This window comes from Rhodococcus sp. UNC363MFTsu5.1, from assembly GCF_000686785.1.
GTDB classification, from domain to species: Bacteria; Actinomycetota; Actinomycetes; order Mycobacteriales; family Mycobacteriaceae; genus Rhodococcus_G; species Rhodococcus_G maanshanensis.
This window is the reverse complement of the sequence record NZ_JMLO01000006.1, coordinates 161,918-217,728: the sequence shown is the minus strand read 5'-3', so window position 1 is coordinate 217,728 and position 55,811 is coordinate 161,918. Positions and strand designations below refer to the sequence as shown.

The 55,811-nt window shown below is 69.5% G+C and carries 59 protein-coding genes, 2 pseudogenes and 1 riboswitch (2 of these 62 running past the window's edge); of the genes and pseudogenes, 34 read left to right on the top strand and 27 right to left on the bottom strand.

Going from position 1 to position 55,811, the window contains the following annotated elements; all coding sequences use genetic code 11:
* The 3 genes in view from BR31_RS0110840 to BR31_RS0110830 are tightly spaced (at most 44 nt apart) and all read left to right on the top strand, a layout consistent with a single transcriptional unit that may run on beyond the window.
* On the top strand, nt 1-81 hold the final stretch of the coding sequence (locus tag BR31_RS0110840) for an LLM class flavin-dependent oxidoreductase (protein WP_027500981.1). It extends 1,266 nt beyond the left edge of the window; only the last 81 of its 1,347 coding nucleotides appear in the window; its start codon lies off the left edge, out of view; it ends in the stop codon at nt 79-81.
* Between the two features lie 44 nt (nt 82-125).
* Complete coding sequence (locus BR31_RS0110835; protein WP_027500980.1) at nt 126-1,115, top strand: LLM class F420-dependent oxidoreductase; 990 nt, start codon at nt 126-128, stop codon at nt 1,113-1,115.
* A 21-nt stretch (nt 1,116-1,136) separates the two neighbouring features.
* Nucleotides 1,137-1,706, top strand: a complete 570-nt coding sequence (locus BR31_RS0110830; protein ID WP_027500979.1) for a GNAT family N-acetyltransferase — start codon at nt 1,137-1,139, stop codon at nt 1,704-1,706.
* Here BR31_RS0110830 and BR31_RS0110825 read toward each other — a convergent pair.
* The 5 genes from BR31_RS0110825 to BR31_RS0110810 all read right to left on the bottom strand — a co-directional run bounded on the left by BR31_RS0110825 (nt 1,703) and on the right by BR31_RS0110810 (nt 7,113).
* The gene (locus BR31_RS0110825) at nt 1,703-2,362 is read right to left on the bottom strand and encodes a DUF3239 domain-containing protein (protein WP_027500978.1); all 660 of its coding nucleotides are present in this window, start codon (nt 2,360-2,362) and stop codon (nt 1,703-1,705) included. The genes BR31_RS0110830 and BR31_RS0110825 overlap by 4 nt on opposite strands.
* Before the next feature lie 10 nt (nt 2,363-2,372).
* Complete coding sequence (locus BR31_RS0110820; RefSeq protein ID WP_027500977.1) at nt 2,373-4,031, bottom strand: DNA repair helicase XPB; 1,659 nt, start codon at nt 4,029-4,031, stop codon at nt 2,373-2,375.
* A gap of 313 nt (nt 4,032-4,344) precedes the next feature.
* Nucleotides 4,345-4,566, bottom strand: a complete 222-nt coding sequence (locus BR31_RS0110815) for a hypothetical protein (protein WP_027500976.1) — start codon at nt 4,564-4,566, stop codon at nt 4,345-4,347.
* Nucleotides 4,566-4,691, bottom strand: coding sequence for a hypothetical protein (locus BR31_RS32410; protein ID WP_257017835.1), 126 nt, complete (start codon nt 4,689-4,691; stop codon nt 4,566-4,568). Before BR31_RS32410 ends, BR31_RS0110815 begins: the two co-directional genes overlap by 1 nt.
* A 109-nt stretch (nt 4,692-4,800) precedes the next feature.
* Nucleotides 4,801-7,113: a helicase-associated domain-containing protein gene (locus BR31_RS0110810; RefSeq protein ID WP_027500975.1), complete on the bottom strand. Its 2,313-nt coding sequence runs from the start codon at nt 7,111-7,113 to the stop codon at nt 4,801-4,803.
* Nucleotides 7,114-7,173: 60 nt separating this feature from the next.
* Between BR31_RS0110810 and BR31_RS32160 the strand changes: the two genes are divergently transcribed.
* Nucleotides 7,174-7,368 carry a hypothetical protein gene (locus BR31_RS32160; protein WP_072751546.1) on the top strand — a complete coding sequence of 65 codons (195 nt, stop codon included), beginning with the start codon at nt 7,174-7,176 and terminating at the stop codon, nt 7,366-7,368.
* A gap of 68 nt (nt 7,369-7,436) precedes the next feature.
* Here BR31_RS32160 and BR31_RS0110805 read toward each other — a convergent pair whose 3' ends face one another.
* The 4 genes from BR31_RS0110805 to BR31_RS0110790 form a co-directional block, all read right to left on the bottom strand.
* Entirely contained in the window at nt 7,437-8,051 is a 615-nt protein-coding gene (locus BR31_RS0110805) for a transglycosylase family protein (protein WP_027500974.1), read from the bottom strand.
* A gap of 5 nt (nt 8,052-8,056) precedes the next feature.
* A riboswitch (cyclic di-AMP (ydaO/yuaA leader) is annotated at nt 8,057-8,261 on the bottom strand.
* A 168-nt stretch (nt 8,262-8,429) separates the two neighbouring features.
* Entirely contained in the window at nt 8,430-9,728 is a 1,299-nt protein-coding gene (locus tag BR31_RS28225; RefSeq protein ID WP_051637288.1) for a glycosyltransferase 87 family protein, read from the bottom strand.
* Nucleotides 9,725-10,132 carry a YccF domain-containing protein gene (locus tag BR31_RS0110795; RefSeq protein ID WP_027500973.1) on the bottom strand — a complete coding sequence of 136 codons (408 nt, stop codon included), beginning with the start codon at nt 10,130-10,132 and terminating at the stop codon, nt 9,725-9,727. The genes BR31_RS28225 and BR31_RS0110795 overlap by 4 nt, the downstream gene beginning before the upstream one ends.
* Nucleotides 10,129-10,356 carry a hypothetical protein gene (locus tag BR31_RS0110790; RefSeq protein ID WP_027500972.1) on the bottom strand — a complete coding sequence of 76 codons (228 nt, stop codon included), beginning with the start codon at nt 10,354-10,356 and terminating at the stop codon, nt 10,129-10,131. Before BR31_RS0110790 ends, BR31_RS0110795 begins: the two co-directional genes overlap by 4 nt.
* A gap of 122 nt (nt 10,357-10,478) precedes the next feature.
* Here BR31_RS0110790 and BR31_RS0110785 point away from each other — a divergent pair, with 122 nt between their 5' ends.
* Nucleotides 10,479-10,892, top strand: a complete 414-nt coding sequence (locus BR31_RS0110785) for a cold-shock protein (protein ID WP_027500971.1) — start codon at nt 10,479-10,481, stop codon at nt 10,890-10,892.
* A gap of 67 nt (nt 10,893-10,959) precedes the next feature.
* Here BR31_RS0110785 and BR31_RS0110780 read toward each other — a convergent pair whose 3' ends face one another.
* From BR31_RS0110780 to BR31_RS0110770, 3 genes are read right to left on the bottom strand one after another with little or no spacing between them, the layout of a single operon-like run.
* On the bottom strand, nt 10,960-11,442 hold the full coding sequence (locus BR31_RS0110780; protein ID WP_027500970.1) for a DUF2771 domain-containing protein: 483 nt from the start codon (nt 11,440-11,442) through the stop codon (nt 10,960-10,962).
* A complete protein-coding gene (locus BR31_RS0110775; protein WP_027500969.1) occupies nt 11,439-13,085 on the bottom strand; it encodes an MFS transporter in 1,647 nt (548 codons plus the stop codon). The genes BR31_RS0110780 and BR31_RS0110775 overlap by 4 nt, the downstream gene beginning before the upstream one ends.
* Before the next feature lie 58 nt (nt 13,086-13,143).
* A complete protein-coding gene (locus tag BR31_RS0110770; RefSeq protein WP_027500968.1) occupies nt 13,144-13,944 on the bottom strand; it encodes a glutaminyl-peptide cyclotransferase in 801 nt (266 codons plus the stop codon).
* 92 nt (nt 13,945-14,036) lie between these two features.
* Here BR31_RS0110770 and BR31_RS28220 point away from each other — a divergent pair, with 92 nt between their 5' ends.
* From BR31_RS28220 to BR31_RS28210, 4 genes are read left to right on the top strand one after another with little or no spacing between them, the layout of a single operon-like run.
* The gene (locus tag BR31_RS28220) at nt 14,037-14,933 is read left to right on the top strand and encodes a DUF3027 domain-containing protein (protein WP_197023592.1); all 897 of its coding nucleotides are present in this window, start codon (nt 14,037-14,039) and stop codon (nt 14,931-14,933) included.
* Nucleotides 14,934-14,962: 29 nt separating this feature from the next.
* On the top strand, nt 14,963-17,818 hold the full coding sequence (locus BR31_RS28215; protein WP_442970208.1) for a sacsin N-terminal ATP-binding-like domain-containing protein: 2,856 nt from the start codon (nt 14,963-14,965) through the stop codon (nt 17,816-17,818).
* Complete coding sequence (locus BR31_RS0110755; RefSeq protein ID WP_027500967.1) at nt 17,808-18,365, top strand: phosphatase PAP2 family protein; 558 nt, start codon at nt 17,808-17,810, stop codon at nt 18,363-18,365. The genes BR31_RS28215 and BR31_RS0110755 overlap by 11 nt, the downstream gene beginning before the upstream one ends.
* A gap of 54 nt (nt 18,366-18,419) precedes the next feature.
* A complete protein-coding gene (locus tag BR31_RS28210) occupies nt 18,420-20,345 on the top strand; it encodes a YhgE/Pip family protein (RefSeq protein WP_051637287.1) in 1,926 nt (641 codons plus the stop codon).
* A gap of 6 nt (nt 20,346-20,351) precedes the next feature.
* On the opposite strand, the gene BR31_RS0110745 is transcribed toward BR31_RS28210, so the two are convergent.
* Nucleotides 20,352-20,600 (bottom strand): DUF2530 domain-containing protein, encoded by a 249-nt coding sequence (locus BR31_RS0110745; protein ID WP_027500966.1) that lies wholly within the window; start codon nt 20,598-20,600, stop codon nt 20,352-20,354.
* Nucleotides 20,601-20,679: 79 nt separating this feature from the next.
* Between BR31_RS0110745 and BR31_RS0110740 the strand changes: the two genes are divergently transcribed.
* Nucleotides 20,680-22,134: an NCS2 family permease gene (locus BR31_RS0110740; RefSeq protein ID WP_027500965.1), complete on the top strand. Its 1,455-nt coding sequence runs from the start codon at nt 20,680-20,682 to the stop codon at nt 22,132-22,134.
* A 34-nt stretch (nt 22,135-22,168) separates the two neighbouring features.
* Nucleotides 22,169-22,600: an Rv0880 family HTH-type transcriptional regulator gene (locus BR31_RS0110735; RefSeq protein WP_027500964.1), complete on the top strand. Its 432-nt coding sequence runs from the start codon at nt 22,169-22,171 to the stop codon at nt 22,598-22,600.
* Nucleotides 22,601-22,649: 49 nt separating this feature from the next.
* Here BR31_RS0110735 and BR31_RS0110730 read toward each other — a convergent pair whose 3' ends face one another.
* On the bottom strand, nt 22,650-23,852 hold the full coding sequence (locus BR31_RS0110730; protein ID WP_027500963.1) for a GNAT family N-acetyltransferase: 1,203 nt from the start codon (nt 23,850-23,852) through the stop codon (nt 22,650-22,652).
* Between the two features lie 57 nt (nt 23,853-23,909).
* On the opposite strand from BR31_RS0110730, the gene BR31_RS0110725 reads away from it, so the two are divergent.
* A complete protein-coding gene (locus tag BR31_RS0110725; RefSeq protein WP_027500962.1) occupies nt 23,910-24,716 on the top strand; it encodes a TrmH family RNA methyltransferase in 807 nt (268 codons plus the stop codon).
* Nucleotides 24,713-24,988, top strand: coding sequence for a DUF2537 domain-containing protein (locus BR31_RS0110720; protein WP_027500961.1), 276 nt, complete (start codon nt 24,713-24,715; stop codon nt 24,986-24,988). The genes BR31_RS0110725 and BR31_RS0110720 overlap by 4 nt, the downstream gene beginning before the upstream one ends.
* Nucleotides 24,989-24,995: 7 nt before the next feature.
* Here BR31_RS0110720 and BR31_RS0110715 read toward each other — a convergent pair whose 3' ends face one another.
* Together BR31_RS0110715 and BR31_RS28205 are read right to left on the bottom strand one after the other, a co-directional pair.
* Nucleotides 24,996-25,730, bottom strand: coding sequence for a DUF6928 family protein (locus tag BR31_RS0110715; RefSeq protein ID WP_027500960.1), 735 nt, complete (start codon nt 25,728-25,730; stop codon nt 24,996-24,998).
* Between the two features lie 24 nt (nt 25,731-25,754).
* Entirely contained in the window at nt 25,755-26,468 is a 714-nt protein-coding gene (locus BR31_RS28205; protein ID WP_051637286.1) for a lysophospholipid acyltransferase family protein, read from the bottom strand.
* Between the two features lie 93 nt (nt 26,469-26,561).
* On the opposite strand from BR31_RS28205, the gene BR31_RS0110705 reads away from it, so the two are divergent.
* The gene (locus BR31_RS0110705; RefSeq protein WP_027500959.1) at nt 26,562-27,131 is read left to right on the top strand and encodes a TetR/AcrR family transcriptional regulator; all 570 of its coding nucleotides are present in this window, start codon (nt 26,562-26,564) and stop codon (nt 27,129-27,131) included.
* A gap of 3 nt (nt 27,132-27,134) precedes the next feature.
* Here the strand turns inward: BR31_RS0110705 and BR31_RS0110700 are convergent, their stop codons facing one another.
* Nucleotides 27,135-28,196: an alpha/beta fold hydrolase gene (locus BR31_RS0110700; RefSeq protein ID WP_027500958.1), complete on the bottom strand. Its 1,062-nt coding sequence runs from the start codon at nt 28,194-28,196 to the stop codon at nt 27,135-27,137.
* A gap of 87 nt (nt 28,197-28,283) precedes the next feature.
* The gene (gene sepH, locus BR31_RS0110695; RefSeq protein WP_027500957.1) at nt 28,284-29,153 is read right to left on the bottom strand and encodes a septation protein SepH; all 870 of its coding nucleotides are present in this window, start codon (nt 29,151-29,153) and stop codon (nt 28,284-28,286) included.
* A 198-nt stretch (nt 29,154-29,351) separates the two neighbouring features.
* Between sepH and BR31_RS28200 the strand changes: the two genes are divergently transcribed.
* From BR31_RS28200 to BR31_RS31015, 5 genes and pseudogenes are all read left to right on the top strand, one after another.
* Nucleotides 29,352-30,128: a hypothetical protein gene (locus BR31_RS28200; protein ID WP_037176211.1), complete on the top strand. Its 777-nt coding sequence runs from the start codon at nt 29,352-29,354 to the stop codon at nt 30,126-30,128.
* On the top strand, nt 30,129-30,614 hold the full coding sequence (locus BR31_RS0110685; protein WP_027500956.1) for a nucleoside deaminase: 486 nt from the start codon (nt 30,129-30,131) through the stop codon (nt 30,612-30,614). It begins immediately after the preceding gene.
* Between the two features lie 40 nt (nt 30,615-30,654).
* Entirely contained in the window at nt 30,655-31,044 is a 390-nt protein-coding gene (locus tag BR31_RS0110680) for a RidA family protein (RefSeq protein ID WP_037176209.1), read from the top strand.
* Between the two features lie 87 nt (nt 31,045-31,131).
* Nucleotides 31,132-31,269 carry a hypothetical protein gene (locus BR31_RS31860; protein WP_197023588.1) on the top strand — a complete coding sequence of 46 codons (138 nt, stop codon included), beginning with the start codon at nt 31,132-31,134 and terminating at the stop codon, nt 31,267-31,269.
* Nucleotides 31,270-31,935: 666 nt separating this feature from the next.
* Nucleotides 31,936-32,111, top strand: a pseudogene (locus tag BR31_RS31015) (IS256 family transposase); the annotation flags it as partial.
* Nucleotides 32,112-32,134: 23 nt separating this feature from the next.
* Here the strand turns inward: BR31_RS31015 and BR31_RS0110665 are convergent.
* Nucleotides 32,135-33,580 (bottom strand): flavin-containing monooxygenase, encoded by a 1,446-nt coding sequence (locus tag BR31_RS0110665; protein ID WP_027500953.1) that lies wholly within the window; start codon nt 33,578-33,580, stop codon nt 32,135-32,137.
* 246 nt (nt 33,581-33,826) lie between these two features.
* On the opposite strand from BR31_RS0110665, the gene BR31_RS0110660 reads away from it, so the two are divergent.
* A complete protein-coding gene (locus BR31_RS0110660) occupies nt 33,827-34,015 on the top strand; it encodes a hypothetical protein (protein ID WP_027500952.1) in 189 nt (62 codons plus the stop codon).
* Between the two features lie 2 nt (nt 34,016-34,017).
* Here BR31_RS0110660 and BR31_RS28190 read toward each other — a convergent pair whose 3' ends face one another.
* From BR31_RS28190 to BR31_RS0110645, 3 genes are all read right to left on the bottom strand, one after another.
* The gene (locus tag BR31_RS28190; RefSeq protein WP_037176205.1) at nt 34,018-34,548 is read right to left on the bottom strand and encodes a hypothetical protein; all 531 of its coding nucleotides are present in this window, start codon (nt 34,546-34,548) and stop codon (nt 34,018-34,020) included.
* Between the two features lie 153 nt (nt 34,549-34,701).
* A complete protein-coding gene (gene serC, locus BR31_RS0110650) occupies nt 34,702-35,817 on the bottom strand; it encodes a phosphoserine transaminase (RefSeq protein ID WP_027500951.1) in 1,116 nt (371 codons plus the stop codon).
* A gap of 51 nt (nt 35,818-35,868) precedes the next feature.
* A complete protein-coding gene (locus tag BR31_RS0110645) occupies nt 35,869-36,993 on the bottom strand; it encodes a citrate synthase 2 (RefSeq protein WP_027500950.1) in 1,125 nt (374 codons plus the stop codon).
* A gap of 289 nt (nt 36,994-37,282) precedes the next feature.
* Between BR31_RS0110645 and pdxH the strand changes: the two genes are divergently transcribed.
* The 6 genes and pseudogenes from pdxH to BR31_RS32150 all read left to right on the top strand — a co-directional run bounded on the left by pdxH (nt 37,283) and on the right by BR31_RS32150 (nt 42,375).
* On the top strand, nt 37,283-37,933 hold the full coding sequence (pdxH, locus tag BR31_RS0110640) for a pyridoxamine 5'-phosphate oxidase (RefSeq protein WP_051637299.1): 651 nt from the start codon (nt 37,283-37,285) through the stop codon (nt 37,931-37,933).
* Nucleotides 37,930-39,207 (top strand): MFS transporter, encoded by a 1,278-nt coding sequence (locus BR31_RS0110635; protein WP_027500948.1) that lies wholly within the window; start codon nt 37,930-37,932, stop codon nt 39,205-39,207. Before pdxH ends, BR31_RS0110635 begins: the two co-directional genes overlap by 4 nt.
* A gap of 82 nt (nt 39,208-39,289) precedes the next feature.
* Nucleotides 39,290-40,237, top strand: a complete 948-nt coding sequence (locus tag BR31_RS0110630; RefSeq protein WP_037176203.1) for an aldose 1-epimerase family protein — start codon at nt 39,290-39,292, stop codon at nt 40,235-40,237.
* 111 nt (nt 40,238-40,348) lie between these two features.
* Complete coding sequence (locus tag BR31_RS0110625; protein WP_027500946.1) at nt 40,349-41,647, top strand: citrate synthase; 1,299 nt, start codon at nt 40,349-40,351, stop codon at nt 41,645-41,647.
* Nucleotides 41,648-41,652: 5 nt separating this feature from the next.
* Nucleotides 41,653-42,003 (top strand): annotated as a pseudogene (locus BR31_RS32155) (FKBP-type peptidyl-prolyl cis-trans isomerase); the annotation flags it as partial.
* Nucleotides 42,004-42,009: 6 nt separating this feature from the next.
* Entirely contained in the window at nt 42,010-42,375 is a 366-nt protein-coding gene (locus tag BR31_RS32150) for an FKBP-type peptidyl-prolyl cis-trans isomerase (RefSeq protein WP_231496445.1), read from the top strand.
* A 57-nt stretch (nt 42,376-42,432) separates the two neighbouring features.
* Here BR31_RS32150 and BR31_RS0110615 read toward each other — a convergent pair whose 3' ends face one another.
* The 4 genes from BR31_RS0110615 to BR31_RS0110600 form a co-directional block, all read right to left on the bottom strand.
* A complete protein-coding gene (locus tag BR31_RS0110615) occupies nt 42,433-42,840 on the bottom strand; it encodes a hypothetical protein (RefSeq protein WP_156042433.1) in 408 nt (135 codons plus the stop codon).
* A gap of 103 nt (nt 42,841-42,943) precedes the next feature.
* Nucleotides 42,944-44,266, bottom strand: coding sequence for a sensor histidine kinase (locus tag BR31_RS0110610; RefSeq protein WP_027500943.1), 1,323 nt, complete (start codon nt 44,264-44,266; stop codon nt 42,944-42,946).
* Nucleotides 44,263-44,973, bottom strand: a complete 711-nt coding sequence (locus BR31_RS0110605; protein WP_027500942.1) for a response regulator transcription factor — start codon at nt 44,971-44,973, stop codon at nt 44,263-44,265. Before BR31_RS0110605 ends, BR31_RS0110610 begins: the two co-directional genes overlap by 4 nt.
* Nucleotides 44,974-45,044: 71 nt before the next feature.
* Complete coding sequence (locus BR31_RS0110600) at nt 45,045-46,247, bottom strand: DUF418 domain-containing protein (protein WP_027500941.1); 1,203 nt, start codon at nt 46,245-46,247, stop codon at nt 45,045-45,047.
* A gap of 158 nt (nt 46,248-46,405) precedes the next feature.
* On the opposite strand from BR31_RS0110600, the gene BR31_RS0110595 reads away from it, so the two are divergent.
* The 5 genes from BR31_RS0110595 to BR31_RS0110575 are packed head-to-tail and all read left to right on the top strand — an operon-like array spanning nt 46,406 to nt 52,450.
* Nucleotides 46,406-47,047 carry a response regulator transcription factor gene (locus tag BR31_RS0110595; protein WP_231496438.1) on the top strand — a complete coding sequence of 214 codons (642 nt, stop codon included), beginning with the start codon at nt 46,406-46,408 and terminating at the stop codon, nt 47,045-47,047.
* Nucleotides 47,044-48,222 carry a sensor histidine kinase gene (locus BR31_RS28185; protein WP_051637284.1) on the top strand — a complete coding sequence of 393 codons (1,179 nt, stop codon included), beginning with the start codon at nt 47,044-47,046 and terminating at the stop codon, nt 48,220-48,222. The genes BR31_RS0110595 and BR31_RS28185 overlap by 4 nt, the downstream gene beginning before the upstream one ends.
* A gap of 44 nt (nt 48,223-48,266) precedes the next feature.
* Nucleotides 48,267-49,598: a cryptochrome/photolyase family protein gene (locus BR31_RS0110585; RefSeq protein ID WP_027500939.1), complete on the top strand. Its 1,332-nt coding sequence runs from the start codon at nt 48,267-48,269 to the stop codon at nt 49,596-49,598.
* Between the two features lie 9 nt (nt 49,599-49,607).
* Complete coding sequence (locus BR31_RS0110580) at nt 49,608-50,972, top strand: TIGR01777 family oxidoreductase (protein ID WP_027500938.1); 1,365 nt, start codon at nt 49,608-49,610, stop codon at nt 50,970-50,972.
* Entirely contained in the window at nt 50,969-52,450 is a 1,482-nt protein-coding gene (locus tag BR31_RS0110575; protein ID WP_027500937.1) for an SDR family oxidoreductase, read from the top strand. Before BR31_RS0110580 ends, BR31_RS0110575 begins: the two co-directional genes overlap by 4 nt.
* Nucleotides 52,451-52,466: 16 nt before the next feature.
* On the opposite strand, the gene BR31_RS0110570 is transcribed toward BR31_RS0110575, so the two are convergent.
* Nucleotides 52,467-53,060 (bottom strand): lipocalin family protein, encoded by a 594-nt coding sequence (locus BR31_RS0110570; protein WP_027500936.1) that lies wholly within the window; start codon nt 53,058-53,060, stop codon nt 52,467-52,469.
* Between the two features lie 83 nt (nt 53,061-53,143).
* On the opposite strand from BR31_RS0110570, the gene BR31_RS0110565 reads away from it, so the two are divergent.
* The 3 genes in view from BR31_RS0110565 to BR31_RS0110555 are tightly spaced (each overlapping or abutting the next) and all read left to right on the top strand, a layout consistent with a single transcriptional unit that may run on beyond the window.
* A complete protein-coding gene (locus tag BR31_RS0110565; RefSeq protein ID WP_027500935.1) occupies nt 53,144-54,472 on the top strand; it encodes an NAD(P)/FAD-dependent oxidoreductase in 1,329 nt (442 codons plus the stop codon).
* On the top strand, nt 54,427-55,203 hold the full coding sequence (locus BR31_RS0110560; protein ID WP_051637283.1) for a DUF1365 domain-containing protein: 777 nt from the start codon (nt 54,427-54,429) through the stop codon (nt 55,201-55,203). Before BR31_RS0110565 ends, BR31_RS0110560 begins: the two co-directional genes overlap by 46 nt.
* A protein-coding gene (locus tag BR31_RS0110555) for a class I SAM-dependent methyltransferase (RefSeq protein WP_156042437.1) crosses the window boundary here: on the top strand, nt 55,197-55,811 show its 5' end (the start). The gene runs 660 nt beyond the window's last position; only the first 615 of its 1,275 coding nucleotides appear in the window; it begins with the start codon at nt 55,197-55,199; its stop codon lies beyond the right edge, outside the window. Before BR31_RS0110560 ends, BR31_RS0110555 begins: the two co-directional genes overlap by 7 nt.

Genomic DNA, 55,811 nt, shown 5'->3' with positions numbered 1-55,811 from the left:
GCGTCGACCCTGCGCGGGCACTACGGGTTGGCGCATCCGTCCAGCCAGTTCGCCGCGTCGCGGGCCAGGAACAGCGCATGAGCGAAGCCTGATGGGCCGGCCGGCTCCTCGGTAGGATCACCCCCATGCGTTTCGGGATGTTCGTACCGCAGGGCTGGCGTCTGGATCTGGTGGGCATCGACCCGGCCGAGCAGTGGGACGCGATGAAGTCTGTCACGCTGCGGGCCGAATCCGGACCGTGGGAGTCGGCCTGGGTGTACGACCATTTCCACACCGTGCCAGCGCCGACCGACCAGGCCACCCACGAGGCCTGGTCGCTGATGTCCGCGCTCGGTGCGGTGACCTCCACCATCCGGCTCGGACAGATGTGCACCGCGATGAGCTACCGCAACCCCGCCTACCTGGCCAAGATCGCCGCCACCGCGGATCTCATCTCGGGTGGCCGCATCGAGATGGGCATCGGCGCGGGCTGGTACGAACACGAATGGCGGGCCTACGGTTACGGATTCCCGTCCGCCGGTGAGCGTCTGGCCCGTCTCGACGAGGGCGTGCAGATCCTGAGGCAGGCCTGGACCGCCGGGTCCGCGACCCTGGACGGCGCGCACTATCGGGTCGACGGCGCGATCGTCCGCCCGCTGCCGCTGCAGGAGGGCGGCATCCCGCTGTGGATCGCGGGCGGCGGCGAGAAGGTGACGCTGAAGATCGCCGCGAAGTACGCCCAGTACACCAATTTCGACGGCACCCTCGAGGGCTTCACCCAGAAGTCCGCCGTGCTCAAGGAGCACTGCGCGGCGGTCGGCACCGACTTCGATGCGATCGTGCGCTCGGCGAACTACAACGTCGCGATCGGTGCCACCGAGGCGGAGGTCGAGGACCGCCTGGCCGCGACCAAGGCCAGGATGGCGAAATTCGTGGGCGAGGACCTCGCGGAGGCCTCGATGGCGGCGTTCCGCGGGATGCCGGGGGTCGGGACGCCCGAGCAGATCATCGACAACCTGGCCGCCCTGCGTGATCAGGGCCTGAGCTACGGGATCTGTTACTTCCCCGAGGCCGCGTACGACACCTCGGGGATCGAACTGTTCGAGCGCGAGGTGATCCCCGCGCTGGCAGGGTAGGGACGCGAGGCAGGAGCTGGCATGTTCGTGGAATCGCTCAACGACGAGGGTCTGTGGCTGACGCCGCCGGGACCCGGCGACGTCGAGTCCATCGTCAGGTGCTGTCAGGACGAGGCGGTGGGGGAGTGGACCACGCTGCCGGTGCCGTACACCCACGACGACGCGCAACGGTTCGTCGAGCGGGTCGTGCCCGTCGGGTGGGCGGACCGCAGCCCCACCTGGGCGATGCGGCACACGCCCGCGGGCGCCGTGGTCGGGATGATCGGTCTCGCCTGCCGCGACGACTCGGCCGCGGACATCGGCTTCTGGCTGAACCAGGCGGTCCGTGGCCGCGGCCTGATGGCCAGGGCGGTGAACCTGGTGTGCGACTTCGGTTTCCGCCCGGACGGGATGGCGCTGGAACGGATCGAGTGGCGCGCCTATGTCGGCAACAAGCAGTCCGCGTCCGTGGCGCGGCGGGTGGGCTTCCGATTCGAGGGCACGCTGCGCGCGGGCGGTCTACAGCGCGGGCGCAGGCGCGACGAGTGGGTCGCCGGCCTGCTCTACGAGGACCCGCGGGCGCCGGCCGAGGGCTGGCCGGAGCTCGGCTAGCGCAGGTCCGCCGGGTCGACGGGGATCTGCTGGTTCTCGGCGCGCGGGACCTGCTCGGCCAGCGGGATCGACTTCGCCAGCAGTTTCCACTCCGCGCCGCTGATCGAGTCCGCCGCCCGCCGGATCACCTTCTGGTCCTTGGTGCCCCAGGCGATCGGCATCGGGCTGACCATCTGCCAGGTGTCCGCGGTGGACCTGGTGCTGCGGTCGGAGAGCACCGCGATCGAGGGCACCCGCTCGCCGACGTTGGTCAGCGTATGCCCCGGCAGCGTCCGGATGTTGCGGGTGACAAGGGCGTAGTGCGGGCGATCGGCGGACGGCTTCGCGACGTCCACCAGCGCCAGCAGCGTGGCACCTCGGGGCCGGGCCACCGCCACCACGGCGGGCACCAGCGGTCCCTCCGCGTAGAGCTTCTCGACCGAACCGACCTTCTTCGGCGCCCAGAACGCCACCCAGAGCGACGTGACGGCCAGCAGCGCGACCACAGCGCCGACGATGTAGGACCACGGATGGGCCAGGGAGATCAACCAGGCCGCGAGCCCGGCCAGCAACAGGGCGGTGACGATCGCCGAGACCCGGAGCCGCTTGACGTCGCCGACCGTCTCGTTGACGGAGTTGGCGTGGGAGTGGTCGACGGGGAACTCGAAGCTGCGCACGGTCCTATTCCTACCCGATGGTCGGACCGAGCAGGTCGTCAGCATCGGTGATCCGGTACGCGTAGCCCTGCTCGGCGAGGAAGCGCTGGCGGTGCGCGGCGTACTCGGCGTCCAGCGTGTCGCGGGCGACGACCGAGTAGAAGTGCGCCTGGCCCCCGTCATGCTTGGGGCGCAGCAGGCGGCCGAGCCGCTGCGCCTCCTCCTGCCGGGAACCGAAGGTTCCCGAGACCTGCACCGCGACGGACGCCTCGGGCAGGTCGATGGAGAAGTTCGCGACCTTGCTCACCACCAGCGTCTGGATCTCGCCGCGCCGGAACGCGTCGAACAGCGCCTCGCGTTCCTTGTTCTTCGTCGAGCCCTGGATGACCGGCGCGTCCAACGCCTCACCGAGCTCCTCGAGCTGGTCGAGATAGGCGCCGATGACCAGGGTCGGCGAATCCGGGTGCCGGTCGAGGATCGACTTCACCACCGCGATCTTGGTGTGCGCCGTCGAGCACAGCTTGTAGCGCTCCTCCGGCTCCGCGGTGGCGTAGGCCATCCGCTCGGCGTCGGTCAGCGTGACCCGGACCTCGATGCAGTCCGCGGGCGCGATCCAGCCCTGCGCCTCGATGTCCTTCCACGGCGCGTCGTACCGCTTGGGGCCGATCAGCGAGAACACGTCGCCCTCGCGCCCGTCCTCGCGGACCAGGGTCGCCGTCAGGCCGAGGCGGCGCCTCGACTGCAGATCCGCCGTCATCCGGAATACCGGAGCGGGCAGCAGGTGCACCTCGTCGTAGATCACCAGGCCCCAGTCGCGGGAGTCGAACAGCTCCAGGTGCTTGTACTCGCCCTTGGTGCGACGGGTGATCACCTGGTAGGTCGCGATGGTGACCGGCCGGATCTCCTTGCGCTCGCCCGAGTACTCGCCGATCTCCTCCTCGGTCAGCGAGGTCCTGGCGATCAGCTCTCGCTTCCACTGTCTGCCCGCGACGGTGTTGGTGACCAGGATCAGCGTGGTGGCCTTCGCCTTCGCCATCGCAGCCGCGCCGACCATCGTCTTGCCCGCGCCGCACGGCAGCACCACGACGCCCGAGCCGCCTGCCCAGAAGGAGTCGGCCGCCATCTCCTGGTAGTCCCGCAGCTCCCAGTGCCCCTCGTCGAAGGCGAGGTCGATCGGGTGCGCCTCGCCGTCCACGTACCCGGCGAGATCCTCGGCCGGCCAGCCGATCTTGAGCAGCATCTGCTTGAGGTGTCCGCGCTCGCTCGGGTGCACGACGACGGTGTCCTCGTCGACCATGGCGCCGAGCATCGGCGAGATCTTCTTGTGCCGCATCACCTCGGTGAGCACCGCTCGGTCCAGGCTGACCAGGGTCAGGCCGTGCGCGGGGTTCTTCACCAGCTGCAACCGGCCGTATCGTGCCATCGTGTCGACGATGTCGACCAGCAGCGGCTGCGGGACCGCGTACCGGGAGAACGTGACCAGCGCGTCCACCACCTGTTCGGCGTCGTGGCCCGCCGCGCGCGCGTTCCACAACGCCAGCGGGGTCACCCGGTAGGTGTGCACGTGCTCGGGCGCGCGCTCGAGTTCTGCGAACGGGGCGATAGCCTGCCTGGCCTGGCCGGCGAGCTCGTGGTCGACCTCCAGGAGCAGGGTCTTGTCGGACTGGACGATCAAGGGGCCGTCGGTCACGTGCGCCTCCTACGTAGACAACCACTCCATTGTCCACACTTTGCTGTGGGGTGGTCGTCACAGGCACGGGCGGTCCCGGCTGATCCGTGTCCGTGGCCGAAAAAAGTGAAGGATTCTCCCGTTGATCCGGAGAATCCTTCACTTTCAGTGCGTCACCGTTGTGTGGCTACACTTTTTCTCGTCTCCATTACGTGCACGAGCGCCTCGGAAATTCCGGAACGGTATCCGGCGTCTCGCTCGGTGCGGACCTCCGTGGTGTCGAGTTCATTTTCCAGCCTGGCCTGAATTCGGTCCAGGGCGAGAAGTGTTCTTTTCACGGATGGTCCTTCTTGTTTTTTGCGGTTGGGCGGCATTCTGGAAGTTCGCACTGCCGTGCTCGTTCGTCCAGCACGATAAGTCTGGCGGACCGCAGTGCGGCGTGATACCCACTGGACCGCGCATCCGAGAACATCGCCTCCCCGGTCAGTTCGTCGATCCGGCTGTGCAGGGTGTCGAGGAGCAGGGGGATGGGCGGTGCGGTCGCCTCGGTGTGCATCAGTGGCGTTTCCGTTTCCTGATGAGCTCCCCGGAATCGGCGGCGCGATCCCTTTTTTCGGCACGTCGTTCCTTGAGGGACTGTGCCGGTTTCTTCAGGCTCTTGCCGGGTTTCTTGTCTGCCATTGTCGCTCCTGAATTCGAAGTGGCAATCACTTGGGCCGACCATACGTCATTTCCTGGAAAAGGCCAGTCGTGCAGGTGGGCGTGCTTTTTCTGCCCGCGCGGCAGGGAATCAGTCGAGGAGATTCACCGAGGTGATCCGGTGCAGGGTGAACCGGCGGACCGCCCCGGTCTCCGGGTCCAGCGCATCGAGTTGACCACCGCCGACACTGACCGGATCGACGACACGCTCCGTCGCCACTCCTTGCGCGTCCACGTAGCCGATCGCCACGCTGCGCCGGACCTTCGCCGCCAGCTGCAGCAGTGCCATGGTCGCGGCGCCTCCTGCCCGGCTGCCGTCCGAACGCACACCCTGACCGCGCGGGGCGGTTGCCGCCCGCTGGCCGGCACGCAGCTGGCTGACGAGTGACCCGAGCTGGTCGTCGGTGGGGACGGCGGGCATCCGCAACGCGGGACGCGTCCGTCGTCGCGGCACTCGGGCGCCGCGCGGTCGCAGGTCCACGATCGCGCCGGAGGAGTCCTCTCCCGCCGGTGCGAATCCGGCCGAGCGGAGCAGGTCGAGAACCTCGCTCAGCGGGGCCTGCGAGATCGCGACGGTCGGGGCAAGGGCACGCAGCGCGAGCTGCTCGGCCACCGCGGAGGCCAGTACCTCGGCGAGCAACGCCGGGTCCTCGCAGCGGACGAACGAGGACGCCACCCCCGCCCGCAGCTGGCCGTGCCTGCGCGCGACGTCGTCGATGAGGTACGTCAGGGCCTGCGGCACCGGCGTCTTCGAGCGCTTCTCGAACAGCGCGTGCAGCTCCGAGGCGCTCTTGCCGGCGTCGAGCGCCCGTCGCACGCTGTCCTCGCGGATCCGGTACATGGTGGCCGCGCCGGCCGATTCGATGTCCGCGACCAGGGTGATCTGCTCCTGCAGCTCCGGGATGAGCGGGCCGGGGGCCATCACCGTCAGGTCCGCCTGCACCAGGACGTAGTCGATGGGGGCCGGCAGGCTCGCCGTCATCTCTGCGACCACCGCCTCCGCGGTGGCCCCGTGCAGCAGCCCACGTCCCGGCGATGCGAGCGCGCCGCGGCCGATCAGGCCGACCGCGGCCGCCTCGGCGACGGTGTGCTCGACGGCGCCCGCACCGAACCGGCCGGACCAGCGCGGGCGCCGCCACGCGACCAGCGCGGCGAGCTCGGACGTGGTCGCGCCCTGCCCAGGGGCGAGCTCACCGAGCAGCTCGAGCACGAACTTGCGGTCGCGGGGTGCGCCGGAGGCGCGCACCTCCTCGGACAGCGCGGCGATCGCCTTGTCGTTGGGATCGCGCAGCCCGATCACCCATGGCCTGCGTGGCATCTCCAGCCAGCCGTGGGCGAGGGTGTACCACCGCTGTGCGGTGCCGGTGTTGAGCCAGGCATCCGCGGCGACCGTCGGTGCCCAGTAGTCGTCGCCGGTGTCGGTGGCGGGAACCGGGTCGGGGGCGCCGCTCGCGATCAGGCCTGCCGCGGCCAGCAGCTCAACGATCAGGCTCACCCGGTTCTCGTCGACGCCTGCCGCCTTCGCCAGTCGCCTGGTCTCGCGGACCCCGAGACCGCCCGCCTTCAGGGTCGGCGCAGGCTGATCGCCGAGGGCCGCGATCAGGTCCTCGCAGTGCCGGATCAGTTCGAGCGCCTCACCCGCCGCGACCGCGTTCACGTCCGCGATCTTCTGCTTGTTGGTGCGGATCGGCGGCGGGGTGAGGGCCATCGGGTCGGTGATCGTCTCGCCGCGCAGCGCCTGGCCGACCTGGTGGGGCAGCTCGACGGTCTGCTCGTCCACCCAGGACAGCAGGCCAAGCGACAGCAGACGCTGCACGGGCCGGTCCGGCGGGGTGCCGGGCGCCGCGTCGCGGGTGCGGCCGATCGGCGAGCTGGTGGCCAGGGTTTCGAGCAGCCTGCGCTCGGCATCGGTCACGGTCGCAAGGCCCGCGATGACCTGCGCTGCGGTCATCGGCTCCTGCGGCCGGTCGACCCGCCAGGTGACGGCGTCGTTCGCGGTCGCGACGACCCGCAGCACCTGCGCGCCCCAGACCAGTGCCCGGGCGCGCAGCGACTTCAGGGCCCGGTCGACGGCCTTGACCGGCGCCCGTCCGGCGAGCGCCTCCGCGAGGACCTCGCGCCTGACCCCGACCTCCGCGCCGCGTTCGAGCGAGAGCACCCCGATCACGGTGAGCTCGAGGACGTTCAGGTCGTCGGCCACCCGGAGCACCGATGCGCGTTGTTCGGCACGCGCGGCAAGGACCGCCAGGTTCGCGGGTGGCGGCACCGCGAGATCCGGGCGCAGCCTGAGCAGCTCGGCCAGCTCCGCATCGGTCCTCGCGGTCAGCCAGGCGAGCAGGCTGTCGGGCACGGCGGCGCCGTGAGGTGATTCGGCGGCGGGGGCAGCACCTTCGGTATCGGTCATCAACTATCAGATTAGAGACCTGGGGTGTACCACGGCGCGAGCTCCTGCCAAAATGGGACTGTGGCTAACAATTCGAGCAAGCGATACGTAGATCCAGGCTGGCCGGCACCGGAACTCCAGGATGGCGATCATGCCGTCACGGAGCTCTCGTCGAGCCGCTCCGGTGGGCTGTCCCCGTTCGGGGAGGACACCGAGTTCCCCCTCCCCGTTTCCGAACTGCCCTACACCCACCCGCACACGGTCATCAATCGCTGACCTCGGATATCGAACGTGAAAGGCCCCGCACCTCGTAGGTGCGGGGCCTTTCACGTGAAGGGGGAGTCTCAGCGGGGCAGGAGACCCGAGTTGGCCTTCAGGAAGTCGATGACCTGGGGGTTCAGCTTGGCCTGCTCGTAGAGGGCCTCGATCTGCGGGTCGATCGCGATGCCCTTGGCCTGGACCGCATCGAGTGCGCTGTCGAGGCTGTCGAGCACGTCGGCTGCGCCATCGGTGGTCGGGAGGCTGGTCACGGCGGGCAGCTCGGGTGCGGGAGCCACCTCGGCGGCGGGGGCGGAGCGCGGGGTCGAGCCGCTGGTCAGTCCGAGGCTCGAGGAGCAGGACGGCCATGCGCCCCAACCCTGCGAGGCGAGGACCTTCTCGGCGACCGCGATCTGCTGCTCACGGGTGGCCTGGTTGGCGGTCGCGGCGTACTGGCCACCACCGTGCGCGTTCCAGGTGCTGGGGGAGAACTGCAGTCCACCCTGGTAGCCGTTGCCGGTGTTGATTCCCCAGTTGCCGCCGGCTTCACACTGCGCGAGGCGGTCCCAGTCGGAATCGGGGGCTGCGTTGGCCGGGGCCGCGAAGGCCGCGCCGGCTGCGCCCAACACTGCGCCGGTCACGACGACCTTGGCTGCGTTGCGGCGGGTGTTCGTGGGCTTGCGATGGCGTCCAGTGCTCATGCGGGTTTTCCTCTCCTCACGCGCCTGCGAGGTCAGCTGTCGGGTTCGGGCTGAGAGGTCGCCCGGCCTCGCCGCTCCTGGATGGTGCGGGTCTGGCTTCACCCCAAGAGGAATGCACTTGCGCGCTTTCCTCGGTGTCCACCGGGGACGTGGGTCCCCCGTCCTCGTCCCTGGGTAACTCGTAGGAATCCGGTTCCGCGGGACGAGGTTTGGCGCGGCGGATCGGATCTGGCCGAACTTCTCCGGCCGCAGATGACCGTACGTGGCCGAGGCCGTGTAGTCATCTGTTACCTAAATTTCGATTCTTTCGGCGTTTCGCCCGAAAATCCGAACATATTCGCAGCTCAGATTGGGTCGCCTCGGTCCGAGACCGTCCTGTTACGTTACCGTGATGTGAGGTAGATCACAGTTTCGATCGGGGCTGACCTCGGGCTCCGCGCGGCGTCGCCGCGGGCCCGGGCGCAGCGCGACCAACGTGGCGACGGCGATGACGATGAACATCAGGGGGTACACCGCCGCGAAGAACGGAGCTAGGGCGTCGGAGGTGGGGACCATGAACAGGCCGATCGCCTGCACGCCGTCCGGGAACTCATGGGTCCAGCAGAGCAGCGGCAGCGCGAGTGCCGCGGGCAGGAGCCAGGCGGTCGCGCGTCCGGCGCCGAGCGCGCGGTGCATCGCCAGGACGAGCAGCGGTACGAACCACACCCAGTGATGGCCCCAGGAGAACGGTGAGACCGCCGCGGAGGTCAACCCGCAGAGGGTGGTGGCCAGCAGTGCCTGTCCGCGCTTGTGGGCCAGCCAGGAGGCGCCGAGCCCGAGCGCGGTCAGCGCGGCCGCGCAGAGCGCCCACAGCAGCAGTGGCGGGTCCGCGACGTCCAGCCAGCGGGCCAGCACCCCGGCGGCGGACTGGTTGGCGGGCCACGCGGTCTCGCCGATTCGCGTCGAGTGCAGGATCACCGCGGTCCAGTAGGACCACGAGTCCGAGAAGATCACCACGAACCCGACCACGACGGTCGCGAGGAAACCGGCGATCGCGGTCGCCGCCGCGCGCCATTGCCGGGTGACGAGCAGTTCGACGATGAACAAGCCGGGAGTCAGCTTGATACCGGTCGCGATCCCGACGCCGATGCCGCGCAGCCTGCTGCCCTCGGGGCGTCCGAGATCCCACACGATCAGCAGCATCAGCAGGAGGTTGATCTGGCCCAGCCAGATCGTGGTGCGGACCGGCTCGAGCCAGGTGAAGACGACCGTCATCAGCCCGGTCGCCACGTAGAGCCGCCGGTCCTGCCGGTACCCGAGCTGTCGCCAGCACAGCAGGACGACGAGGTAGAGGATCCCGAAGTTCGCGAGATATCCGAGGATGGTGGTGAGCTCGGCTGACACGGCGTTGAGCGGGGCGAACAGGATTGCGGAGAACGGCGGATAGGTGAACCACATGCCGCCGTGCAGCGCGTGGTCGTAGAGCCCGACGGGGCGCAGTACGGTGGCGCCGCCGCTGCGGTAGACGAGCAGGTCAAGGCCGTTCTGGAACAGGCCCCACAGCGGGTATCCCATCGGAACGACCCGGTCGTGCGCCACGATCACGGCGAGGGCGAGGGCGGCGAGTGAGCCGAGGAACAGTGGGTGGGAGGGGAGCGCGCGCCCCGCGGCCGGGGTGGCGCGGGGCTGCGGCGTCATGCCGGGAAGCTCGTTGACGTCGTGGGCGTCGAACCGACGTCCACGATCTCCTTGCCGAGCGGCATCAGCGAGATCGGGATCATCTTCAGGTTCGCGATGGCGAGCGGGATCCCGATGATCGTGATCGCCATCGCGACGGCGCTCACCACGTGGCCGATGGCGAGCCAGATACCGGCCACGATCAGCCAGATCACGTTGCCGATCAGCGAGCCGATTCCCGACGTCGGCTTGTCGACGACCGTCTTGCCGAAGGGCCACAGCGCGTAGACACCGATCCGGAACGACGCGATCCCGAACGGGATGGTGATGATGAGGATGCAGCAGATGATGCCTGCGACGAAGTAGCCGAGCGCGAGCCAGAGTCCACCGAAGACCAGCCAGATGATGTTGAGCAGGATTCTCATTGGTTTCCCTCTCTTCGAACGCGGCGCCCGGACCGCAGCGCGAAAATGATGCCGAGTACGAACCCGACCGGGCAGGCGAGGGCGATCAGATACAGCGCCAGTCCGGGCTCGTGGCCGGTCGCGGCCACCACGAAGATCGCGACGATGGCGAGCACGCCGACAAAGAAGAACAGGAGCGCGGCACGGAAGAGACCGTTGCCGCGGGGAGAGGATTGGCTGACCACCTTCCAACCGTATCCCCCGCAAACCCCGGTGCCCGGGAGGGGCACGCGGGGGTAGACTCGCTCCATCGCGTCCCGCAAAACGGTGGGGCGCGTTCATTTATGTAGATGAGCAGGTGAACGCAGTGCCTACCGGCAAGGTCAAGTGGTACGACGTTGAAAAGGGCTTCGGCTTCCTCTCCCAGGAAGAGGGGGAGGACGTCTACGTCCGTTCGTCTGCGCTGCCCGACGGTGTCGAGGGACTGAAGGCGGGCCAGCGCGTCGAGTTCGGGATGGCCGCGGGACGTCGTGGTCCGCAGGCGCTGAGCCTGAAGGTGCTCGATCCGGCGCCCTCGATCCGGCAGGGCGGTGGCGCCCGCAAGGACGACGCGGTGCGCAAGCACACGCCCGACGAGCTGCACGGCATGGTCGAGGACATGATCACCCTGCTCGAGGCCAAGGTGCAGCCCGACCTGCGCAAGGGCAAGTACCCGGACCGCAAGACCGCGCAGCGCATCTCCGAGGTCGTGCGCGCCGTCGCCCGCGAGCTCGACAGCTAGCCGCACCCGACAGCAACGCCGAGGGGCACCGTCGCGAGACGGTGCCCCTCGGCGTTGGCGTACCAGATCAGGCGGTCTTGATCGCCCACGTCGCGTGCACCAACGGCAGGCCCTGCTCGTTGACGACGGCCGACGGCTGCTGGATCTCGATGCCGTTGAGCTGCATGCCCTCCGGGGTCTCGACGGTGATCGCGAGGGACTCGCCCGGCGTGTGGTACCGCTCGTCGACGCCAACCCTGCCGTCGTCCAGCTGGTAGACCATCACCACTCGCCACAGCCCGTCGGCGATGTCGCCGGGCAGGGAGATCTGCAGCGGCTTGCCACGGGGGACCTGGAGCTCGGCCACGGGGTTCTCCACGCAGTCCTCCAGGTAGAGGTTGCAGTACTGGGTCGGCTCCACCACGAGGGACTTGCCGCCCGCGAACGCGGTGACCGTCGGCGGCTCCTCGTCGGCGCCCCGCACCAGCGCGGTGACTACGGCCGCGAACCCGGCGAGCGCGATCAGCAGCCCCAGGGTGCCTATGAGGACGATCTTCTTTGTCTTGGTCACGACGTTCGGTTCCCTGCGTTCGCGGAGATCGGTCGAGTGATCTCCTGGTTGGCCACATTCGGGCGTTTGCCACCGAGCCCGGGGAGCAGCGTCGAACCCCGGTAGGTGAGGAAGGTCTGGACCAGGCCGAGCACGAGCAGCACCGACACCACGGAGAAACCGATCCAGTACTCGGTGGGTAGCAGCACGCCGAGCGCCCCGCCGATGACCCAGCTCAGCTGCAGCACCGTCTCCGAGCGGCCGAAGCCGGACGCGATGGACTCCTCGGGCAGGTCGTGTTGCAGCGAGGCGTCCAGCGACACCTTGGCCAGCGCGCTCGCGCCCGACGCGACCAGGGTGGCGAGCGCCGCGGTGAGCAGGCTGTCGGTCAGGGCGGCGATGATCGCGATCGCGGTGACGGCGGCCGTGCAGCGCAGCACGATCACCGAGGGCCTGCCGAGCTTGAGCCGCGCGCCGGTGGCGTTGCCCGCGAAGTTGCCGATCGCGGCCGCGGCGCCGACCAGCGCCAGCATGGCCGCCTGCGCCATCGGCTCGTGCTCGGTGCGGGACTTCGCGACGAACGCGATGTAGAGCGTGAGGAACCCGGTGAGCACCCGGATGGTGCTGTTACCCCAGAGACCCGTGATGACCGCGCGGCCGAGCGGCTGGCGCCGCTTGCCTGCCTTCGCCGCCTCGCCTGCGTCCTTACCGATCGGCTCGGTGCGCGAGTCGTCGCCGTGATAGGTCAGGGTCGCGGGCACTTCCCCCTCCGTGACCTCCACCCACGCCGGGATCCGCATGCTCAGGTACGCGCCGAGCGCGGCGACGGCGGCGGCGAACCACAACGGCCCCGAGGACGATCCCACGATGAGCGCGAGCACGCCCGCCACCGCACCCGCGCCGATGGTGCCGCCGATCAGGCCGAAGACCGTCAGTCGCGAGTTCACCCGGACCAGATCGATCTCCGGCGGCAGCACGCGCGGGGTGACGGCGCTCTTGAGCACCGAGAAGGATTTGCTCAGCACCATCATCGCGAGCGCGGCCGGGTACAGGCCCCAGCTGTCGAAGTTGAAGACCAGCACGACCGCAAGCACCGCGCGCAGCGCGAACGAGGACGCAAGGGCGAGCCGGCGTCCGTGCTGCAACCGGTCGAGCATCGGGCCGATCAGCGGGGCGATGACCGCGAACGGGGCGATGGTGATCAACAGATACAGCGCGACCTTGGTCTTGTCCTCGCCGGTGGCGGCCGAGAAGAACAGCGTGTTCGCCAGCGCGACCGCGATGGTGGCATCGGTGGCGAAGTTGGCCATCACCGCATACGTCAGCGCGGTCAGTCCCGACTTCTCCGCGCCGTCGGCCTTGGCCGCCCGGTGGAAGGTGGCGATGCCCCGGTTGGTCAGCTCGCGGCTGCGCATCGCCGCCACTCGGGTGACGGTGAGCTTGCGGGGGATCGGCGGCGGCTTCGGCGAGGAAGCCTGCCGGGCTTCACCCGAGGAACCCTGCCGGGTGTCACCGACGGGATGCAGCGGGGGCAGCGGCGCGCGGCGGGCCGAGGTCCGGCGTGTAGGCGGATAGTTCTCGAATCCCGGATGGCTCCGGCCCGGTCCGAGGTCGTCGGATGCCCGACTCCCGTCGGGATCGTTGGGCACGCGTGGTCCGGTCACGGGTCAATTCTGTCCTAGATGGGCGACAAAGGACCACACGCCTCGCCCGTCGCGGGTGTCAGGGGACGAAGCGGACCTCGAACATGCGTGGGTAGTACTTGCCCGTGATCAGGAACCGGTCGGTGCCCGGCACTTCCGCGATCCCGTTGAGCACGTCCACAGAGCGGCTCTCCTCGTCGGTCAGCAGGCCCGACGCGTCGATCACCGCGGTGATCCGGCCGGAGTCCGGATCGATCCGCACGATCTGCTGGGTCTGCCACACATTCGCGTAAACCGCTGTGTCACCGACGCATTCGAGTTCGTTCAGCTGATCCTGGGGTTGCCCGTCGAGGGTGACGGCCACGGTGCCGCGCGGTTCGAAGGTGACCGGGTCGCGGAAGGTGAGGGTGTCCGAGCCGTCGCTCATCACGAGGCGGTCCGACTGCGCGCACAGTCCCCAGCCCTCGCCCTCGTACGTCATGCGGGAGCGCTCGGCGAGGGTGTGGCGGTCCCTGGCGATCGCCACGCCGTCGCGCCAGGTGATCTGCCAGACGGTGTCGCCGGAGACGGTGATGCCCTCGCCGAACATCTGCTCTGGCACCGGCACCCGGAGGCGCTCCACGCCGGTCTCCTGCGAGCCTGCCCGCAGCTCCGACCGTCCGGCCAGGCCGGTGCCCTCGAGCAGTTCGCCGTCGGCGATCTCGAGGCCCTGGGTGAAGGCCGTACGGTCGTGTGGGCGCTCGCCCACGACCTCGACGCGAAGTCGCTCGACGCTGTCCGCGTCCGGTTCCGCGCCGGAATTCGTGGCTGCGTTCGCGCAGCCGGCAAGCATCAAGGCGGCCACAGCGGCCGCGATCTGGGGTAGCCGTCGCCCGGTCATCAGACCAGCATTGCAGCCCGTTGCGCCGATGATTTGTCGCGATACGGCAAAATGGGGGTGTGAGTGCCCAATCTGCCCCCGAGCTTGCCCCCGTGCGCCCCGTCCTGGCCGATGCCGTGGACCTGGCCCGTCAGGCGTTGATCGACCTCGGCGAGGGGGATGTCGGTGCACACCTTGGCGTCACCTCCGAGGGCGAGTGCGCCGCGACCCATCGGTTCGCCGCGCAGTTGCCCGGTTACCGCGGCTGGCAGTGGGCAGTGGTGCTCGCGGCCGACCCGGAGTCCGACCGCGCGACCGTCAGCGAGCTGGCCCTGCTGCCCGGTCCGGACGCGCTGACCGCGCCCGACTGGCTTCCGTGGGATGAGCGGATCCGCCCCGGCGATCTCTCCCCTGGCGACCTGCTGGCCCCGCTGCCAGGGGATCCCCGGCTGGTGCCCGGATACGTGGCGACCGGCGACCCGGTGGTCGACGAGGTTGCGCTCGAGGTCGGGCTGGGCCGCAAGCAGGTCATGAGTCTCGAGGGCAGGCTGGACGCCGCGGAGCGTTGGCGCGAGGGCGACTACGGTCCTGACTCCGAGATGGCCAAGGCCGCGCCGTCCACCTGCGAGCTGTGCGGGTTCTACCTGCCGCTGGCCGGATCGCTGCGGGTGGCGTTCGGGGTGTGCGGCAACGAGATGGCCGCCGACGGCCACGTCGTGTACGCGCAGTACGGCTGCGGCGCGCACTCGGACACCACGCTGCCCACCGGCGCGGGTAGCCCGCAGTTCGACGCCTTCGACGACGGCGCGGTGGAAGTGGTCGCGTTGCCGGAACCGAAGGCGGAGGCCCCCGCAGTCGAGGCGCCCGCGGACGAGGCTCCGGCAGTCGAGGCTCCCGCGGACGAGGCCTCGGCAGGCGAGGCTCCGGCAGTCGAGGCAGCCGCGGACGAGGTTCCCGCCGACGAGGCACCGACCTCCGACGCCGCCGGGGAACCGGCATCGACGGACTGACGGTCGCCGACCCCTTCGGCGCCGATGCGCTGAGGGAATCGACGCTGCTCGCTTGGCGTTCCTCGCCGACCAGGCTCCGCGAGGACGCCGCGACCGAGGCCGACCTCGCGGCTGCTGGATACCGTGACCGATTGCTGACCGAGCTGGCCCAGAACGCCGCGGACGCCGCCGCCCGAGCCGGGGTCCCCGGCGCGATGCGGATCCGGCTCGACGGCACCCGACTGCACGTCGCGAACACCGGCGCCCCCCTCGATCAGGCGGGGGTCCAGGCACTGTCGGCGCTACGGGTCTCGGGTAAGGGCACCGACGGCGGTCCGGTGGTCGGCCGGTTCGGCGTCGGATTCACCGCCGTGCTGTCGGTGAGCGACGAGATCGAGTTGAGGTCGACCACCGGTTCGATCGCCTTCTCCGCGGAGCGGACCCGCGACGAACTCCACGCCGCCGGGTTGGACGAACCCGAGCGAGGCGTGCCCGTCCTGCGGCTGGTGTGGGCCACCGACACGGCGCCAGCGCCCGGTTTCGACTCGGAGGTGGTGCTGGCGCTGCGGCCGGGCGTCGACGGGGACGAGCTGCTGCGGCAACTGGCAGACGACGCCCCGGTCCTGCTGCTGGAGCTGCCCGCGCTGACGTCGATCGAGCTCGCCGACCGGACCTTCACCCGATCCGAGCGGCCGCTCGCCGACGGGCTGACCGAGCTCCGTGTCGGGGTCACTCCGCAGGCTCCGCTCGCGCGGGACGGCGAGCACACCTGGTGGCAGTACTCGACAGGGCCGTCCGCTCGCTGGGCGGTGCCGGTCGGCGACGGACGGGTCCGTCCGGTCTCTGCCGACGTGCTGCGCGCGCCGACCCGGTCGGACGAGGAGCTGTCGCTGCCCGCGATCCTGATCGCCGACGCGGCGCTGCAGCCCGACCGCAGGCGGCTGATGCCCGGCGCCGCCCTCGAGCACCTGGCCGACGGATACGCCGGTTTCGTTGCGGCGCTTCCGGAGTCGCAGCGACTGCGACTGGTGCCGCTGCCCGGGTTCGCGCGTGGCGAGGTGGATGCGGTGCTGCGCGAGGCGGTACTGAGAGAGCTGGCCGGCAACGCCTGGCTCCCGGGCGCCGACGGGCGGGACCTGGTGCCGGGATCCGCGGTGGTGCTGCCAGGGCTGACGGCGGAACTCGCCGAACTGCTGCTGGAGGTGATCCCCGGGCTGCTCGGTCCCGGGCTGTCCACCGAGCGCGAGGCCCAGGCGCTGTCCGCGGTCGGGGTGCACCGCATCGGGCTGGCACACCTGGCCGAGCTGCTCGCCGGAATCCATCGCGAACCGCTCTGGTGGGGGCGGCTTTACGCGGCGCTGGAGCCGCTGGTCGTGGATTCGGTTGCCGCGGAAGAGCTGGCCGCGATCCCGGTGCCGCTGACGGACGGTCGCACGGTGACGGGCCCGAGAACCGTCGTGCTCGGCCACGACCTCGGGGGCGTCGGAGCCGGTGTCGACGCACACGGGGTCCATTGGATCCGGCTGGTGCATCCTGATGCCGCACACCGACTGCTCGGCCGGCTCGGTGCGGGCAGCGCGTCCGCGCTCGACGTCCTCGCCGACCCCGCACTGCGGTCTGCGATCGAGGACGTGGATCTCGACGATCCCACCGCCGCAAGCGAACTCGCGGATCCGGTGCTGTCGTTGGCTGCCGTCGCCGCCGCGGCGGGGGACCTGCCCGGCTGGCTCGGTCAGTTACCCCTGCCGGATGCGGACGGAACGCTGCGCGCCGCGGACGAGTTACTGCTGCCGGGCGCGCCGCTCGCCCGTGTGCTCGCGGCGGACTCTCCGTTCGGGACCGTGTCATCGGCGTTGGTCGAGCGGTTCGGCGAGGCCGCGCTGCGCGGTGTCGGTGTCGGCTGGGGGTTCACGGTGCTTCGGGCGGATCTGCCGACCGGGCCCGAGCAGGACCTCGATGACGAGGACGCCTGGTGGTCGACCCTCGAGGAGGACCCGGAGGTGCTGCTCGCCGTCCGTGACCTCGACCTGGTGGATTCCGGCGCCTGGCCGGACGCACTCGGCCTGCTGGCCGGGGAGCCCGCGACCGCGGCGCTGCTCTCGGACCGGCTCGGGTACACCGCCTGGTGGTTGCGCAGGCATGCGTGCCTTGGCGGGGTCCGGCTGGGGGCGCTGCGCCTGGCCGACGATCGCACCTTCGAGGGGTTGCTCGAGGTGCTCGAGCACCCGGACGCCGCGGCGCTGTCGGGGGTCGTGGCCGCCGACCGGGTCGACGGGGTGGAGATGGCCGAACTGCTGCTGGACCGGCTCGCCGACCCAGACCGGGACCCGGGCCCCGCTGTGGTGGCGCGTACGCACCGGTTGCTGGCGGAGGCGACCGCAGCGGGGATCCTCGACCTGGATGAGCTCTCGCCGCCCGCGGCGGTCAGGACGCTGTCCGGGCAGCTGGCCGACCCGGCTGAGGCCGTCGTGCTCGACCGGCCCTGGCTGGCGGCGGCCGTGCCCGCGGAGCTACTGGTGGTCGGTGACCTGCCGAGCGCGGCCGGGCTGGCCGAGTTGCTCGACCTGCCGCACGCGTCGCAGGCGATCCGCGGAGAGGTGCTCGGCGCGGGCCGCCGTGTCAGCGCATGGGACCGAGAGCCGGCCGCGGTGCTCGCCCACGTCGCGCTCGGACTGCCGCTGCCCGAGGGCACCCTGGTGGTGCACGACCGCCTGACCGTTCGGCTGAGCGGGGCGGTGCGGGGCGACATCGACCTGCCGTGGTGGGTGGACGAGGACGGGCGCACGCACTGCACGGAGCGCGGGTTGTTGGCCGGAGCGGAGCCTGCGGAGCGACAGTGTCCCGGAGCGGAGCCTGCGGAGCGACCGCTACCCGGAGCGGAGCCTGCGGAGCGACATGCAGATTGACCAGTCCGTGCTCGATTCCGTCGTCGGGATCCGCACGCCATGGCTCACCGACGTCGTCGTGGTGATCACGAATCTCGGTGGCACGGTGGCCTCCTTGGTGGTCACCACGGTGATCGTGCTCGCGCTGCTGGCGCGGGGGCATCGGGCGGAGGCGCTGCTGGTCGGCGGCGCGATGTTCACCGGCCAGTTGGTGATGTCCCTGCTCAAGCTCGCGTTCGGCCGGGCGCGGCCGCCGGAGCCCGAACGGCTGGTGGTCGAGGTCACCCACTCGTTCCCGTCCGGGCACGCGATGATGTCGTCGATCCTGGTGTGCGTCGTCGGGGCGGTGATCGTGCGGCTCGCGGGGCCGCGCTGGCGTAACCCCGCGGTGTTCGCTGGGCTGGCCCTGTGGACGCTCGCGATCGGGCTCTCCCGGGTCTACCTCGGCGCGCACTGGCTCACCGACGTGATCGCGGGCTGGCTCTTCGGCGCCGCATGGGCGGGCCTGTGGATCTGGGCGATTGTTAAATCTTCGCGAAACCCTGCACTGGAGCGCCGTCTTCCCTAAGGTGACCGCTTTGGACGATCGTCCAGCTTTGCGGTCACGAGAAGAGGTCACACCATGGCGGCAGCGGCCACCCCTGGCGGTCCCGACCAGCCCACGCGTCGGATACATCTCAACCGTGGGGTGCTCGCCGCGATCGTGATCGCACCGCTGGCGCTCATCGGCTTCTACATGTGGGCGTTGTGGAACCCCGGTGACACCCTCGACCGGCTGCCCGTCGCGATCGTCAACAACGACGCGGGCGCGGACATGGACGGCACCCGGCTCGAGGCGGGCAAGGACGTGGCCGCGTCGCTGATCGAGAGCGGCGATGTCGCCTGGCGGGAGGTCGACCTGGAGCGGGCCACCGCGGGCGTCGAGGACGGGGAGTACTACTTCTCGCTGGTGATCCCGCAGGACTTCAGCGCGGACATCGCCAGTGCCGGATCGGACAAGCCGCAGAAGGCGCGGCTCGAGGTCGTCTACAACGACCACAACAGCCTGGTCGCGACGCCGGTCGGCGAGGGCCTGATGGCGCAGGTGCGTTCCGCGGTCTCCGAGTCGATCGGCGAGCAGTCGGTCGACCAGGTGCTCGTCGGGCTCGGCGACGTCGGCAAGGGGCTGGAGGAGGCCGCGTCCGGCGCTCGCCAGCTCTCGGCCGGTACCGGGGAGGCGCTGTCGGGCACCACCCAGCTCGCCGACGGCAGTGTCGAGCTCTCCTCGGGCCTGAGCGAGGCGCACGCGGGCAGTGGGGAACTCTCCTCGGGAGCCTCGGAACTGGCCGCGGGCGCCGATGAGGCCGCGGCAGGGGCGACCGAACTGAAGAACGGCCTCGGACAGCTGGTCTCGGGCACCGACGAGCTGGGCGCGGGAGCCAAGCAGATCAGCGAGGTGATCGACACGGTGGTCGGTCCGCTCGTCGACACGATGGTCGCCGCCGGGCTCCCGACCGGCGACGAGGACGTGGCGGGCCAGCTCAAGCAGCTGCGAGAGGGCGCACGCGAGCTCGCGTTCCAGCTCTCCGACCCGTCGGCGGACTACCGGGGCGGCCTTCAGTCCGCGGCCGCGGGCGCGGGCGAGTTGTCGGGCGGGCTCGGCCAACTGGCCGACGGCGCGCACCAGCTCGATGCGGGCGCGGCGGAGCTGAACTCCGGGCTCGGGCAGCTCGACGCGGGCGGCGTGCAGTTGCGAGACGGCCTCGGTGAGCTCGAGGTCGGCGTCGGACAGCTCGACGACGGCAGCGCGGAGCTCGCCAAGGGTCTGGCCGACGGCGCGGCGCAGGTGCCGTCGTTCACGCCGGACGAGCGCAAGGCCACGGCCGCGATGCTCGCATCACCGGTGAACCTGAGCCCGCAGAATCTCAACGTGGCGGCCGGCTTCGGTCCCGGCGCGGTGCCGGTGGTCATGTCCGTGGCGTTGTTCCTGCTCGGGATCCTCATCTGGTTCGTGATCAGGCCGATCAGGCGCGACGGGCTCCGCCGCTACCGGGTGCCGGCCGCGATCATGGCAGGCGGCGTCGTGCTGGCCTCGATCGCCGCGATCACCGTGGCCGGCGCGGAGCCGCCGAGCGTGGTGATGATGGTCGCGGTGATGCTGGTGATCGGCGCGGCGGCGCTCGCGCTCGGCCGGATGTTCACCGTGGTCTTCGGCGCCGTCAACGGCACCTTCATCGCCCTTGGTCTGCTGATGGTCCAGCTGTTCTCGTTCGGTGGCGTGTTCCCGATCGAGCAGATGCCGCAGCCGTTCCGGTGGCTGCAGGCGCTGATGCCGCTCACCTACGCGAGGAACGCCCTCCGGATGACGCTCAGCGGCTACTACGGTCCGAGGTTCTGGTTCGCGGTCGTGGTGCTGCTGGCGCTGGTGGCCGCGGCCGTGGCGGTGACGCTCTGGTGGCGGCGGCGAACGGAGGTTCCCGCCGTGGGTGAGGAGTATCACGACGAGTACGTCGAGCTGGAGGAGTACGAGGCCGGGGACGACCCGACGATGGAGCCGAGCCGGGTCTAGGCCCGGTCAGCGCAGGCCGCGCTGCGCGCCCCTGCTGCCGCGGCGCGCGGCGGCGCGCTGCACGAGGAACAGGGCGAATCCGAGTGCACCGACGGCCAATCCGGCCAGACAGATCGGCAGCGCCTCGCGCCAACGGTCGCCCGCGGCGAGCACAACCGCGGTCGTGACCAGCCAGGCGAGTGTGCCGATCGTCACCACGGGACGCGGATCGGTGAGCCTGCGCGGGATCAGCGGGTCATCGCGGGTCTCGGTCACATAATTAAGCTACCCGTTCCGCTTTGCCCTAACCTCCCAGGTGCGACGCGCACCTTCGGCGATTGGGACATTGGACGCTATGGCTGGAACCTCGAGGCTCCTGGACAACTACTTCAAGATCACGGAACGTGGTTCCACGGTCAGCAACGAAGTCCGTGGCGGACTGGTCACCTTCGTGGCGATGGCGTACATCGTCGTGCTCAACCCGCTGATCCTCGGTAGCTTCTCACCCGACGACGCGGCCGCGAAGACGGACGTGCTCGGCAACATCCTGCCGATCACCCAGGTGGCGGCGGTGACGGCGCTCGTCGCGGGCGTGATGAGCATCGCGTTCGGCATCATCGCGAACTACCCGTTCGGCATCGCCGCGGGCCTCGGCATCAACGCGCTGCTCGCTGTGACGATCGCGCCGCAGGTCACCTGGCCGGAGGCGATGGGCCTGGTGGTGATCGACGGCATCATCATCGTGGTGCTGGCGATCTCGGGCTTCCGGACCGCGGTGTTCAACGCGGTGCCCGACGCGCTCAAATCGGCCATCGTCGCGGGCATCGGCATGTTCATCGCGTTCATCGGATTCGTCGACGCCGGCTTCGTCCGTCGCATCCCGGATGATGCGGGCACCAGCGTTCCCGTCGGGTTGGGTATCAGCGGGTCCATCTCCACCTGGCCGACGGTCATCTTCGTCTTCGGTGTGCTGCTGATGGGAATCCTGGTGGCGCGCAAGGTCCGCGGCGGCCTGCTCATCGGCATCGTGGTGACGACGGTGCTGGCCGCGATCATCGAGGCGATCTGGCATGTCGGCCCCTCGAAGGGTGTGAACCCGAGCGGCTGGAACCTCAGCGTTCCCGCGATGCCGGACGTGCTCGCGCAGATGCCGGACCTGAGCCTGGTCGGCGACGTCAACCTCTTCGGCGCGTTCACCCGGATCGGCGTGCTGGCCGCCAGCCTGTTGGTCTTCACCCTGGTGCTCGCCAACTTCTTCGACGCGATGGGCACCATGACGGGCCTCGGCAAGGAGGCCGGACTCACCGACGAGCACGGCAACCTGCCGGGGATCGGGAAGGCCTTCGTCGTGGAGGGCGCAGGCGCGATCGTCGGCGGCGGCGCGTCGGCGTCCTCGAACACGGTCTTCGTCGAATCCGCCTCGGGTATCGCGGAGGGTGCCCGCACCGGGCTGGCGAACGTGGTCACCGGACTGCTGTTCCTCGCCGCGATGTTCCTGACCCCGCTGTATTCCGTTGTGCCGATCGAGGCCGCAGCGCCTGCCCTCGTGATCGTCGGCGCGCTGATGATCGGTCAGGTCCGCGACATCGATTTCACCAAGTTCGACATCGCGCTGCCCGCCTTCCTGACCATCGTCGTGATGCCGTTCACCTACTCGATCGCGAACGGCATCGGCGTCGGCTTCATCGCCTGGGTCGTGATCGGTGCGTTCAGCGGCAAGATCAAGCAGATCCACCCGCTGTTGTGGGTGGTCGCGGGCCTGTTCGTGGCCTATTTCGCAGTCGGGCCCATCACGGATGCGATTACCTGAACCGCTTGTCAGGTAGTGCCGTATCCTCCGGAGGGTGACATTGGATACTCGCACTCTGGCCAGTGATCTCTCGTTGGCCGTCGTGCGCCTGACGCGGCATCTCCGCGGGCGGCGCACGGATTCTCAGGTGTCGTTGACGCAGCTGTCCGCGCTCGCAAGCCTCTCCGCGGACGGGCCGATGACGCCGGGTGCGCTGGCGGCGAAGGAGCGGGTGCAGCCGCCGTCGATGACCCGGGTCATCGCCTCCCTCGCGGACCTCGGCATGGTCGTGCGGACACCGCACCCCACCGACGGCCGTCAGATCATCGTGTCCCTCTCGGACTCCGGTCAGGCGCTGGTGACGGACGAGACCAGCGCGAGGGAGAAGTGGATGAACGAGCGGTTGGCGGCGCTCGACGAGTCGCAGATCGCCGTGTTGCGCGAGTCCGTCGAGATCATCTCTTCGATGGTCAGCGAGTCCGAGTAGCGCTGTCGGTCGCTCCGCAGGCTCCGCTCCTGCTTTCGGTCGCTCCGACCTAGAAGTGCCAGCCGGCGAACGGTTCCCGGTCGGCGCGGAAGGCCAGGTCCAGTCGGTCAAGGACCGCCTGGTCGCTGGTCCACAGCCGCCCGGCCCTAGCGAACGAGCGCGCGCGGTGGCCGCCGAGGTACAGGCTGCCGAGTACGTCGAGATCGAGTCGGGCCTGCGGGGGAGCATCGGTTCTGGTGACCGTGGCCCTGCCGTCGACCACGCGCAGTGAGAAGGTGCCGCCCGCGTCGAGGAACGGGTCGTTGACCTCGAGGGTCACGTCCAGGTCGACGGCGAAGGTGCGCGCGGTCAGTGCGGCCGGCACGTCCATGATCCGCACCCAGACGGCGTCGTCTCGTGAGGTCACCCGCGGCAGCCGCGCGTCGGTGAGCAGCCAGGGCAGCGGGTCGTCCGCGGCCTGATCGACCCGGATCTCGCGCATCAGGTCCATGCCTGCGAGCACCCGCCACAGCGCCGCGTACGACTCGTCGGTCGCGGCGACGAGGTCGTCGACCACAGCGACCATCCCGTCCTGGGTGTGCTTGCGGCGGTAGGCCGCGTAACCGTCCGCGTGCACCAGGTAGAACAGGGCGGAGGCGTCGTCGCGGCGGTGCTCGAGGTCGGCGAACATCCGGTCCCAGTAGACCTGCGGCCGGGCCAGGGCCCCCGGTGTACGCGCCTGCCAGCGGTCGTAGATTCCCGGCAGCGCCGGGCGGGCCGCGGCGGGCGGCACCAGGGCCACCCCGCCAGGATCCGCTGCGGTGTCACGGATTCGGGCCGAGCGCCGGTCGACGGAGACCGCGAGCTCGCTGGTCGCCGGACCGTAGCCGAAGCGGCCGTAGATGGTGGCCTCGGTGGCGGTGAGGATCGACAACGGTGCCCCCGCCGCGACGAACCGGCGGTGCTGCTCGGTGAACAGTGCGCGCAGGATGCCGCGCCTTCGGTGAGTCGGCGCGACAGAGACCCAGGAAACCCCCGGCAGATCCAACTGGGTGCCGCCGGGGACGGTGATCCGCATCGCGAAGTGCATGACCACCGCGACGGGCCGGTCGTCGTCGGTGGCGAGGATGACGTCCTCCGTCCTGGCGAACCGCCGGGTGAAGGCCATGTCCTCGGCGGTGGGATGGAAACCGAACGCGTGCGCATCGAGCAGCGCGACCGCGTCCCAGTCCGTCTCCGTTGCCGTCCTGATCGCGATCGTAGAGTCGGTCATCCTTCGAGGGTGGCACAGATTTGTGGGTGGCACCGTGGTGTACGGCAGGATGGCGGTGTGGTTCACGTAATCGACATCGACGACCCGGCCGACACCCGCCTGGACGATTTCCGCGACCTGAACTCGTCGGATCGGCGTCCTGACCTGCCGGAGGGCAAGGGCCTGGTGATCGCCGAGGGCGTGCTGGTTGCGCAGCGGCTGCTGGCATCCCGGTTCGAGCCGATCAGCCTGCTCGGCGTGGATCGGCGGCTGAGCGAGCTGGCGGACGACCTCGAGGGCGTCGACGTGCCGTTCTACCGGACCTCCGCCGACGTGATGGCCGAGGTGGTCGGGTTCCACCTCAACCGTGGCGTGCTGGCCGCCGCGCACCGCCCACCCCCGCTGGAGCTGGAGGAGGTGCTGCGAGGCGCGCGCACCGTCGCAGTGCTCGAGGGCGTCAACGACCACGAGAACATCGGCTCGATGTTCCGCAACGCCGCGGGCCTCGGCGTTGACGCCGTCCTTTTCGGTGGCAGCACCGCGGACCCGCTCTACCGGCGGGCCGTGCGCGTGTCGATGGGGCATGTGCTTCGGGTGCCGTTCGCGCGGGTGCCGGAGTGGCCGCGCGGGTTGCATGTGCTCAGGGACAACGGATTTCAGCTCATCTCGCTGACCCCGAATCCGTCAGCGGTGACGCTGGCCGAGGCGATGACGGGGGACAAGGTCGCGCTGCTGCTCGGGGCCGAGGGGCCGGGACTGTCGGAGTACGCGATGCGCAACACCGATGTGCGCGCGCGGATCCCGATGGCGCCGGGAACCGACTCACTGAACGTGGCGACCGCGGCCGCGATGGCGTTCTACGAACGGGTCAGGACGGCCGGGTGAGTGGTCCGGTCGGCGCCCGCACACCGTGGGCCACCGGCCTGTTGGTGTCGGGCTTCGCTGCCGCGCTCACCGGCGTCGGGGTGGCCGCCTGTGGGGCGGCGATGGCGGCGGTGCACCCGCTGCTGGCGCTGGTGGTCAACGTGGTGGTCGCGGTCGGTGTCGCGCCGACGCTGTGGCAGTGGCGGACGGTGCCGGTGTGGCGCTGGGCGGTGCTCGGTGCCGTGGTCGGTGTCGTCGCCGGGTGGATCGCGCTGCTGGCCGGGGCCGGCTGACGCCGGGTCAGTCGAAGCCGAACCCGAACCACTGGCGGATCCCGCGGAAGAATCCGACCCGGGGCGCACCATCGGGCTTCGCGGACAGGACCGCTGGGGGCGGCTCACCCTCCTTGTAGACCGCGAATCCGCAGACGCCGACGGTGGCGGGGTCGATCTCGCCGTCACGGACGGGACCGGTGTAGCGGAACCCGAGCCACTCGGCGTTGGCCGCCTCGGCGAACTCGCCGGGATGGAAGGGCAGCGACTGCGGGTCGGGCAGCACCTCCGCCGGGTAGGCCAGAGGATGTTCACCGGCCCAGAACCCTCGCTCCCACACCAGCGGCAATCCGAAGTCCTCGTAGATGTGCACCGGCGTCGCGCTGAACGAGCGGCGCAGCGCCCCGCGCTCCCAGTACGCGAAAGACGCCCAGGCGGTGTCCGGTTCGGTACACATCAGATACGTGCGCTCGGAAGCCAGTGGGCGAGTCCAGGATTCATCGAGCGTCGACGGCTCGTGCACCGTGAGGTTCGATCCGCACACGACGGTGAGCCCGGGATAGCTGCCCACGTAGACCACGCCGTGCGGCACCCCGGCCGAGGTGGCAAGGGGGCCGGGTTCGAGTGGGGTGATGATCATTTCGGGATAGAGCTTGCCGACCAGTGCGTGCGCCGCATCGGCGTCGGGCTCGGGGTGATCGCGGAGGACGGCCATGGGATCGGGGGCGTCGACGTACCAGATCGTTGATGCTTTGGCCCCCACAGCCTGCACCTCCCTTGTCGTCGCTTACCTGAAAGGGTACGACCTGGGCACGTGTTCGTGTGGGAGCGAAACCCCCACCCGTTGCGCGGCATACGCGTCCACATATTCCTGTTCGGAGTTGGCGAGCAGGGTCCGCATCAGTTCGTCGGTCGCCTCGCGCACCGTCCGTTCGCTCGGGACGGCCGCGTGGTGGTGCGTCAGATCCAGTGGCGGGCACACGGTGATGTGGACCTTGCCGAACCGCCACATCCGGGAACCGATCGGATTGACCGCGGGCGTGCCACGCATCACCACGGGCACGACCGGGGCGCGGGTGGGCAGCGCGACCCGCATGACACCCGTCTTGCCCCGGTGCAGCCGTCCGTCGGGTGAACGGCTGCCCTCGGGGTAGATGCCCCAGATGCCGCCCGCCTCGAGGATCCCGGTCGCGGTCGCCAGTGCGGCCCTGGCCGCGTCCGCGCCGCTGCGGTCGATGGGGACCTGCCCGGTGCAGGAGAAGAACCAGCGCGTGAGCCTGCCCTTGAGCCCGGTGCCGGTGAAGTACTCGCTCTTCGCCACGAAGGTGATGCGTCGACGCACCATGAGGACCAGGAAGAACGAGTCGGCGACGGTCAGGTGGTTGCTCGCGAGGATCACCGGACCGGTGGGCGGAATGTGCTCGGCACCCTCGATCGTCGGTCTGCCGAACAGGCGCAGGACGGGTCCGATCAGGACGTACTTGAACAGCCAGTACCACACAGTTGGCGCTCCCGAGGTGATTGATCGACAGGGCGTAGACATTGTCTACGCGTAGGGGTCCGATACTGCCACCGAGTGTTAGACAATGTCTACGTGGACGACGAACCGCTGCGCGACAAGCTGGTCAGGTGTGGTGTCGAGCTGCTCGAGCGGGAGGGCATCGCGGGGGTGAGCCTGCGCGCGATCACCAGGGCGGCGGAGGTGTCGCACGGCGCCCCGCGCCGGTATTTCCCGACCCACAAGGCGCTGCTCGCGGCGATCGCGGCGGAGGGTCTTGCGGACCTCGCGGTCGCGGTCCGGTCGGCCGGGCTCGACGGCGAGCTATCGGCCAGGGACCGGCTCGTGGCACTCGGGTGGGCCTATGTGCGCTTTGCCGATCGTCGGCGGGCGATGTTCGAGCTGATGTTCCGTCACGACCTGCTCGAGGGCTCGGGCGCGGAACTCCGGCGCACGAGTCTGCCGCTGTTCGAGTCGCTCGTCGCGCTGGTGGACGAGGCGACCGCGGGCAGCGCGGACGCTCGGGAGCGGGCGCTGGGGATCTGGACGGGCCTGCACGGGATGGCCGTGCTGGCGGCCGACCGCGCCCTGCAGGTGATCGGGGACCCGCAGGGCGCGGCCGCCCTCGTCGGGCGGACGGTCGACGCGCACCTCGCCAACGGGTGAGGCTCAGACCAGCTGCGGCGCCGTCTCGCTCAGGAATTCGTCGAGGTGCGCCCAGGTGGTCTGCTTCGCGCCCGGGCCCGCGAGCAGTCCGAGGTGGCTGCCGGGCGCGGTCTCGAAGCGCACCGAGGGCGCCCCGGTCAGCACGTCGGTGATGCGCGCGACGGAGGCGACCGGCGCGATGACGTCGTCGGTGCCGCCGACCGCGAGCACCGGCACCGACAGTGCGGACAGCTCGACCGTGCGGGATCCGAGCCGGAACTGCCCTGCGGTCAGGGTGTTGCCCAGGATCAACTGGGTGCAGACCTGGTGGAAGAACCGGGCCGGGTAGCCGGGCATGGCGGCCATGAACTTGTCGATGGACTCCATCCTGGCCAGGGTCTCGGTGTCGTGCAGGTTGCGTGCGATGAACCACGGCTTGGTCAACTCGCGCTGCAGCGCGGTGACCCGGTAGCTGGCCTGCACCACGGGGGCGGGCAGGCCGCCAAGCGCCCAGGTGGCCGCGGTGAGCGGCCGGTCTCCCGTGATCCGGCCGATGGCCCGCAGCGGCGCGATGGCCGTGATCTCCCGATAGTCGACAGGGGTGCCGATCGCCGAGATGGATCGGATCGGGAGGTCGGCGTGCGCGGCCCCGGTGAGCAGCGAGATCGTCCCGCCCAGGCTCCACCCGATCAGGTCGACGGGTGCGCCGTCGTGCAGCTCGGAGACGTGCCGCACGGCCTCGGGGATGATGTCGTCGACCCAGGCCTCGAAGCCGAGGCCCCGGTCCGCGGAGGTCATGGTGCCGTAGTCGACGAGGTAGGGCGTGCGCCCGCGCTCGAGCAGGTGTGCGGCCAGGCTCTGGCCCTGGCGCAGGTCGTAGCACTGGGCAGGTGCGGCGAGCGGGGGCACCAGCAGGGCCGGGTTGGCGCCGATCTGCGGGCCGAACCGGTACAGGTCGCGGTGCAGGCCCTGGGTGATCTGCTCCGACGGGGTCGGCTCGGCCGCCTGGATCCCGTCGCCGAACGTCAGGCCCCATGCGTTCCGGGTCAGCGTGTTCAGCCGCGGACGCCAGTCGAAATCCAGCACAGTCTTCCCCCTGCTCACTCTGGGCACTTAGTGTTACTCGGCGTAACTCTAAGTGATCCCGGTGGCGGGAGCGGGCCCGGGTATCGGTCAGCCGCGACCGCTGCTGCGCACGCCGAGCAGGACGTCGTCCCAGGACGGCAGGGAGGGCTTGCCGCGCTTGTCCTTGGCGCCCTGGTGCTGCGGCGCCGGCTTCGGCTGGTGCTCCTCGTCCTCGGAGTGGACGATGTCCTCCTCCTCGAAGAGGGAATCCATGGCGCCGGCTTCCAGTGGCTCGGACTCCGCCATCTCTTCTTCGACCTCGGCCTCGATCACGGCTTCGAGGACGGGGGAGTGCGGGTCGTCGGCGGCGATCGGGGCGAGTCCGCGCAGCGGGCGCCCGAAATCGGGGTCGATCAGGTCGGTCGCGGCCGCGTCGAGCGGTGTGATGGTGCCGCCGTGGGAGTCCGGCTGGAAACGCCAGTGCGCCGCATTGCGGGTGCGCCCGGCCTGCCATTCGAGTTGGGCGATCCAGTGGCCCTCGTCGTCGCGCCACGCGTCCCACTGGGCCTCGTCGAGGTTGTGGCCGCGGGCGCGGAAGGCGAGGCCGACGATTTCGGCCAGGGTGAGGACGGTGGGGCCGTTCTCGCGCACCGGGTGACCGGCCTGCGCCATCTCGGCGGCACGCGAGCGTTCGAGCAGCACCGGGTGCGCGAAGCTCTCGATCTTCTTGACCGACACCCCTGCCTCGGTCGCCACCTGCTCGACGGTGGCACCCGCTCGGATGCGGGCCTGGATGTCGCGGGGTCGGATTCGGCTCTCGGTCTCGATCTCGATCTGCCCGAATCGGGCGACGTCGCCCCTCGAGGCGGCGCGAAGCTTGTCGTCGGCGGGAACGCGAAAGCGTTCGCCGCTCTCGTTGTCGGCACACACGATGTGCGTTCCGTCGGGCTCAAGTCCGATCACTCGAAGTTCTCGCACCGTGACCTCCCTCATCGCGTAGCTCGCGATTTCGCCCTTGCCGACTGTAATGGACCCGTGATGGGGGTCGGGTCAGGACACGCCTCGCCCGGTCGACAGGTTTGGTTCGGGGCGCGCTATTGTCTCTGGCCGAAATTCTGTCGGAATCGGGGCTACCCTCAGGAAATCGGGCGTGGTCGGACCGGCGGGGGCAGGGCGATGATCGAAAAGGCTCCGGAGACACGGGCAGGGTCCTCGCCCGCGCGCCGAGCGTGGGATGCGCTCGGGGCGATGCTGGACGGCCCGCTGACCGGGCTCGCCCCGTGGATCGTGCTCGCTGTCGTAGAGGGGCCGGGGCGCCTCGCCTGGGCGGCCGGGATCGCACTGTCCCTTTCGGTGGTGTTCGTCGCGGTCGATCTGCTGCGCGGGCGGTCCCTGAAACTGCTCGGCGTGATCGACGTCGTGTTCTTCGCGGCGCTGTTGGTCCTGCACTTCCTGCTCGACGACGCGGGGCAGGACTGGATGGAGACCTGGATCGGCGAGATCGCGAACATCACGCTGGTCGTCATCGCGGTCGGCTCGATGCTGGCCCGGATGCCGTTCACCATCCAGTACGCGCGCGAGGAGGTGGACGAGCAGTACTGGCAGACGCCGCGGTTCCTGCGGATCAACTACGTGATCACCGGCGTGTGGGCCGCGGCCTTCCTGGTCGCCGCGATCGCCGGGTTCTACGGCGATGCGGTGCTGCGCGACAGCGACAACCTGTGGACGGGGTGGGTGATCCAGACCGCGGCGATGCTGATCGCGCTGCAGTTCTCGGCCTGGTATCCGGAGGATCCGCGGCCACCGCTCCGCGCGTTGCTCGCCCCGCTGGCGGTGTGGCTGATCCCGGTCGGCATCCTGATCCTGACCGCCGACGACGGCCCCGGCTGGTTGGGATACACCTTCATCGCGGCGGGGATCGCCGCACAGGCGTTTCTGCGAAAGGATGAGTAGATGACTGGCCTCGATGCCGATGACCTCGCACTCCTGCGCAGGGCGATCGAGCTCGCGAACGAGACCGGGGAGGCGGGCAACCGCCCATTCGGTGCGGTGGCGGTCGGCGCGGACGGCGAGGTGATCAGCGAGGGTGCCAATTCCGTGGCCACCTCCGGCGACGTGACCGAGCACGCGGAGCTCGACGCCATCACCACCGCCTGCGCGGAGGGCCGCACGGACGACCTGGTCGGCAGCACCGTGTACGCGAGCGGGGAGCCGTGCCCGATGTGCAGCGCGGCGATGGTGTGGGCGGGGGTGAGCCGGGTGGTGTTCGCGGCCTCGGCGGCGGAGTTCGGCGCGATCCTCGAGGGTGGACCGCGGTTCGGGCTCGGGTGCGCGGATGTCATCGCGTCCGCCGATGCCGGCATCGAGGTGAGTGGACCCAACCTCGGGGACGAGGCGCTCGACCCGTTCCGGCGTTTCGTGGCGGCGAACCCGGACTAGCCTGCGGAAGGCGACTCGGCGGCCTGACAGAATCAGCGCCATGTCGAATCGAAACAACATCTCGTCCGGCTCCGACTGGGAGTCGAAGATCGGATACTCGCGGGCTGTCCGCATCGGCCAGCAGGTCTCGGTGTCCGGTACCACCGCGTCGGGCCCCGACGGCCCGGTCGGCGGCGACAGCCTCGCCGAGCAGACCCGTGAGGCGGTCAGCCGGGTCGTCGCGGCCCTCGCCGAGGCGGGCGCGAAGCCCGAGGACGTCATCCGCACCCGGATCTACCTCACGGACATGAGCCGCTGGGAAGAGGCCGGTCTCGCGCACGGTGAGGTCTTCGGCGAGATCCGTCCCGCCACCACGATTCTCGAGGTGAGCGCGCTCATCGATCCCGCCCTGCTGGTCGAGATCGAGGCCGACGCCATCATCGCGGAGTAGATCTCCACTCGCTGCACCAGGTCAGCCCCCGACGTGATGCCGGGGGCTGACCTGTTTCCGCGCCAGGCGTCAGAAGGGTGGGGGTTGGTGGCGCAGGCGCTCGCCCAGGATTGCTTCATGTTCGGCGTGGTGGGCGCGCAGTTGTGCGCATCGGGCGAGGTGGTCGGGTCGTTGATGGTGGGGAGCGTCGGGGATAGGTCGTCGGGTTTCGTGTGGGTTTCTTGATCCGGCTGCTGGGAAGCTGTTCGGCTGGGAGCGGCATGGTGATGCCGATCCGTACGCGCCAATCCCGGTGATGAAATCGTCGTCGAGGCGGACGACGCCTTTCGTTGTGTTCAACGAATCGACAAGTGCCGCAAGGAATTATCGTTCTGTGCTCCGAAACGGCCTGTGGACAGTAGAGTGGCGCGCGAGCGGCGAAGCCAACGCTTGCGACGGGTCCTCTTCTCTATGTTCAATGAACGGAGTTTCGTAAATGCGCGGTCCAATCATCGGTCGTATCGCATCCGCGGTCGTTGCCTCTGCCGTACTCACCGGTGTCCTCGTCGCAGGATCTGGCGTTGCCGCCGCTATTCCTGCCGACGCTGTCCCGTCCTCCGGTTCCCTCGGCTTCACTCCCGCCGACCCGCCCGCGGGCGGGTCCCTCGAAGCGGTCGGATCCAGCGCCATTCCCGTTCTCCCTCCCTTTTACGACGAATTTGTCGTATTTGCCGGTGAATTCTTGGCCGAACTCCCGTTAGGGAGTCTTTTCCCCGACACCTGCGGCGGCTTCTGCCCGGGACAGGGGTGACCTTCCGCTCATTCTTTGGTGACAGACGGGACTGTCTGATTAGCGGTTGATCCGGCATCTGGCCCGACACGCCGAGCGCAGCTTGGAGGGGAGGCGAGATCATGGCCGAAACACACGATTCCATGGATCAGTCGAAGATCGATCGCCAGGAACTGTCGCAGCAGCTGTTGGCGCAGGCCAAGGCCGACGGTGTCGAGGTGGTTGGGCCGAACGGGCTACTCAACAGTTGACGGCGAACGTCCTCGAGACGGCACTCGAAGCAGAGACCAAGTCACACTGCTCTGATCTCCGTTCGGGAAGTCAGGAGCTGAACTGCATCGCGTCGTCCTCGAGCCGGCCGTGCCGCAGCGTCACCACATCGTGCGCGTAGCTCATGCCGAGCTGCCACGGCGCCTTGGTGCCGGTCCTGGGGAACTCGTCGATCGAGCGCTGGACGTAGCCGGCGGCGAAATCGAGCAGCGGCCGGGTGGTCGGTGCCGGGTCGTCGTTGGTCGGCACGCACACCGTGTGACCCTGCCGGTCCATGTGCGCGAGCAGCCTGCACACGTAGTCGGCGACGAGGTCGGCCTTGAGCGTCCATGACGCGTTGGTGTAGCCGACCGTGAAGGCGAAGTTGGGCACGTCGCTGAGCATCATGCCCTTGTACGCGAGGGTGTCCGGCAGCGACACCTCGCGGCCGTCGACGGTGAACTCGATCCCGCCGAACGCGAGCAGGTTCAGGCCGGTTGCGGTCACGATCACGTCCGCCGCGAGTTCCTGGCCGGACTCGAGTTCGAGTCCCCGCTCGGTGAAGGTGGCGATCCGGTCGGTGACCACCGATGCCCTGCCGTGCCGGATGGCCCGGAACAGGTCGCCGTCCGGCACCAGGCACATCCGCTGATCCCAGGGGTTGTAGCTCGGCGTGAAGTGGGTGTCGATGTCGTATCCGGCGGGCAGAGCGCGCTGCTGGGCCCTCCGGAGGTACCACTTGACCAGGCGCGGCTGCCGCTGGCTGAGCTGGTAGGTGATGGTGGAGAACGCGACGTTCTTCCATCGGGCGATCGGGTAGGAGAGCCTGTCGCCGAGCAGTCGCCGCAGCCCGTTGGTGGTCGGGTCCTTGGCGGGCAGGGCGGCGATGTAGGTGGGGGAGCGCTGCAGCATCGTCACGTGCTCGGCCCGGTCGGACATCGACGGCACCAGGGTGACGGCGGTGGCGCCGCTGCCGATGACGACCACCTTCTTGCCGGTGTAGTCGAGGTCCTCGGGCCAGTGCTGGGGGTGCACGATCCGGCCCTGAAAGCGGTCGGTGCCTTCGAACTTCGGCGTGAATCCCTGGTCGTAGCGGTAGTAACCGCTGCAGACGTACAGGAAGTCGCAGGTGACCGTGACGGTGTCGTCCCCGTGGGTCGCGTCGACGGTCCACCTGGCGTCCGCGCTCGACCACCGGGCGCGCACCACGCGGTGTCCGAAGCGGATCTGCTTGTCGATGCCTGCCTCGCGGGCGGTGTCGCGGACGTACTCCAGGATGGCGGGGCCGTCCGCGATCGACTTCTCGTCCGTCCACGGCCGGAACCGATAGCCGAGGGTCTGCATGTCGGAGTCCGACCGGATCCCGGGGTATCGGAACAGGTCCCAGGTGCCCCCGATGGCGTCGCGCGACTCGAAGATCGCGAACGATCGGGCGGGGAACTTGGCCTGGATCCGGTGGGCTGCGCCGATCCCGGACAGTCCGGCACCGACGATCAGCACGTCGATGTGTTCGGTCACGGCGGACCTCCTCGGAGAGGGTCAATGTATGTGTAACCAAGGGTACCGTATAGGCTGCGGTTTCGAAATGGTGGGCAGTCGGCGCCGACTGGTCAATCGGCCGCCTACCAGCAGGTATTTGCCTGTGATTGACGACACAACTATTGACGCAAGGCCTCTTGCGAGCCTTTACTTAGGCAGCCCTAATGTAGGGCACGCTAAGTCTTCCCCTGTCGTGTTAGCCGTAGTTGTCAGGATCGATCTCCCATGTACGACATCTTCACCCTGGCCCGTGCGGCCGACGCCGTTGCCGACCTGTTCGACGACCCGACATTCCTCGCCGACACGGCCCGCCGCGCCTCCGCGGAGGAGGCAACAGCCTTCTCCGCGTTGCTCGAGGCGGCGGGCCGCGACGACATCCGAGCGAGTTTCCTGACCACGATCACCGGGCCATAGGGCTACCCACCCGCGCCGTTGTTCGGGTTGGTGCAGATGGTGCCCTCACAGGGGACGTCGGTGCCGTCGCCGTTCGGGTTCTGCATCACCGCGCCGCCGTTCTGCTGCGGGTCGGTCCCGGCGCCGTGGTCCGGGTTGGTGCAGATGGTGCCCTCACACGGGACGTACTTCCCGCTGCCGTCGGGGTGCGGGATGGCGTCCGGCGCCACGTAGCTGCCGATGGGGCACCCCGGATCCTGGTTGCGCGCACAGTATTCGGTGCTCAGGTTGTTGCCGGTGGAGCCGTCCGCGCCGACGGGTCCCGGCGCAGGCGACACCACCGGTGCGGGCGAGACCGCGCCGGGCGACACGGGAACGACCACCGGCGGCAGTGCTGCCGGGCTCGCGGCCGCGGCCGTGGTGGTCGGCGCGGTGGTGGTCGACGTCGCCGCCGAAGTCGTGGTCGTGGACGTGTCAGAGGAGTCGCTCCCACATCCCGCGGCGAACGCGGTCAGGGTGAGTGCGGCGAGGACGACGAAACTGCGTTTGAACATGAAACGATTCCCTCCCAATCGATGTCAGTCGCTGCCGATCCTGTCATCGTCGGGCCGAGATGTGCGCCAAGTCGCCGCGAGAGCAACCCGCGTCACAAAGCAGTCAGCCCCCGGCAGGGAGTGCCGGGGGCTGACCTATGTGCTGGGTTCGACTCAGAGCTGGCCGACGACCCAGTCGATGCTCTTGGTCAGCGCGGTGACGTCCTCGGGGTCGATCGCCGGGAACATGCCGACGCGCAGCTGGTTGCGGCCGAGCTTGCGGTACGGCTCGGTGTCCACGATCCCATTGGCGCGCAGGATCTTCGCCACCGCGGCGGCGTCGATCTTGTCGTCGAAGTCGATGGTGCCGACGACCTGCGAGCGGTGCGCCGGATCGGCGACGAACGGGGTGGCGAACTCGCTGGCCTCGGCCCAGTTGTACAGGCGCGAGGACGAATCGGCGGTGCGCTTGGTGGCCCAGTCCAGGCCGCCGTTGCTGTTCATCCACTCGATCTGGTTCGCGAACAGCAGCAGGGTGGCCAGCGCGGGCGTGTTGTACGTCTGGTCCTTCGAGCTGTTGTCCACCGCGATCGGCAGCGACAGGAAGTCCGGGGTCCAGCGGCCCGTGGACTTGATCTCCTCGACGCGGGCAAGGGCCGCCGGGCTCATGATCGCGATCCACAGCCCGCCGTCGGAGGCGAAGCACTTCTGCGGGGCGAAGTAGTAGACGTCCGAGTCGGCGATGTTCACCGGCAGGCCGCCTGCACCGGAGGTGGCGTCGATCGCGATGAGCGCGTTCTCCGAGCCGGCCGGACGCGACACGGGGATCGCGACACCGGTGGAGGTCTCGTTGTGGGCCCAGCCGATGAGGTCGACCGACGGGTCCGACACGGGCGCGGGCGCGCTGCCCGGCTCGGCCGAGACGACGATCGGGTCACCGATGAACGGGTTGGCCTTGGCCACCGACGCGAACTTGGAGCTGAACTCGCCGTTGGTCAGGTGCAGCGACTTCTCGCGGATCAGGCCGAACGCGGCCGCGTCCCAGAACGCCGTGGTGCCACCGTTGCCGAGCACCACCTCGTAGCCCTCGGGCAGCGAGAAGAGGTCGGCCAGGCCGGAACGCACCCGGGCGACGACGTCCTTGACCGGCTTCTGGCGGTGGCTGGTGCCGAACACCGAGGCGCCCACGTCCACGAGCGACTGGAGCTGCTCGGGGCGGACCTTGGACGGTCCGCAACCGAATCGGCCATCGACGGGCTTGAGGTCGGCGGGGATGATCGGGGTGGTCATCGGTTCGAGTTCCTTCTCGTTTTGGTGATGCGAACGGGTAGAGGGCCCGAATCAGCCTGCGATCTGGTCCCAGCCCTGGACGGACTCGGGGGTGCGGGGCTCGGGTCCGGTGTAGATGGCGGCCGGGCGGACCAGCTTGCCGAGACGCTTCTGCTCCATGATGTGCGCACACCAGCCTGCGGTGCGGCCACAGGTGAACATCGCGGGCATCATGTGCGCCGGGACCTCGGCGAAGTCGAGGATGACGGCGGCCCAGAACTCGACGTTCGTCTCGATCGCGCGGTCGGGGCGACGCTCGCGCAGCTCGGCGAGGGCGGCCTGCTCGAGCGCGGCGGCGGCCTCGTAGCGGGGCGCGTTCAGGCGCTTGGCGGTGGCGCGGAGCACGCGGGCGCGGGGGTCCTCGGCGCGGTACACGCGGTGCCCGAAGCCCATCAGCTTTTCCTTGCGGTCCAGGATGCCCTTGACCAGCGCGCGGGCGTCGCCGCTCTTCTCGGTCTCCTCGATCATCGGGAGGACGCGGGCGGGGGCGCCGCCGTGCAGCGGGCCGGACATCGCGCCGATGGCGCCGGAGAGCGAGGCCGCGACGTCGGCGCCGGTGGAGGCGATGACCCGGGCGGTGAAGGTGGAGGCGTTCATGCCGTGCTCGGCGGCGGAGACCCAGTACGCGTCGATGGCCTCGGTGTGCGCCGGGTCCGGGTCACCCTTCCAGCGGGTCATGAAACGTGCGGTGACGGTGGGGCATTCGTCGATGACCTTCTGCGGCACGGCAGGCTGGTAGACGCCGCGGGCCGACTGCGCCACGTAGGACAGCGCCATCACCGAGGCACGCGCGAGCTGCTCGCGGGCGGTGTCGTCGTCGATGTCGAGCAGCGGCTGGTATCCCCAGATCGGCGCGAGCATGGCCAGGCCGGCCTGCACGTCGACGCGGACGTCGCCGGTGTGGATCGGCAGCGGGAACGGCTCGGCGGGCGGCAGGCCCTGGCCGAACTGGCCGTCGACGAGCAGGGCCCAGACGTCGCCGAAGGTGACGCCGCGAGCGACCAGGTCCTCGATGTCGACCCCGCGGTAGCGCAGCGCGCCACCGTCCTTGTCAGGCTCGGCGATGTCGGTGGTGAAGGCGACGACGCCCTCGAGACCGCTGACAAAATCCTCGGGTACTGCCGCGCTCGCTGCCATTGCTCGTGGACTCTCCTCGTCGTCTTCGGTATTCGCCCGGTCCGGGCTGCTCCGCCTAAGTCATCGCCGTCGTGCGGGGCGCATGCATGGTGTGCAGGCTCTGCGCCGCCGTGACTGGTAGCCCTGCGTCGCGGGAATCGCGGGTGCGATCCATGGTCGACAGGGTGGGTCAGGTCAAACTCTAGCCCGTTGCGTGGCGTGGGTGAGCGGCACATACCCGGGAGTAACGTCATCGGCTGTGTCACCCGATTCCGAGCCCGAGTCCGCCGCGAACCCCGATCTCGCCGCGATGCGGGTCGGCTATGCGCACCAGGACCCGAATCCTGCTGTGCCGGAGGGCAATCTCGGTGCGGGATCGCTGCGCGGAGGGTGGTACCCGCTGCTGCGCCGGTGGCTGGACCAGGCCCGCTCGTCGGGTATCGCCGAGCCCAACGCGATGGTGCTGGCCACGGTCGACGCGGCGGGCAGGCCCGCCTCGCGGACGGTGCTGTGCAAGGGGCTCTCCGAGGACGGGCTGGTGTTCTACACCAACTACGAGTCGAACAAGGCGCGCGAACTGGCCGCCTCCCCCTATGCGTCGGCGACCTTCTCCTGGATCGCGTTCGCCCACCAGGTGACCGTCAGGGGATCGGTCGCCCGGGTGGACCCGACGGTGACCGAGAAGTACTGGCGCACCCGGCCGCGCGGATCCCAGCTCGGGGCCTGGGCCTCGCGCCAGTCGAGTCCCATCGACTCGCGTGCCGCGCTCGAGGCGCAGCTCGCCGAGGTCACGGCCAGGTTCGCCGACGTCGACGACGTGCCGGTGCCCCCGAACTGGGGCGGCTTCCTGCTCCGGCCGGACAGCGTCGAGTTCTGGCAGGGCAGGGCGAACCGGATGCACAACCGGGTGAAGACCACGCTGACGGACGGCGTCTGGACCGCGGAGCGACTGCAGCCTTGACCGAGGTCACCCGCAGGCGGCTGCTGGCCGACGTCACGCCGCTGCAGAACCAGGACTTCCGTCGGCTGTGGCTGGCGAGCATCGTCACCGTGATCGGCGCCCAGATCAGCGTCGTGCTGGTGCCGCTCCAGGTCTACGAGATCACCAGGAGCTCGGCATATGTCGGATTGACCGGCCTGTTCGGGCTGGTCCCGCTCGTTGTCTTCGGGCTGTGGGGCGGCGCGCTCGCCGATGTGATGGACCGCCGCAGGCTGATGACGATCACGACGATCGGGCTCGCGGTCACCTCGGTGCTGTTCTGGGTGCAGGCCGCGGCAGGGGTGAACAACGTCTGGCTGGTGCTGGCGCTCTTCTCGCTGCAGCAGGCGTTCTTCGCGGTGAACTCGCCGACCCGCAATGCGATCATCCCGCGCCTGCTGCCCTCGCGGGCACTGCCTGCCGCCAACTCGCTCACGATGACGGTCTTCCAGTTCGGCGCGATCGCGGGCCCGCTGCTGGCGGGCGTGCTCGTTCCGTTGACCGGGCTGGCGGTGCTCTACCTGGTCGACGCGATCGCGCTGATGGCGACGCTGTGGGCGGTGTTGCGGTTGCCCGCGCTGCCGCCGACCGGCCCGACCACAAGGGCAGGGCTCCGAGCGGTGCTCGACGGCTTCGCGTACCTGTCCACGCAGAAGGTGCTGCTCGCGTCGTTCGTCGTCGACATCATTGCGATGGTCTTCGGCATGCCGAGGGCGCTGTTCCCCCAGATCGCGCACGAGAGCTTCGGCGACCCGCTGAGCGGCGGTGCCGCGCTCGGCCTGCTGTTCGCGGCCATGTCGGCCGGCGCCGTGCTCGGCGGCGTGTTCTCCGGCTGGCTGCCGGGGGTCAGGTACCAGGGCAGGGCCGTGGTGGCCTGCATCGTGGCGTGGGGCCTGGCGATGGTGGGCTTCGGTGTCGCGGTCGGGTTCGCCACCCCGGACGGCGGCCCGGTGCTGCTGTGGGTCGCCCTCGGCTTCCTCGCGTTCGGCGGTGCCGTTGACATGGTCTCGGCCGCGTTCCGCAGCACGATGCTCCAGCAGGTGGCGACCGACGAGATGCGCGGACGGCTGCAGGGGGTGTTCATCGTGGTGGTCGCGGGCGGGCCGCGGATCGGCGACGTCCTGCACGGCGCGGCGGCCTTCGCCTTCGGCACGGCCGTCGCCGCGGCTGGCGGCGGGGTGCTGGTGGTGATCGGCGTCGGGCTGGCCTGTCTCGCGTTCCCGATGTTCCTGCGGTACCGGGTGCGGCGCGACTGATCGTCCGGGGCGGCGGCTTTGGCGGGATGGGTGCCGTCGCGCGCCGATTGGTGGACACTGTGTGCCATGTGCGAGTCGTGTCATGTCTGAGTCCGTCAACGGCGCCGTTCGCTCGTCCGGTGTGCGCAGCTTCAAGATCGAGCACGGTGACTACCGCGCCGAGGTCGTCTCCCGTGGGGCCGGACTCCGGCTGCTCGAGATCGGCGGCAGGCCGCTCACCGAGACATCGCCTGCAGGGGAGAAGCCGCCGCTGTCCGCCGGGCTGGTGCTCGCGCCGTGGCCGAACCGGATTCGCGACGGCTACTTCATCTTCGACGGCGTCGAACACCAGCTGGCGATCACCGAACCCGCCAGGAACAACGCGATCCACGGGCTGGTGCGCCGCGACGACTGGGAGCTCGAGGAGCACACCCCGACCCGGGTGCGGCAGAGCATCCGCCTCGGCCTGCACAAGGGCTGGCCCTACCCGCTGCAGCTGACGACCACGCACGAGCTGGGCCCGGCGGGCCTGACCGTCACGCACACGGCCGCCAACATCGGAGCGATGCCCGCGCCGTTCGGGATGGGCGTGCACACCTTCGTCCGGGCGGGCGACACCCCGCTCGACGAGTGCACTCTGCGGCTGACCGCGGGCACCAGGCTGCCGCTGGACCAGGAGCGGATGCTGCCGGTGGGCAACTCCGAGTCCGTCCACGGCACCGACTTCGACTTCACCGCACCGCGCTCGCTCGACGGGGTCTGGCTCGACACGCCGTTCAGCTCGATCGTCCCAGATCCGGACGGCCGTGCCCGGCACGAACTGCGCGCGCCGGACGGGTCGGGCGCGGTGCTGTGGACCGACCGCCAGTTCGGTTGGATCCAGGTGTTCACGGCGGATCCGGAGCGCGGCCAGGGCTATCCGGGCCGCGGCCGTGCCCTGGCGATCGAACCGATGACCTGCCCGCCGGACGCGTTCAATTCGGGCATCGACCAGGTGGTCCTCCGGCCAGGCGAGACCTGGACGGGGGCCTGGGGTCTCGGCGCGCTGTAGTGGTGAATCCCACTCGGCGCGGACCCTCCCTGGGCAAGTTGGCGTAACAGAGACTAGGTTCTATCCGACTGATAGTGCTACTCGCTGATCCGAGTTTGAGAGGGATCCTTCGTGCCCGCTGCCGATGACACCACACCGACGCTCAGCTACCCCGGTGGCGAACATGCGATGACGATTGCCCGAGCAACTGAGGGCAATGACGGCATCGAGCTGGGCAAGCTCCTGTCCGCGACCGGGTACACCACCCTGGATCCCGGATTCGTCAACACCGCCTCCACCAAGTCGGCGATCACCTACATCGACGGCGAACAGGGAATCCTGCGTTACCGCGGCTACCCGATCGAGCAGCTCGCGGAGGGCTCGACCTTCCTCGAGGTCAGCTACCTGCTGATCTACGGCGAGCTGCCCTCGGTCGACGAGCTGGCCGCCTTCACGACCCGCATCCAGCGCCACACGCTGCTGCACGAGGACCTCAAGCGGTTCTTCGACGGCTTCCCGCGCAACGCGCACCCGATGCCCGTGCTGTCCTCCGCGGTCAACGCGCTGTCCGCGTACTACCAGGACTCGCTCGACCCCGACGATCCGGAGCAGGTGGAGCTGTCCACCACCCGTCTGCTCGCGAAGATGCCGACCATCGCGGCCTACGCGTACAAGAAGTCCGTCGGGCAGCCGTTCCTGTACCCGGACAACTCCCTCTCGCTCGTGGAGAACTTCCTGCGTATGACGTTCGGCTTCCCGGCCGAGCCGTACGAGGTCGATCCCGAGATCGCCAAGGCCCTCGACATGCTGCTGATCCTGCATGCGGATCACGAGCAGAACTGCTCCACCTCGACGGTCCGGATGGTCGGCTCGTCGGACGCGAACCTGTTCACGTCCGTCTCCGCCGGCATCAACGCGCTGTGGGGCCCGCTGCACGGCGGCGCCAACCAGGCCGTGCTCGAGATGCTCGACGAGATCAAGGCGAACGGTGGCGACGCCAAGGAGTTCGTCCGCAAGGTCAAGAACAAGGAAGACGGCGTGAAGCTCATGGGCTTCGGTCACCGCGTCTACCGCAACTACGACCCGCGCGCGGCCCTGGTCAAGAAGGCCGCGGACACCATCCTGAGCAAGCTCGGTGGCGACGACGAACTGCTCGACATCGCCAAGTCCCTCGAGGAAACGGCGCTCACCGATGACTACTTCATCGAGCGCAAGCTGTACCCGAACGTCGACTTCTACACCGGCCTGATCTACCGGGCGATGGGCTTCCCGACCCGCATGTTCACCGTGCTGTTCGCGATGGGCCGGCTGCCCGGCTGGATCGCGCACTGGCGCGAGATGCACGAGGACCCGGCCACCAAGATCGGCCGCCCGCGTCAGATCTACACCGGTTACACCGAGCGCAACTACATCGATCTGGGAAGCAGGTGACTCGGATGAGTGACGAGCCCGTGATCGAGTTCCAGGACGGCCCCCCGCCGACCGAGCTCGTGATCAAGGACATCACCGTAGGCGACGGCGCGGAGGCCACCCCCGGCGCCAAGGTCGAGGTCCACTACCTCGGGGTGGAGTTCGAGTCCGGCGAGGAGTTCGACTCCTCGTGGAGTCGCGGCGAGTCGATCAACTTCCCGCTGTCCGGCCTCATCGCCGGCTGGCAGGAGGGCATCCCCGGCATGAAGGTCGGCGGGCGCAGGCAGCTCACCATCCCGCCGGAGCTGGCCTACGGTCCGGCCGGTGCCGGGCACCAGCTCTCGGGCAAGACCCTGGTCTTCGTCATCGACCTGCTCGATGTCGTGGTTCCGCCCGCCGCACCGGAGATCGAGCCGGCCACCGGCCCGGCCCCGGCCGAGCTGGTCATCGAGGACATCACCGTCGGCGACGGCGCGGAGGCGCAGCCCGGTGGGGTCGTCGACGTCCACTACCACGGCGTCGAGTACGACACGAACAAGGTGTTCGACTCCTCGTTCCAGCGTGGCGAGTCCGTGAAGTTCCCGCTCGGCCGGCTGATCCCCGGTTGGCAGGAGGGCATCCCCGGCATGAAGGTCGGCGGTCGCCGCAAGCTGACCGTGCCGCCGGAGCTCGCCTACGGTCCGGCCGGCTCGGGTCACCCGCTCGGCGGCAAGACCCTGGTCTTCGTCATCGACCTGCTGGACACCTAGTAGATCTTCGCCTCGAAGGGCCCCGTATCGCGTTGCGGTACGGGGCCTTTCGCGCGCTCAGGGTTCGAGGACCAGGGGCACGTTCAGGACGCAGGTGATCCCGCCGGGCAGCTGGTAGCTGCCGGCGACCTGCCCTACGCCGAAGCCCCCTGCCGCGGGACCGGTCGTGACGATGATGGTCCTGATGTCGCCCGGGTCGAGACTCACCGACGGTGTCGTGCCACCGGGGAACTGGAAGAAGTTCCTCACGATGATCCCGCCCAGACCGCTGGGGGTTTGCGCGTTGTGGATCAGCAGGGTCCCAGGCGGACCCGCCGCCACCGGTCCGCAGGCGGGGTCGGTCCCGATCTGAGCGCCGATGGGGGTGGCTGCGCCGGCAACCGGCGCGGCGAGCAGGCTGCCCGTGACGGCGGCTCCGGCGATCAGCAGCGCGGCGCGCACACGGACATTTCTCCTGGTGAGCATTGTTCTTCCCTTCGCGAGTCGTCCAGGGATGACGGCGACCGTCCGGTTCGGGGGTGCCGCCCACCATCGTTACTCGCTCAGGTGAGATCGCACATCCCCCGGCTCACGGCCGGTAGGGGAATTCCAGCACCAATCGGGCCCCGCCCAGGTCGCTGACCTCGAAGTACGCGCTGCCGCCGTGCAGCTGCGCCTGCTGCGCGACCAGCGCGAGGCCGAGCCCGGAGCCGCCCTTGCTGGCGCCTGTGCCGCGGTAGAAGCGCGCGAAGACCGCCTCCCGCTCGGCCTCGGTCACACCGGCGCCGTTGTCGTCGACGGTGATCGTGACGGTGTCAGGGGACGTGCGGCGGGCGGCGAGGACAACGGTCGTGGCGCCGCCGTGGCGGATCGCGTTGGCGATGGCGTTGTCCAGTGCCAGCCGCAGGCCTGCTGGCAGGCCCCGGATCACCAGCGACGGCTCGGATTCGACCTGGACCTGCACGTCCGGATGGTGCCGCCGCGCGTCTTGGGCGGCGAGGTCGCAGAGTTCGACGACATCGGTCGGGACGTGGTCGTCCTCGCTCGACAGTTCCCCGGACGCGAGGCGTTCGAGCGCGGACAGGGTGGCCTCGACGCGGCCCTGGGTCCTGGCCAGGTCGGCGAGGATCTCGGCCCGCTGTGATTCGTCGAGTTGGAGGGTGCTGAGCACCTCGATGTCGGTGCGCATCGCGGTCAGCGGGGTGCGCAGCTCGTGCGCGGAGACGGCGGAGAAGTCGCGTGCGGTGTCGAGGGCGGCGGTGGTCTGGGACTGGGCCTCGGCGATGCGTCGCAGCATGAGCTCGATGGCGTCGGCCAGTTCCTCTGCCTCGCGGACCCCTGACACCTTCGGCGGCGGGCCCTCGTGCGGGGGTCCGTCGCCGATCTGATGGGTGAGCTGCACGATCGGGCGGACGGCCCGGCCGCCGAAGATCCAGCCGAGCCCCGCAGCGGCGGCGATCGCGAGCAGCCCGGCCACCAGCACCCATTGCTGCTGCTCCGCGGTCACGTCCTTGGCCTCGGCGGCAGGCACCGCCAGCGAGACCGTCGTGTTCGTGCCCGCCACCGCCGTGGTGTTGACCCGGTAGGCGGTGTGGTCGACGTTCACCGTGGCGGCGCCCTCGGGCAGCTCGGGTAGCTGGGTGGGGGTGCTGGCGGCGAGGGTGCCGTCGTTTCGGATCGTGACGGCGAACGCGCCCGCGTCGCCGAACCTGGGCAGGAACATCGAGGCGGTGCCGATGTTGACGATCAGCACCCGTGCGGCGGTCTCCAGCCTGCGGTCGAGCTGGCTCATGTTGTTGCGGGAGATGGCGAGCGCGACGAAGACACCGAGCAGCGCGACGATGATGGTGGCGCCGAGGGCGGTGGCGGCCGCCACCCGGACCCGTAGCGAGTACGAGTGCCCGCGTTTCACGGCATTTCCCGGAGCACGAACCCGACTCCGCGGACGGTGTGCAGGAGGCGGGGCGAGCCGTTCGATTCGAGCTTGCGTCGCAGGTAGCCGACGAACACGTCGACCACATTGGTGTCGGCGACGAAGTCGTAGCCCCACACGAGTTCGAGCAGCCGCTCCCGGCTCAGCACGACGCCGCTGTTGCGGGCGAGAATGGCCAGCAGCTCGAATTCTCTTTTGGTGAGCTCGATTTCGCGGTCACCCTCATGGGCCCGCCTGCCCAGCAGGTCGACGGTCAACGGGCCGACGGTGATCGCGCCCTGCGGCGGCGGCGCCGCGACGGGCGGCGTCGTCCTGCGGCGCAGCATCGCGCGGATGCGGGCGACCAGTTCGGCGAGCACGAAGGGCTTGACGAGGTAGTCGTCGGCGCCCGCCTCGAGCCCCGACACCCGGTCGTCGACCGAGGCGCGGGCGCTGAGCACGCAGATCGGGATGTCGTTGCCCATCGCACGCAGCGCCGTGACGACGCTCGCGCCGTCGAGGACCGGCATGTTCATGTCGAGGACGATGGCGTCGGGGGAGCGGTCCGCGACCACGCCGAGCGCCTCGGCCCCGTCGGACGCGGTCAGGATGGTGAAGCCGGACAGGTGCAGGCCCCGTCGCAGGGAGACGAGCACGTCCTCGTCGTCATCGACGACGAGGACGGTGGCGTTGGCGGGTTCGGTCACCACGCCATTGTGCCCGGAGGGACCCGGCCTGCGCGTGCGGAACCCAGGGGACGACCTTGATGCGGATGCGCTCATCCGGTAGCGCGGCCCTCGCGGGTGAGCATGCGATACGACCAGTTCCAGGCCAGCTCGAAGGGGCCGCGGGTGAACTTCCGCAACCAGGCCCACGAGAACACGATCAGGAGCGCGGAGATCGTCGCGAATACCGCGTACGTGCCGTAGGTCGGGTCGAGTTGTTGGAAGAACGGACGGTTGAAGAGAAACCGCTGAGCGAGCACGCCGAGTACGTTCTGCAGCAGGTAGCAGCTCAGGGCCATGCGGCCGACGTTGGACAGCATGCGTCCCGGTGTGCCGACCCGACCGCGTCGGCCGATGTACTCGCCGGTCAGTGCCAGGATGCCGAGAGCGACGCCGGCGGCGGCGCCGTACCTGGCGAACGAGCCGAGGTTCGACGGGAATACCGAGGTCATGGACAGTAGGTAGTCCAGTGGCAGTGCGATACCGAATCCGAAGCTCATCAATGCGAACCGCAGCCGACGCCTCTCCTCGGTGAAGATGCCGATTCGGTATAGCTTCGCACCGAGCAGGAACAGGCCAAGTCCCATGAGCAAGATGGTCAGGAACTCCGATCCGTGGCCGAAGCTCCAGCCGAGGCTCTTGATGTTGGAGACCACGTCGGCGAGGTAGCTGTTGGCAATGGTGTCGCTGGGCAGTGCGTCGGCCCGTGTGGGGTCCATCTGTGTCGGGTCCATCTCCGGCTGATCGACGCTGTTGTGGTAGCCCTGCCAGGCCAACACCGCGAAGTGCACGGTCAGAAACAAGCCGATCAACCAGTACTGGATCCGTTCGCTCGTCAGTAGCAGAAACGCGACGAGCACACCCACGACGGCGTAGGCGCGCAGCACATCGAACTGGACGACGAAGATGTAGTTCAGTACACCGTCGGCGAACAGCAGCAGGGCGCGTACTGGGTATTTGCCCGGCCACTTTGCGCCCGCCCGCAGCGCGGCCTGACGCTGAATCTCAAGCCCGATACCGAACATGATGGTGAGCAGCCCCAAAAACTTGCCATTCGGCAGCCATCCCGAGAACATGTACAGCCAACTGCTCGTGGCGGACGAGTCTCGGAGCGTCCCGAAGCCGCTTGTGAAGATCCAGACATTGCTGGCCAGTGTGCCCAGAATGGCGACACCGCGCAGCACATCAAGCGCGAGAACTCGCTCATCCTTTGGTTTGTCGCCCGCAGTGGCTTCGGCTGTGGCTGTGGACGTCACACGCGGTCCCTTCCTCTCGAGTCGTGTCCGACGCTATGGCGCGGCAAACCGCCCGTCGTCGCCCGCGGGAACGATTCGTGCCAGCCACCTGGCTGCACAAACTCCCGCCACTCGTCGCCCGGTCGCCCGGCGTATCGTTGCTGCCGATGATCAGGACGATGGTGATCGACGACGAAGCTCTGGTCAGGACCGGTTTCGAGTTGATTCTCGGCCAGGACCCGGAGATCGAGGTCGTTGCGACGGCAGACGACCGAACGGCGCTCGACCAGATCGAGCGGCACCGCCCCGACGTGGTGCTGCTCGACATTCGCATGCCGCACATCGACGGACTGACCATTTTGCGCGAGACGCTGCGACGCGACGAACCGCCCGCCGTGGCCATCCTGACCACGTTCGACGCGGACGAATACGTTGTGGAGGCGCTGCGGCTGGGCGCGTCCGGGTTCCTCCTCAAGGACACCGACCCACGTCAACTCGCGACTCTGGTGAAGACTCTTGCGGCCGGTGGCGTGGTGCTGTCGCCCCGTGTGACCAGGTCGGTCATAAGCGGATTCGTCGCGTCCAGCGCGGTCGCCGCGTCCGTGACCGCGGTCGCGAAACTGACCGAACGAGAGCGCACCGTGCTCGCACACGCGTCGGTTGGCCTGTCCAACCGGGAAATCGCCGATCTCATCCAGCACAGCATCGGCACGGTGAAGGACGACATGAGCGCGGTGCTTGCCAAACTCGGCGTAGCGACCCGCGTTCAGGCCGCCTTGATCGCGCAGCAGGCCGGGGTGATCGACGGTGAGTCGCCGTGATCGATCACCCCGTGATCGCGCGGCTGGCGTTCGTGGCTCTGATTCTTGTTGCGGCGCTCGATATCTGGCTGGTCGGTGGCGGTATGGACGGGCGGGCGCAGGTTGCCGTCACGATAGGTATTGCCGCGCTCTTTCTGCGTTCCCGGTTTCCGGTCGTAGCGTTCGTGGCGACCTTGCCTGTCGCGGCGCTCGGAGTGTCGGTGTTGATCCCGGCCATTGCCATCTACAGCGTGGGGCGTTGGGTCCGGCGTGATGCTGTGGTGGTGCTGTGCGTCGCCGCGCTCTGCGTCGCGGGGATCGTGAGCCGGTACCCGATCGACTGGCGGTTCGATACGCGGTGGTTCGTAAGCGATCTCATCTTCATCGTCACGCTCGCTGCGGCCCCGGTGCTCCTCGGTCGGCTGGTTGCATCCCGAATCATGTTGCAGAGCAAGATCACCGAGATCACTCGTGCGCACGAGGAGGGTGATGTGCTGCGCACCGAGACCGCACTCGGCCGTGACCGTGCCCAGCTCGCTCGCGAGATGCACGATGTCGTCTCCCATCAGGTCAGCCTGATCGCGGTGCAGGCCGGTGCGTTGGAGGTGAGCAGTCGCGACGAGCTCACCGCGGACATCGCGGCGACCATCCGGACACTCAGCGTTCGCACGCTCGACGAGCTGCGACACATGATCACCGTGCTGCGCGCATCCGGCACCATCGCAACTGGTCTGGCCCCCCAACCGACCGTCGCCCAGTTGACCGAGCTCGTGGAGTCCAGCGGACTCGACGTCTCGGTCCGCGGCAACCTGCCGCCGAATCTGCCTGCCGCGATCCAGCGGGCGATCTATCGCACCGTGCAGGAGGCACTCACCAACGTCCGTAAGCACGCACCCGGCGCGCGGGTCACTGTCGACTACGGTTCGAGCACGACCACTATCACTGTTGCTGTCGTGAACAGCCACTCCGAGGCGCCTGCAATGGAACTACCCGGTTCACGGCACGGGCTGCGCGGTCTGACCGAACGCGCCGAACTGCTGGGCGGCACGCTCTGCGCGTATCCGGAACCCGACGGGAGCTTCCGAGTCGAACTGTGTCTGCCTTGGTCATCAAACCCGCGCCGAGAAACGGGAGAAGTCGTAGAGTTCGACACCCGCACCCACATTGGTTCGGTGCCACCAGCTCCGGACAACTAGAGTTCCTCAGTCTCATTGAAGTTCAGCCGTGGAGAATGGCTGCCATGAGTACCGCGGTCGTATGGTTCCGCCGAGACCTGCGCACCGGCGACCTCCCGACGCTGTCGGCGGCCGCCGGAGACGAGGTGCTCGGGCTGTTCGTCCTCGACGAGGCGTTGCTGCGACCGTCAGGAGCCGCGCGTCGCGACTTCCTCTACGGCAGCCTGGCAGCGCTCGACGACGACCTCGGCGGCAAGCTGTGTGTGGTCAGGGGCGACCCGCGGGTCGTCGTGCCGCAGGTGGCGAGGGAGATCGGCGCCGCCGCCGTGCACGTCAGCGCCGACTTCGGTCCGTATGGGCGTGACCGCGACGACGCGGTGGCGAGGGAGGTCGACCTCGTCCGTACCGGTTCGCCCTACGCGGTGGCGCCGGGCCGGGTGACGAAGGCCGACGGCGGCCCGTACCGGGTCTTCACCCCGTACTTCGGGCGCTGGCTCGACCACGGCTGGCGGGCGCCCGCGGACACGTCCGCGCGCACGGTCTCGTGGCTGGATCCGGCGCTGTCGGCCCGAGTGCCGATTCCGCGGACCGGCCCCGCGAGCCGAGAGCAGGCAGGGGAGCGGGCGGCGCTCGCTCGATGGGCGGAGTTCCTGGACGACGACCTGGCCGGCTACGACGTAGGCCGGGACCGGCCCGATCTCGACCGCACGAGCCGAATGTCGGTGTACCTCAAGTACGGGTGCATTCACCCGCGCACGATGCTCGCGGACCTCGCCGGTCGGCCCGGCAGCGGACCCGCGGCGTTCCGACGGCAGCTGGCCTGGCGCGATTTCTATGCCGACGTCCTGCACCATCGTCCCGACACCGCGCGGCGCAACTACGACCAGCGCTTCGACGCGATGCGATACGACAGCGGACCCGATGCGGACTCGGCGTGGTCGGCCTGGTGTGCCGGCCGGACCGGGTACCCGATCGTCGATGCCGGGATGCGTCAGCTGCTGGCCGAGGGCTGGATGCACAACCGGGTCCGGATGATCGTCGCGTCCTTTCTCGTGAAGGACCTGCACCTGCCGTGGTGGCGCGGGGCCCGGTACTTCATGCGCCACCTGATCGACGGCGACCTGGCCTCGAACCAGCACGGCTGGCAGTGGACCGCCGGATCGGGAACCGATGCGGCTCCGTACTTTCGGGTGTTCAACCCGATCACTCAGGGGAAGAAGTTCGACCCCGACGGTGACTACGTGCGCCGCTGGGTGCCCGAACTGCGCGACATCGCCGGGGCCCGGGTCCACACGTTGGACGACGGTCGCCCCCGCGACTACCCGGACCCGATCGTGGATCACGCCGTCGAGCGCGGGGAGGCGCTGGCCCGCTACGGCGAGCTGAAACGGGGTTAGGGTCGAACGATGGGCATCGTGTACTCGAGCGTGGTGGACACGCCCCGAGCAGCGGTCTTCGCCTGGCACGGCAGGCCGGGCGCCTTCGCCCGGCTGTCACCGCCGTGGCAGCCGCTGCGGATCGTGTCGGAGGCGGATTCGCTCGCCACCGGAACGGCGGTGCTCGCACTGCCGGCCGGGCTGCGCTGGGTCGCCCGCCACGACGGCGCCGCGTACGACCCACCCCATCGTTTCGTCGACGAACTCGCCGCCGACGGGCCGGCGTCGCTCCCGGTCCGGGCCACCCTGTCCTGGAGGCACATTCACGATTTCACCGAGGTCACCGCGGGATCGACCCGGGTGATCGACAGGGTCGAGACCCCGGTTCCGGAGTTCCTGCTGCGGTCGACATTCGCCTACCGGCATCGCCAGCTGGCCGGCGACTTGGCCGCACACCGCTGGGCGAGCGAGCGGGGCGTCCGGCCTGCGGTGGTGGCGGTCACCGGGGCCTCCGGTCTCGTCGGCTCAGCGCTGACCGCGTTCCTGAGCACGGGCGGGCACCGGGTTATCCGCCTGGTGCGGCGCGCACCGCGGACGCAGGACGAGCGACGGTGGGATCCCGCGGACCCAGCGGCGGACCTGCTGGCGGGCGTCGACGCTGTGGTGCACCTGGCCGGGGCGTCGATCGCCGGGCGTTTCACCGCGGCGCACATGCGGGCGATCCGGGACAGCCGCGTCGGGCCGACCCGCCTGCTGGCCGGGCTCGCGGGCCGCACCGAGGGCGGTCCGCGGACCTTCGTGTCCGCCTCGGCGATCGGGTACTACGGATTCGATCGCGGCGACGAGCTCCTCTCCGAGGACAGCTCCCGCGGCGACGGGTTCCTCGCCGATGTGGTGACCGACTGGGAGGCGGCCACTGGGCCTGCGGAGGAGGCCGGGCTGAGGGTCGTCCGGGTGCGTACCGGGGTGGTGCAGTCCGCGAGGGGCGGCACCCTCGCGCTGCTCCATCCGCTGTTCTCGGCGGGGTTGGGTGGACGGATCGGCGATGGCAGTCAGTGGCTGTCGTGGATCGGGCTCGACGACCTGGTCGACGTCTATCACCGGGTCCTGTTCGACGACTCGCTCCGCGGCCCGGTCAACGCGGTGGCACCGGCCCCGGTGCGCAATGTCGACTACACGCGCACCCTCGCGCGGGTGCTGCACCGTCCCGCGATCCTGCCGGTCCCTGGCTTCGGTCCCCGCCTGCTGCTCGGCGAGCGGGGCGCCCGCGAGCTGGCCGAGGCCGATCAGCACGTGGTCCCGACGAGGCTCGCGCTCGCGGGGCACGGGTTCCGGCACCAGGAGCTCGAGTCCGTGCTGCGCCATCAGCTCGGCCGGACGATCGACCCACCATGAGCGGCGCCCACGTCCTGGTGCTGGGCGCGACCGGCTACCTCGGCGGCCGATTGACCCCGCGGCTGCTCGCGGCAGGCCACCGGGTCAGGGCGCTGGTGCGTTCGCCGGACAAGCTGCACGACGTGCCGTGGGCGCCCGACGTGGAGATCGTGCGCGGTGACCTGAACGATCCCGCATCGTTGGCGGGGGCGTTCACCGACATCGACGTCGTCTACTACCTCGTCCACTCGATGGGCAGCAGCACCGAGTTCATCGAGACCGAGCGTCGCGGGGCGCTGAACGTGGCCGCGGCCGCGCGGTCCGCGGGCGTGGGGCGGATCGTCTACCTCGGTGGACTGCACCCGACCTCGTCCGACCTGTCGCCGCACCTGCGTTCCCGCACGCAGGTCGGGCAGATCCTCGTCGACTCCGGCATCCCGACGATGGTGCTGCAGGCAGGCGTGGTCATCGGGTCCGGATCCGCGTCGTTCGAGATGATCCGGCACCTGACCAATCGGCTGCCGGTGATGACGACACCGAGGTGGGTGAACAACCGCATCCAACCGATCGCCGTCCGGGACGTCCTGTACTACCTGATCGCGGCGGCCGAGGCCCCGCTTCCGCGCAGCCGCAGTTTCGACATCGGGGGACCGGACGTGATGCGCTATGGCGACATGATGAAGGTCTACGCGCAGGTCGCGGGCCTGGCGAACCGCCGCATCGTGGTGCTCCCGGTGCTGACGCCGAGGCTGGCGGGCCTGTGGATCGGGCTGGTGACACCGATCCCCACCGCACTGGGGCGGGCCCTGATCGAGTCGCTCCACAACGACGCCGTCATGGTCGAACACGGCATCGACGCGGTCATCCCGCCGCCAGAGGAGGGGCTCACCCCGTACCGGGACGCGGTGCGCCTGGCGCTCGGCCGCATCGAACGGGGGGAGGTGGAGACCACGTGGGCCAACGCGTCACCGGTGGGGGCGCCCTCGGACCCGCTGCCGTCCGACCCGGACTGGGCAGGAGAGGTGGTCTACACCGACGAGCGCAGCAGGGTGTGCGAGGCGGACCAGTGGACGCTGTGGCAGGTGGTCGAGAGCATCGGCGGAGAGAACGGCTGGTACTCGTTCCCGCTCGCATGGGCGGTCCGCGGCTGGCTCGACCGACTGGTCGGGGGAGTCGGTCTGTCCCGCGGCCGCCGGGACGCGCGGCGGCTCCAGACCGGAGACGCACTGGATTTCTGGCGCGTGGAGAGGATCGAGCGCGGCAGCCTGCTGCGACTGCGGGCCGAGATGCGCGCGCCGGGGGGAGCGTGGCTCGAGTGGCGGGTTCATCCCACCGCAGCAGGAACCGCCCGGCTCGATCAGCGGGCCGTCTTCTTTCCCCGTGGCCTCGCGGGGCGCGCCTACTGGTACGCGATCCTCCCGTTCCACGGGGTGATCTTCAAGGGCATGGTCAACAACATCGCGGGCACCGCGGCTCGACAGAACTCCCTCGAATCCTGAACCCTCCCGGCGCCTGTCACACCGTGCACAGCGGACGGATGTCCTCGCGCCCTCCGGTCGCAGGCGAGGTGAGCAGCAGACATGAGTTGTACCCGCGGGATTCGACGACCGCCCGGATCTCGCGCCAGCGCTCGGGGGAGGCGGAAGCCGACCGCGACAGCACGAATCCGGAGAACCGGCCCGGGTCCCCGACCAACGCCCACGAATAGTCGTCGGCGATGTGGCTCACCACGTAGTTCGTCGGTCCGTCCGGCGAGTCCTGGGTGGACACCCCGGGGAAACTGACATGCAGCTGCGCCATGGTGGCGGGGTCGTTCACCCGGGCATTGCCGACGATGCGGTTGTCGCCGCCCGCCCATGTGGTGCAGCTGTTCTCGACGCGCACGTTCTGCGCGTCGAGCAGCGTGTACGTGGCCTCGGTGTCGCGTGCGCAGTTCAGGCTGAACGGCTGCGGCACCGCGGCGAGCTGATGCCACGTACCCAGGTAGCGCTGCACGTCGAGCGACGGGACCGGGGCCAGGGGTGCGGCGGCGGCGGGCGCCGCGAGGAGCACCACCCCGCCGGTTGCCAACAGACCGACCGCCGTGCGGATGAGCGATTTCCTCGTCATGTGAGGTGGTTCGTAGCGGACGGCCCGCCGGATTGGTCCGAGTCACCGCCCATCCGCACCCGGCCCTGCTCCGAAGCACTCATATGGACAGCCTCTCCGCGGACCGGAACGTCGCCGTGATCGGTGGCGGCGTCGCCGGCCTGACCGCCGCGCACGTCCTGTCCCGCCGGGATCGCGTCACCCTGTACGAGGCCGACGACCGGCTCGGCGGGCACGCGCACACCCACACGGTGCACCTCGACACGGGGCAGTCGGTGTCACTGGACACCGGGTTCATAGTGCACAACGACCGGACGTATCCCACGCTGTGCCGACTGTTCGCCGAGCTCGGCGTCGCGACCCAGGAATCGGACATGTCGATGTCGATCCGGTCGGACGTCAACGGCCTCGAATATGCAGGCGCGCTGGGCCTGCGTGGACTGTTCCCGACCGCGGGCGCCCTGCGGCGTACGCGGCACTGGCGCATGCTCGCGGAGGTCACGAGGTTCCACCGGTCCGCCCGCCGCGTCCTCGGCGGGCCCGTCGACGGCCCCGACTCGCAGGAGACACTCGCCGACTTCCTCGCCCGGCACCGCTTCAGCCGGTACTTCCTCGACCATTTCATGACGCCGCTGGTGGCGGCGGTGTGGTCCTGCGACCCCGCGCTGGCAGGCAGCTACCCGGCGCGGTATCTGTTCACCTTCCTCGACCACCACGGCATGCTGACCGTCTTCGGTTCGGTGCCATGGCGGACCGTCACCGGTGGATCGTCGACCTACGTCGAGAAGATCGCATCCGGGATCGACGAGGTGCTCACCGGCACGGCGGTGACACGGATCGATCGGCGCGACGGGGTGTGTGTGATCGACTCGACCGGCGAGGTGCGCTACTTCGACGCCGCCGTCGTCGCCGTGCACCCGCATCAGGCGCTGGCGATGCTCGGAGGCCGCGCCTGCGCACTCGAGCGGTCCGTGCTCGGCGCGATGCCCTACTCGATCAATCACGCTCAGCTGCACACCGATCAGTCCGTGCTGCCGAGGGCACGGCGGGCACGGGCCTCCTGGAACTACCTGATTCCCGAGCGTGGCGTCGGCCCGCACGGCGTCATCGTCACCTACGACCTGACCCGTTTGATGCGCATCGACTCGGTCACCGACCGCCGATTCCTCGTGACGCTGGGCGGATCGCACCTGGTGGACCCGGGGTCGGTGATCGCGGAGATGACCTACGAGCATCCGATCTACACACCGGAGTCCGTCGCAGCGCAGTCCCGTTTGGCGGACCTCGGCTCGGAGACGGTCGCGTTCGCAGGCGCCTATCACGGTTGGGGATTCCACGAGGACGGGGCGATCTCCGGCGTGCGCGCAGCCGAACGGCTCGGCGGAGTGTGGGATACGGACGCGGCCGCAACGGTTCGGCAGGCAGCGCGGTGAACGGGTCCGCCGCCCTCTACCGGACCAGGATCCGGCACGTCCGAACCGAACCCGTCCACAACGCCTTCGGCTACCGCAGCTACAGCTGGTTCGTCGACCTCGACGCGCTGCCCCGCCTGCCGTGGTGGCTCCGGCCGTTCGCCGGATTCCGGGCGGAGGACCATCTCGAGGCAGGCGAGGGCCGAACCCTCAGGGGCCGCGTCGATGCCGTGCTGGCCGCGCACGACATCGACCTGCGGGGTGGGCAGATCACGGCGCTGATGAACGCGCGGGTCGCGGGCTACGTGTTCAACCCGTTGAGCCTGTTCTGGTGTCACGACAGCGCCGGTGACCTGCGCTGCGTGCTCGCCGAGGTGCACAACACCTACGGGGGCAGGCACTGCTACCTCCTCCGCACCGATCGGAACGGTCGCGCCGAGACCGACAAGCGGTTCTACGTCTCGCCGTTCAACGAGGTTGATGGCGTCTATTCGATGCGGCTGACGGAACCCGCCGACGTTCTGGACGTCCGTGTCGTGCTGCACCGGGACGGGCGGGCCCCGTTCGCCGCGACGATGCGCGGCCGCCGACGGCCCGCGACCACCGCGAACGTGGTCCGCGCACTCCTGGCGGCGCCGCTGGCCCCGCTGGTGGTCGCGGCGCGAATCAGAGTGCAGGGCATCAGGTTGTGGGCGCGCGGGGTACCCATCGCGCCCCGGCCTGCCACCGAGGAGAAGGAGAGGGCATCGTGACCGCGGAGAGTGTGAGAACCGACATCGACGACCGGATCTGGCCCGGCCTCGCGGATGCCCCCGCGGGGCCGCGCGCGCGATTTCTCGCGGCCGGGGCCGATCGACTGTTCCGCCGCGCGGCCGGTCGCCTCGAGATCCGCGTCGAGTACCCGGACGGCGCGATCGTCGGGGCGGGTGACCGACGAGACATTCTGCCGCGCATGATCATCCGGAGACCGGACGCGTTCGCCGCGCGGATCGCCGACGGCGGGCTGATCGGGTTCGGGGAGGCCTACATGGCGGGTGATTGGACCGCGCCGGACCTCGCCGCGGTGCTGACGGCCTTCGCCGTGGGCGTGGAGACGCTGGTCCCGCGCTCGCTGCAGCGGCTCCGCAGGCTGTTCGTCGCCGCGCAGCCGGCAGGCGAGCTCGGCACCGAACAGAACGCGCGGTCGAATGTCTCCCGACATTACGACCTGTCCAATGAACTGTTCGAGCTCTTCCTCGACGAGACGATGACCTACTCCAGCGCATTGTTCGACGGGGGACAGATCGGCTGGGACCAGCTCGCGAATGCACAGCGCCGCAAGGTCGATCGGTTGCTCGACGCCGCGGGCGTCGGACCGGGC

Coding starts and splice junctions, on each gene's coding strand:
- BR31_RS0110835 (WP_027500980.1), top strand. CDS start 126: ATGCGTTTCGGGATGTTCGTACCGCAGGGCTGGCGTCTGGATCTGGTG.
- BR31_RS0110830 (WP_027500979.1), top strand. CDS start 1,137: ATGTTCGTGGAATCGCTCAACGACGAGGGTCTGTGGCTGACGCCGCCG.
- BR31_RS0110815 (WP_027500976.1), bottom strand. CDS start 4,566: ATGCACACCGAGGCGACCGCACCGCCCATCCCCCTGCTCCTCGACACC.
- BR31_RS32410 (WP_257017835.1), bottom strand. CDS start 4,691: ATGGCAGACAAGAAACCCGGCAAGAGCCTGAAGAAACCGGCACAGTCC.
- BR31_RS0110810 (WP_027500975.1), bottom strand. CDS start 7,113: ATGACCGATACCGAAGGTGCTGCCCCCGCCGCCGAATCACCTCACGGC.
- BR31_RS0110805 (WP_027500974.1), bottom strand. CDS start 8,051: ATGAGCACTGGACGCCATCGCAAGCCCACGAACACCCGCCGCAACGCA.
- BR31_RS28225 (WP_051637288.1), bottom strand. CDS start 9,728: ATGACGCCGCAGCCCCGCGCCACCCCGGCCGCGGGGCGCGCGCTCCCC.
- BR31_RS0110795 (WP_027500973.1), bottom strand. CDS start 10,132: ATGAGAATCCTGCTCAACATCATCTGGCTGGTCTTCGGTGGACTCTGG.
- BR31_RS0110770 (WP_027500968.1), bottom strand. CDS start 13,944: ATGACCGGGCGACGGCTACCCCAGATCGCGGCCGCTGTGGCCGCCTTG.
- BR31_RS0110755 (WP_027500967.1), top strand. CDS start 17,808: ATGCAGATTGACCAGTCCGTGCTCGATTCCGTCGTCGGGATCCGCACG.
- BR31_RS28210 (WP_051637287.1), top strand. CDS start 18,420: ATGGCGGCAGCGGCCACCCCTGGCGGTCCCGACCAGCCCACGCGTCGG.
- BR31_RS0110740 (WP_027500965.1), top strand. CDS start 20,680: ATGGCTGGAACCTCGAGGCTCCTGGACAACTACTTCAAGATCACGGAA.
- BR31_RS0110730 (WP_027500963.1), bottom strand. CDS start 23,852: ATGACCGACTCTACGATCGCGATCAGGACGGCAACGGAGACGGACTGG.
- BR31_RS28200 (WP_037176211.1), top strand. CDS start 29,352: ATGATCGAAAAGGCTCCGGAGACACGGGCAGGGTCCTCGCCCGCGCGC.
- BR31_RS0110685 (WP_027500956.1), top strand. CDS start 30,129: ATGACTGGCCTCGATGCCGATGACCTCGCACTCCTGCGCAGGGCGATC.
- BR31_RS0110680 (WP_037176209.1), top strand. CDS start 30,655: ATGTCGAATCGAAACAACATCTCGTCCGGCTCCGACTGGGAGTCGAAG.
- BR31_RS0110660 (WP_027500952.1), top strand. CDS start 33,827: ATGTACGACATCTTCACCCTGGCCCGTGCGGCCGACGCCGTTGCCGAC.
- BR31_RS28190 (WP_037176205.1), bottom strand. CDS start 34,548: ATGTTCAAACGCAGTTTCGTCGTCCTCGCCGCACTCACCCTGACCGCG.
- serC (WP_027500951.1), bottom strand. CDS start 35,817: ATGACCACCCCGATCATCCCCGCCGACCTCAAGCCCGTCGATGGCCGA.
- BR31_RS0110645 (WP_027500950.1), bottom strand. CDS start 36,993: ATGGCAGCGAGCGCGGCAGTACCCGAGGATTTTGTCAGCGGTCTCGAG.
- pdxH (WP_051637299.1), top strand. CDS start 37,283: ATGCGGGTCGGCTATGCGCACCAGGACCCGAATCCTGCTGTGCCGGAG.
- BR31_RS0110630 (WP_037176203.1), top strand. CDS start 39,290: ATGTCTGAGTCCGTCAACGGCGCCGTTCGCTCGTCCGGTGTGCGCAGC.
- BR31_RS0110615 (WP_156042433.1), bottom strand. CDS start 42,840: ATGCTCACCAGGAGAAATGTCCGTGTGCGCGCCGCGCTGCTGATCGCC.
- BR31_RS0110595 (WP_231496438.1), top strand. CDS start 46,406: ATGGTGATCGACGACGAAGCTCTGGTCAGGACCGGTTTCGAGTTGATT.
- BR31_RS0110585 (WP_027500939.1), top strand. CDS start 48,267: ATGAGTACCGCGGTCGTATGGTTCCGCCGAGACCTGCGCACCGGCGAC.
- BR31_RS0110580 (WP_027500938.1), top strand. CDS start 49,608: ATGGGCATCGTGTACTCGAGCGTGGTGGACACGCCCCGAGCAGCGGTC.
- BR31_RS0110575 (WP_027500937.1), top strand. CDS start 50,969: ATGAGCGGCGCCCACGTCCTGGTGCTGGGCGCGACCGGCTACCTCGGC.
- BR31_RS0110570 (WP_027500936.1), bottom strand. CDS start 53,060: ATGACGAGGAAATCGCTCATCCGCACGGCGGTCGGTCTGTTGGCAACC.
- BR31_RS0110565 (WP_027500935.1), top strand. CDS start 53,144: ATGGACAGCCTCTCCGCGGACCGGAACGTCGCCGTGATCGGTGGCGGC.